This is a genomic window from Proteus columbae (genome assembly GCF_002777965.1).
In the GTDB taxonomy this organism is placed as follows: domain Bacteria; phylum Pseudomonadota; class Gammaproteobacteria; order Enterobacterales; family Enterobacteriaceae; genus Proteus; species Proteus columbae.
The window spans coordinates 288,358-333,365 of the sequence record NZ_NGVR01000032.1 but is presented as its reverse complement, the minus strand read 5'-3'; the positions used below and the strand labels follow the sequence as shown (position 1 = coordinate 333,365).

The following is a 45,008-nucleotide window of genomic DNA, read 5'->3' as shown; positions in this document are numbered from 1 at the left end:
ATAAGAGAATTTTAATTTTGTTTTTATATTCATAAATTATGACTTTATTTTATAAAAAAATACTTATTTTTTTAAATTTTACTTAAATCAAATGTTGTATTATTTTAATATTCTATTTTGAATTGATAATTAAATTACAGTTATTTTTAATTTAATTAAATAAAAACTTTCTTTTATTTTAATATTAAACTTGTGGTAATTTAAAACTTATACTGTTCATAAAACACACTGCAATTCATAAATAAAACTTACTTATATGTGGATATTATATCTCTGTGACTAATTTGCAATCAATAAAACTCTTATTAAGAGTTCTGTAATTTAAGTGTTAAATAGTACTTAATAATCATTAGTTAAATTGTATTATTACAGTTGAAACTTTAATAATGTGGAAATAAATATTCAATGATTTAAGGGTGAAGATGCATAACTAAGAATTTAATTTTATATGACTTATCATCCTGCTTAATAAATGCAATATGTTATCACGTTGATTTTAAAGAATAATTTCAAGTGATAAATAATAAAAAAATTTAGGATAACTATAAATAATTAGAATGGGTTATTTTTCAAACAAATTGTAAATAAAAAGTGATCATTTCTGAAGGTTTACGTAAATGATGAAAAAAATAATATCTATAGAAATATTTATTAAATTTGGGAAGCTCGTTTAGATAAAGATGAGGAGGAGATATATCAATATATGTTACTGTGATCAAAAAAATCTACAATTGCGGATTTGTCAAATTTTTATGCTGTATTTTTAGGTTTATAAGTTTAATAGATCGTATAAAATAAAAAATTATCATTAATATTTTAATTTGGGTAGATTAGCTTATTAATTTACACCAAGTTTTATTACTTTTATCACTTGAATAGTTAATGAACTAATTCCATAATAATGATTATCTTTTTGTGATGTGACTCACATAGTATTTAAATTAGACTACTTTATCCGTTGAATAACTTAATCGTTAAGGAGTAAAGTTGTTGCGTTAGGATTATTCTTAACGAGCTATATTGGCGAGCATTTAAAGTTTACTTTTAATTTAAATGTTTTTTTTCGCTACTTTTGAAAATGACCGTAACTAAGTAATACAAGGTAGTGTTACTACGTGTCATGTTCATAAAATGGGGCCTGGAAATTTAATATTACATTTATATTAATTTCCTCGGGATCTTTCATTAGGGAGATCCTCTTTGTTCAATATAATCGAACGGGATGTAAAGAGATGAGTACGGTTGAATTGCTTAAGCATATTTATGACATAAATTTATCGTATTTGCTTTTAGCGCAAAGGTTAATTAACCAAGAAAAGGCTTCTGCAATGTTTCGGCTTGGGATTAGTGACGCGATGGCGGATGCACTGGCAGAGCTTACATTACCTCAATTGGTTAAGTTGGCTGAAACAAACCAACTAATCTGTAATTTCCGGTTTGAAGACAGCGAAACAATAGAACAACTCACTAAAGAATCTAGAGTGGATGATTTGCAACAAATTCATACTGGCATTCTTCTTTCTTCTAACTTGTTTCGTCAGTTATCGGAACAAGATACTACTGCGACAAAGAAACGGGCATAACAATGAGTGAGAAAAGTATCGTCCGAGAAGCGAAAGATATTCGCTTAGCAATGGAATTAATCACCTTGGGTGCCCGATTGCAAATGCTTGAAAGTGAAACTCAATTAAGTCGGGGGCGTTTAATTAAATTATACAAAGAATTAAGAGGGAGCCCCCCTCCAAAAGGAATGTTGCCATTTTCAACGGATTGGTTTATGACATGGGAACAAAATATCCATTCCTCAATGTTTTATAACGCTTATCGCTTTTTATTAAAAAATGGCGGTTGTGTTGGTGTTGAGGCTGTTGTTAAAGCTTATCGTTTATACTTAGAACAATGTCCGCCTGTTAAAGATCAAGAACCTATTTTAGCACTAACAAGAGCATGGACATTAGTACGCTTTGTTGAAAGTGGCATGTTGCAACTTTCCGTTTGTACCAAATGTAATGGTTCATTTATTACACACGCACACCAGCCAGCTAGCAATTATGTTTGTAGTCTTTGCCAGCCACCTTCTCGCGCAATAAAAAAACGTAAACTTTCCGCCAATCCTGCCGATATTAACTTACAACTGTTGGATGGTCTTGAACAGTTTGCAATGTGATTCGAGATTGAAAGTTAAATATCAGGTTATAGAGTTTAGTTATCTATAACCTGAACCGTTTCCTCTCCCCCTCCTATCTCTTGCTGCTATGTTCGCCATTCTCTCTATAACGAAATTAGCTAAAGGGATATCGCGTGTTAGTACTCTTAGGATATATCGTGGTTATGAGCGCCGTCATCGGGGGATATCTTCTCGTCGGTGGTAGTTTAGGCGCCTTATACCAGCCAGCCGAATTTATAATCATCTTTGGTGCCGGTATCGGTGCTTTTATTGTAGGTAATAATGGTAGAGCAATTGTAGCGACAATGAAGATCCTACCAAAATTACTTCGTAGTACAAATTACAATAAAGCGATGTATATGGATTTAATGGCACTCATGTTTCGTTTATTGTCAAAAGCGCGTCAAAACGGGATGTTGGCATTAGAGAGAGATATCGAAAACCCACAACAAAGTGACATATTTTCCCAATATCCTCGCATTATGAAAGATGTTTATATGCTCAGTTTTATTACTGATTATATGCGTCTGATGGTGACAGGAAATATGAACCCTTATGAAATTGAATCTCTGATGGATGAAGAGATTGCAACTTTTGAGGAAGAGAGCGAAGTCCCTGCAACAGGTTTATCAGCGATGGGTGATTCACTACCTGCGTTTGGTATTGTTGCCGCAGTTATGGGTGTTGTTAATGCGCTAGGTGCCGCAGATAGACCTGCCGGTGAAATGGGCGTATTAATTGGGCACGCAATGGTTGGTACTTTCTTAGGTATTTTATTAGCTTATGGCTTTATTTCACCATTAGCTTCTAGGCTCAGACAGCGCTCTAGTCAGCAAATGAAAATGATGGAGTGCATCAAAACAACATTGTTATCTAGCATGAATGGATATGCGCCACAGATAGCGGTTGAATTTGGACGTAAAACCCTCTTTCTGGCAGACAGACCTTCTTTTATTGAATTGGAAGAGCATGTACGTCAGGTACGGACACCAATGCAGGCAAATCCTGATGCAATGAAAGAAGAGTAATTATGAAGAGTAATTCACAAATCATTCGAGTTAAAAAGCGAGGGAGAAAGCAACATAACGCTCACGGTGGTGCATGGAAGATAGCTTATGCTGACTTTATGACCGCAATGATGGCTTTCTTTCTAGTGATGTGGTTACTTTCAATCTCTAGCCCACAAGAATTAACTCGTGTAGCTGAATATTTTCGTACGCCATTAAAAGTCGCTATTGAAAAAGGGCGATTTAGTGGGGATGCAACCAATCCTATTCCTGGAGGAGGGCGTGATCCTGTCTACAACGAAGGTGATATTTTGCCAAAGGGCCAGGAAGATAAACAGCTCAATGAAAAGCAACAATTCCGCCGATTAAAAGAGAATTTAGAACAAGTCATTTTAAATGATCCTAGATTAAAAGATCTGAAGCCTCATTTACTGATCGACATGATGGATGAAGGTTTGCGTATTCAAATTATTGATAAAGCAAATCGCCCTATGTTTAGAGTCGGTAGTGCCACCGTTGAACCTTATATGAAGGATATTTTGACGGCAATTGCACCTATTTTAAATGACACGCCATACAAAATCAGTTTATCGGGTCATACCGATGATATTCCTTATGCAAGTGGCGCTTTTAAATATAGTAACTGGGAACTATCAACGGATCGCGCGAATGCCTCTCGTCGAGAGCTAATTGGTGCTGGTTTAGCTGAATGGAAAGTATTGCGTGTTGTGGGTATGGCATCAACAGTTCATTTAGTTAAAGAGGATGGTTTTGCACCTGCTAACCGACGGATCAGTATTTTGGTCTTAACGAAGCAAGCAGAACAAAAAATTGTACAAGAAAATGAGCGGGTTGCACCGACAGTAACAGAGGCTTCAGAAATTGAACCTCTACTTTCAGGGCAAGAAACCCCACAAGAAAAAGCAGGAAACACACAGACGAGTTCGTCTGTGTCTTCTGCATCTGAGCTTCCCGAATCAAAAAAGGAAAATGTTGAAACAGGAGTTTCTGGGGAAAGTTTGCCATCACAATCGACAAATATTACTACAAAGCAGGGAACAGCCCCCTAATTTGTTAGTAATCGCGTAAAGGTGAATGAGTAACGATGGATATTACTGAGTTTTATCAAACATTTTTTGATGAAGCAGATGAGTTGTTAGCTGATATGGAACAGCATTTACTGTTACTTGATCCTGCCAATCCAGATCAAGAACAGATGAATGCGATTTTCCGTAGTGCACACTCCATAAAAGGAGGAGCTGCAACATTTGGCTTCGTTAAACTTCAACAGACCACTCATGTGCTTGAAAACTTGCTCGATAGTGCAAGACGTCATGAGATGGCGCTCACCGACGACATTATTAACCTGTTTCTGGAAGCGAAAGATATTATGCAACAGCAATTGGATGCACATAAAAACTCACAAGAACCTGATGAGGAAACATTTAACTATATTTGTGAGAAGTTGCGTCAGCTGGCTCTCGATGTAAAAGAAGAACAATCCGCTCCTCAAGTTGAGGCTGTTGCTGGATCTGAAGCTTCAGACTCGCAGGCCACAATGATTGAAACTCCTATTTTGTCATCTGACGCTGAAAATGAGCAAACTGAAGTTGAAGACACCATGGTCGAAGTCGCATCGACAATGGCGGCTGATGGACATTATTACCATCATATCATTTTGTCTGATCTTAAAGAGACAGATATTGATTTAATGCTTGATGAATTAAAGCATCTTGGTGAGGTTAGCCAAGTTGAAAAACAACATCATGGTCTTGAAGCAATATTAAAAACCACTGCAACAGAAGAAGATATCAGCGCTGTACTTTGTTTTGTGATTGAACCGGAACAAATCTCGTTTAAAAAAATGGCTGTTGCAGAAAAAGCACCAGAAAAAAACACAGTTACAGAAGAAAGTACAACAACTGTTGATGATGCTCATGTTGAAAGCCAAGTTGAGCAACCTGCACCTGTACAAAAGCCCGTTGCTGAAAAAGTAACGCCAGCGGCAGAACCTGCTAAAGCACCAGCAGCACCAGCGAAAAGACCTGTTGCAGCAGCTACACCAAAAACAGAATCAAGCAGTATTCGTGTTGCTGTTGAAAAAGTTGATCAACTAATCAACTTAGTAGGTGAATTGGTTATCACACAGTCAATGTTGGCACAGCACAGTGGCAGTCTTGAGCCTGCAATATACAGTGATTTACTGAGTTGTATTGCTCAATTACAGCGTAATTCTCGTGATTTACAAGAATCTGTTATGTCAATTCGTATGATGCCGATGGAATATGTTTTCAGTCGCTTCCCTCGAGTTGTGCGTGATGTTGCAGGTAAAATGAATAAGAAAGTTGAGCTAAATATGATTGGTAGCTCAACAGAACTGGATAAAAGCTTAATTGAAAAAATTATCGATCCTTTAACTCACTTAGTTCGTAACAGTCTTGATCATGGTATCGAAATGCCAGCCGATCGTGTTGCGGTGGGTAAACCGGAAGCGGGTCAATTAACCCTGTCTGCGGAACATCAAGGCGGTAATATTTGTATTGAAGTGACTGATGATGGTGCTGGATTAAACCGCGAACGTATTTTGAAAAAAGCGATTTCCTCTGGGCTTGCAGTTTCTGAAAATATGAGCAACGAAGAAGTTGCTATGCTGATTTTTGCACCTGGTTTCTCTACCGCGGAAGTAGTAACAGATGTTTCTGGTCGTGGTGTGGGTATGGATGTTGTAAAACGAAATATCCAAGAAATGGGTGGTCAAATTCAAATCAGTTTTGAAGTTGGTAAAGGAACGCGCATTCGTATTTTACTTCCACTGACATTAGCAATTTTAGATGGTATGTCTGTTAAAGTTCATGACGAAGTCTTTATTTTACCATTAGGAACGGTAGTCAGTTCTTTACAGCCAGAAGAAGATGATATTTATCCATTGGCTGGTGATGAGAAATTATTACAGGTCAGAGGGGAATATTTGCCACTGATTGAACTGCATCGTACTTTTAATATTGAAGGCGCTCAAACTGATATTACCCAAGCAATTGCGGTTATTGTTCAAAGTGCCGGACGTCGTTATGCTTTATTGGTAGATCAATTAGTTGGTCAGCATCAAGTTGTTGTTAAAAATATAGAAAGCAATTACCGAAAAGTTCCTGGTATATCTGCTGCAACAATTATGGGCGACGGTAGTGTGGCTTTAATTCTTGATGTACCAGAATTGCAACGTTTAAGTCATACACAAATGACGAATAAGAAAAAGAATACAACTGCAAGCGCAGTCATTTAATAGTGAGGATAAAATAAGATTATGGCTTCGGAACATTTCGAGAAATTATCCGGTGAAACTGTTGGACAAGGATTTCTAATTTTTACGCTGGGCGATGAAGAATATGGAATTGATATTTTAAAGGTTCAAGAAATTCGTGGATATGATCAAGTTACACGTATTGCTAATTCACCTAGCTTTATTAAAGGTGTAACTAATTTACGGGGCGTTATTGTTCCGATAGTTGATCTGCGTATTAAATTTTCACAAGAAAGTGTAACTTATAATGACAATACTGTTGTTATTGTGGTTAACTTATTAAATCGAATTGTAGGAATTGTTGTTGATGGTGTTTCTGATGTTCTTACGCTAAAGCCAGAGCAGATCTGCCCTGCGCCAGAGTTTGCAGTCACAATGTCTACTGAGTATTTAACAGGTTTAGGTACTTTAGATGAAAGAATGCTTATTCTTGTTGATATTGAAAAATTACTCAACAGTGAAGAAATGGAATTAGTCGATAGCGCAACAATTCAAGCTAAATAAGTTTTTATTTTTTAAAAAATAATCTAAATACTGTTCCGGTAATTTTGCCGGAATAGCTATTTCTATCTTTTTTATTTTATTAGCGAGTGCTAAAGCATCAAATTAACTTTAAGTAAAATTAAAAGATAAAAAAGAACTAATAATTTTAGTTAAGTTCTATTTTATTATTTATTAACTTATAAGTAGCTATCACCTAGCTGTAATATTTTTCTACTGACGGAAATAACTTTAAAGTTTTTTATACTTATAATTTTAATTAAAAACAGTATTACCACCGCTTTCTAATGGAGCAAAAACGTGACTAAGACGAAATGAATCCTATAAAGTTTCTCTTAAGTCTGCCGATAACTTGCTCATTACCGTTTATTATAAAAAGGGAAACTATGTTTAGCCGAATGAAAATAGTGACTGGATTATTATCCATTCTTCTGTTGTTTGGTGTTTTGCAATTTGTCTCAGGGGGAGTTTTTTACTCAAATATCGTTGAGACAAGAAATGACCTTAATAAAACACTGATAATACAGGATCAACGTGAGCGCCTAGATGAAAGCTGGGCTAACTTACTGCAAGCTCGTAATAACATTAACCGCGCTGCGATTAGTTTTTTATTACAAGATAAAAATCTTAATGTAGATGATTCTCTGTCTGTTGACTATCTAACGGGGCTTGCCCGTAAAAATATGTCTCGTGCGGACGAGAAATTTAAAGAATTTGAAAAGAATATTACAGCTTATCAAGTTCACTCAGAAGATGATGTTCGTAGCCTAAAAGGGCGTTTTATCGAATATTTCTCTGCATTAAACCAATTGGAAATTTTACTTCAAGATAAAAATTTAAAAGACTTTTTTGAGCAACCAACGACGGGTTATCAAGACGCTTTTTATAAAGAATATCTTGCATATGTCATGCGCAATGAGAAATTTAACGAAGAGTTAAATGTGGCACTAGAAGCCTCTCACCAACGTACTGTCATTACTATGGTTATGTTAGCCATTATTGTTATCTCGGCATTAATTCTATGCTGGTTTGCATTACGTAATGCCTTAATTAGACCATTAAATTCACTTCTATTAAGTATTAAAACCTTCTCTGAAGGTGATTTACGTCCAAATATCGAAGTGAATGGTCGCAATGAAATGAGCTTGTTAGCAAGTGGTTTAAAACATATGCAACAAGAGCTTATTCAAACTGTTCGTGGTGTCTATCAAAGTACGGAAAACATTTATAACAGTACAAGTGAAATTGCTGCTGGAAATAATGATTTATCTGCTCGTACAGAAGAGCAAGTGGCTTCGTTAGAAGAAACTGCTGCAAGTATGGAACAGTTAACGGCGACCGTGAAACAGAATGCGGACAATGCTCGCCAAGCAAGTAATCTCGCTAATGACGCCTCAGATATTGCCCGCCAAGGCGGAAAAGTTGTTGCTAATGTGGTGCAAACAATGCACGACATAGCCGGAAGTTCTCAGAAAATCACCGATATCACAGCAGTTATCGATGGCATCGCATTCCAGACCAATATTTTGGCACTGAATGCGGCTGTTGAAGCAGCAAGAGCCGGTGAGCATGGTCGCGGATTTGCGGTAGTTGCCGGTGAAGTTCGTAATCTTGCACAGAGAAGTGCAGAAGCTGCTAAAGAAATAAAAACACTGATTGAAGATTCTGTAAGTCGTACTGAAACGGGCTCTGTACTCGTTGAAAGTGCGGGTGAGACGATGACGCGTATCGTGGATTCAGTAACGCGTGTTACTGACATCATGGGCGAAATCGCTTCTGCATCAGATGAGCAAAGCCGAGGTATTTCACAAGTTGGCCTTGCGGTTTCTGAAATGGATCGTGTCACTCAGCAAAACGCCTCTTTAGTAGAACAATCTGCAGCCGCTGCTGCTGGTCTTGAAGATCAAGCAGTTGCATTAACCCGCTTAGTTTCAATCTTCAAATTACCGGGTCAGGAAGAAAAAACGCTAGAAAGAAAGGAATCGGATGCAACCCCTGTAGTTAAAGCCGCTGCTCCACTTATAAAACCAGGAACCTCAGAAAAGAAAAAGAGCAGCAGTGTTGAAGATCCCGCTAACTGGGAAACTTTCTAACAACAACAAGTGGCTGACAAGCGGTGGCTTTTAACCACCGCTTTAAACGAGGTGAAGGCATGTTTAGGTTTCGCAAATTAAAGATATCCACCAGTCTCTATTTATTACTGATGATGTTTTGCGTTATGCAGGTGATTTCTAGTGGTATTTCGCTAGGGATCGTTCATTTGAATAACGAACAGATCACCAGAGTAGATATAGATACATCTAAGCGAGATGAATTAGGATTAAGTTGGGCATCTTTAATACAAACACGTAATGCGATTAATCGTGTAGCTATTGCAGTGAAAACTGAACAGTCAACGGATTATATTCAATCTATTGAATCAATTGCACTTTCACGCTTGGAAACGGCGAATACCCATTTTCAAAATTTCCTTGCTGATGTTAATAAAGAGGCTATACCCACAGAAGAAAAAGAGATAGTTGACGCAGTAAAAAATGACTACCACGTTTTATATGGTGCATTAACTGAATTACATAGCATGTTAAAAAACGGTAACTTTCAAGGTTTTTTAGATCAACCAACAGAACGTTATCAAACTGCGATGGAAAATTCATTTAATACCTATATGAATTATGTTCAGACAGAAATTACTGAATCTATAGAGCAAGGACATCGCTCTTATACTATTGCTATCTTGATGTTTATCGGTGCAATAGCGATGGTTATTGTTGTATCACTGGCCGCTCATCGCTGGCTAAGTTTTAATATCATTAAACCTTTCGCAAGTTTAAGCCGTTATTTTAATGATGTTGCTACTGGTAAATTAAATCGTGAAATTCTTGTCTTCACCGATGATGAAATAGGGGATGTGTTTAGACGACTACGAGATATGCGTGGTGAGCTAGCGCGTTCTATTCGTACCGTTCGTGATAACAGCCATGCTATGTATTCTGGTATTCAAGAAATTTCCAAAGGAAATACGGATTTATCCTCAAGAACTGAACAACAAGCTGCTTCGTTAGAAGAAACTGCGGCAAGCATGGAAGAGTTAACAGCAACGGTAAAACAAAATGCTGATAACGCCCTGCAAGCGAGCAAGCTCGCAGAGTCTGCTTCTGAAACAGCTATACGTGGTGGCCAAATCACGCATAGTGTTGTTGAAACCATGGATGCGATTACACAAAGTTCTCAAAAGATAGGGGCTATTATCAGTGTGATTGATGGTATTGCGTTCCAAACCAATATATTAGCACTTAACGCGGCGGTTGAAGCTGCTCGCGCGGGTGAACAAGGACGGGGATTCTCTGTTGTTGCTGGAGAAGTTCGTAACCTTGCTCAACGTAGTGCTGATGCTGCAAAAGAAATTAAATTGTTGATTGATGAATCTGTTTTACGTGTCTCTCAAGGTTCTCAACTCGTTAATAATGCAGGGCAGACAATGGAGGAACTCGTCACATCAGTAAATAAAGTCACTGAGTTAATGGCAGAAATCGCCTCAGCTTCTGATGAACAAAGCCGAGGTATTCACCAAGTCGCTGATGCAGTCAGTCAGATGGATCAGGTGACACAGCAAAACGCTGCTTTGGTGGAGCAATCAGCATCTGCTGCCGCAGCATTAGAAGATCAGGCTAATAACCTTGTTAATGCTGTATCGGCATTCGAGTTGCCTGACGCGGATGAGAGTAATAATTCGCCATCCCTAGAAGGTAATGGGTTGAAAAAAGCAGATAAAAAATCATTTTTTAAAAAGACCCATTAAAAAACAATGAAACGTAATGTTACTGAAGTCTTATCAGATATCGCTGCTCAACCGTTGGATATTTTTACCCAACGGTTTATGTTGTCCGATGATCAGTTCCAATCTATATGCCAATTGATTTATCAAAAGGCAGGTATTGTGCTGACTAACAACAAAAGGGAGATGGTTTATAACCGTCTCACTAGGAGGTTACGTGAATTACGGATGAATAACTTTGGTGACTATCTTGCGTTTCTTAAAAGTGATGTACGCAACCCTGAATGGCAAGAGTTTGTAAATGCATTAACAACCAATCTCACTGCATTTTTCAGGGAAGCGCATCATTTTCCTATTTTGGCAAAACATGCCAGAAAAAGAGCAGGAGGCGTCTACCGGGTATGGTGTGCAGCTGCATCTACTGGAGAAGAACCTTATTCAATTGCGATGACTTTACGCGATGTTTTTGGAAATAACCCTTATAAAACCAAAATTATTGCCAGCGATATCGATACTAATGTGTTGGATAAAGCACGAAAAGGTGTTTACCGGGAAGAGCTTAAAACATTAAATGATGAATATTTGAAAAAATATTTTCTCAAAGGTGTCGGCGATTTTGAAGGATACGTGAAAATTAGACAGCAAATTAGCGAGATGGTCTCTTTTCAGTATTTGAATTTACTCGACAAGCAATGGGATTTAGAAGGCAGTTTTGATGCGATTTTTTGTCGTAATGTCATGATCTACTTTGACAAAGCGACACAACAAACCTTACTTAACCGCTTTACCTCATTACTTAAGCCAGACGGAATGCTGTTTGTTGGACATTCTGAAAATGTAAGCCAGCTTAGCAAGGATTTCTACTTGCATGGGCATACCGTTTACGGGCTGACACCAGCAAGGAGAGGTTATGAATAAAATAACGGTACTCTGTGTTGATGATTCGGCGTTAATGCGTCAAATCATGCGAGAAATCATCAACAGTCATAGCGATATGGAAGTTGTTGATTGTGCACCAGATCCTATAGTGGCTCGTGACTTAATAAAAAAGTACAACCCACAGGTATTAACGTTAGACGTTGAAATGCCACGTATGGATGGTATTGATTTCTTGGAAAAACTGATGCGATTAAGACCAATGCCTGTCGTTATGGTCTCATCATTAACAGCAAAAGGCTCAGAAGTGACGTTAAAAGCGTTAGAACTGGGCGCAGTTGATTTTGTGACTAAACCACAGCTTGGTTTGCGTGAAGGTATGATGGCTTATAGTGAACTGATTGCCGAGAAAATTCGTGCTGCAGCATTGGCACGAATTAATCGCCGAGAAGTACAAGCCGCACCTTCTAAATCATTGTCATTTACACCGATGATTTCGAGTGAAAAGTTGATTGCTGTAGGCGCATCAACTGGTGGCACAGAGGCTATTCGTAATTTTCTAGAACCATTACCTATTACCAGCCCTGCGATATTAATTACGCAACATATGCCCGCAGGGTTTACACACTCATTTGCAGAACGATTAAATCGTTTATGCCAAATTAGTGTAAAAGAAGCAGAAGACGGCGAACGTGTATTACCTGGGCATGCTTATATTGCGCCAGGTGATTATCACATGGAGCTTCGTCGTAATGGTGCTAACTATCAGATCCACATTAATAAAGAGCCTGCGGTTAACCGTCATCGTCCTTCTGTCGATGTGCTATTTAGGTCTGTCGCAAAATATGCGGGACGTAATGCCATTGGTGTGATCTTAACTGGAATGGGCAGTGATGGTGCCGCGGGTTTATTAGAAATGCGTCGCGCTGGTAGTTATACCTTTGCACAAGATGAAGCGAGTTGTGTCGTCTTTGGTATGCCTCGCGCTGCGGTTGAATTAGGCGCAGTAGACGAAGTGAAAAGCATAAGCGCAATGAGTAAAGCTGTGCTGATGAAAATCAGTAGCACGCAATCATTGCGTATCTGATTAAGTTCAGTTTAAAAAGCAACACAGTAATTTGCCGATATATTTTGAAGGAGTTTTCAATGGCAAGTAAGGATCTGAAATTTTTAGTGGTTGATGATTTTTCAACAATGCGCCGCATAGTTCGTAATTTGCTAAAGGAATTAGGATTTACGAATGTAGAAGAAGCAGAAGATGGTGCTGACGCGTTAGCTAAATTACGCAATTCGGCAATTGATTTTGTGATCACAGACTGGAACATGCCAAACATGGATGGTCTAGAGCTTCTTAAAAATATTCGTAGTGACGCGGGACTTGCAGCAACACCAGTACTCATGGTAACCGCTGAAGCTAAAAAAGAAAATATCATTGCAGCAGCGCAAGCTGGTGCAAGTGGATATGTTGTTAAACCTTTTACAGCAGCAATTCTTGAAGAAAAACTAAATAAAATTTTTGAAAAACTGGGCATCTAAGGAGTCGCAATGAGTGGGAATCCAATTATGCCGAAAGATAATATTGAAATGACATCTGATATTATCAGCCGGATCGGACAATTGACGCGGATGTTACGCGACAGTTTGCGAGAATTAGGATTGGATAAAGCAATAGCCGAAGCAGCAGAAGCCATCCCTGACGCTAGGGAACGACTGGACTATGTTGCTCAAATGACCGCTCAGGCAGCTGAGCGTACATTGAACTGTGTCGAAGCCGCGCAACCTAAACAGGATGCGTTAGGTGCCGATGCGACTAAGCTTACTGAACGTTGGGACCAATGGTTTGAACAGCCAGAAGAGCTGAAAGATGTACGTTCTCTTGTAACCGATACCCGCAATTATTTGCGGGATATCCCTGAGAGTACGGCTTTTACTAACAGTCAGTTATTGGAAATTATGATGGCACAGGATTTCCAAGATCTGACCGGCCAGGTAATTAAACGCATGATGAGTGTCGTTCAAGAAATTGAAAAACAACTCGTGATGGTATTAATGGAAAACCTGCCACCAGAGCAACTTGAAAAGTCTAATGTGAAAAAAGAGACTGACTCTTTATTAAATGGTCCACAGGTTAATAAAAACAACGCTGGTGTGATCAAAAATCAAGATCAAGTTGATGATTTACTGGAAAGTTTAGGTTTCTAACCTTCTAATGAGTTTTAGGGCGATAAGGACGTTGAGATATGCAGGACGCATTCGCTCTATGCTCAGCTCTTTTAGGATGATGTATTTTATGGATAAAAAATCACGTAATAATGCTTTAATAGCACATGCTATTGAAGAAAATGTAAGCCGCTTTTTTTAAGCGGCTTTTGATGTTGTTGAAATAATCATCAAAAGTAAAATTACTCAATTTTACTGTGAATTTTGCTGATTTCCTTATAATCAGCGTCAATATTGCCTATATCTCCATTTTTATCATTGGATTGTTTTTTCAGTGAATGCCGTCATAGCCCAAAAAGCCCCGTAAATTTGCGATTGTTCAGCCCATCAATTTCCTCTGAATTTGTCATGCTTAGAGTCATTTCATTCATGCTTTTAATCTCAATATCTAAATCGGACAGACTGTGGCTGAAGATAGCGATCTCGAAAAAACAGAGGAACCCACACCCCATAAACGGGAAAAAGCCAAAAAGGATGGGCAAATTGTCCGTTCTAAAGAGCTATCGTCGGTATTAATGATCTTGGGTGGCGTGAGTTTGCTGTGGATGAGTGGTGGATTTATCACTCGTGGGCTATATGCCATGCTAACAGAAGGGTTTACGTTTAATCATCACCTTATTGGTAATGAGAATTTGCTGATCCCTCGATTTGGTAGCTTGATTAAACAAGCTGTTTTTGCGCTATCCCCCGTATTTTTGGGTTTAGTACTTGTAGCAATTGGTGGCTCTGCCTTATTAGGTGGGATTAACTTTAGTAGTAAATCCATTAAGTTTGATCCTAAAAAATGGAACCCTATTTCTGGGTTAAAACGTATTTTTTCTATGAATGCGTTAGCAGAGTTATTTAAAGCGATACTGAAATCAACTTTTGTGGGGATCGCCGCAACAGTTTTTTTATGGCACAACTGGAACGATATTCTCCATCTGATCACGCTTCCACCGCTGAGTGCGCTAGCCAATGCGATGCAACTGCTGATTTTCGCCGTCTACATTACGGTTTTTATGCTGATACCGATGGTGGCATTCGACATTATTTTCCAAATTCGTAGCCATTTGAAAAAGCTACGTATGACGCGCCAAGAAATTAAAGACGAATTTAAACAGCAAGAGGGTGATCCGCAACTTAAAGCGCGTATCCGTCAGCAACAACATGCGATGTCTCGCCGTCGAATGATGGCAGATGTACCGAAAGCTGACGTTATTGTTACGAACCCAACACACTATGCTGTTGCACTGCAATATAACGACAAAATGACTGCACCTAAAGTTTTAGCAAAAGGTGCAGGAGCCATTGCGTTAAAAATTAAAGAGATTGGTGCAGAAAATCGAATTCCGCTTCTAGAAGCGCCTCCGCTTGCTAGGGCGTTATATCGTCACAGTGAAATAGGCCATGCAATACCTTCAACCCTTTATGCTGCGGTTGCAGAGGTGCTTGCATGGGTTTATCAACTGAAACGATGGAAAACCGAAGGTGGTTTAAAACCTAAACAACCTATGAACTTGCCAGTGCCTCCCGCACTGGACTTTGCTGGAGAAGATAATCGTCATGGCTAATTTGGCCTCATTACTCCGCTTGCCGGGAAATTGGAAAAGTTCTCAGTGGCAGATACTGGCAGGGCCAGTGCTTATCTTGTTGATACTGTCAATGATGGTATTGCCATTGCCACCTTTTCTATTGGATTTATTATTTACCTTTAATATCGCACTCTCCATCATGGTGCTGTTGGTCGCAATGTTCACTCGACGTACTTTGGACTTTGCTGCTTTCCCTACTATTTTGCTGTTTACCACGTTGTTACGTTTATCATTAAACGTGGCTTCAACACGTATCATCTTAATGGAAGGGCATACAGGGCCAGAAGCCGCAGGGCGCGTTGTTGAGGCCTTTGGCCATTTCCTTGTTGGTGGCAACTTTGCTATCGGTATTGTGGTCTTTATCATCCTTATTTTGATTAACTTTATGGTTATCACTAAGGGTGCGGGACGTATTGCCGAGGTTGGTGCGCGTTTTGTGTTAGATGGAATGCCGGGTAAACAGATGGCAATCGATGCTGACCTGAATGCTGGCATTATCAACGAAGACGAAGCAAAAAAACGCCGTAAAGAAGTTTCGTTGGAATCTGACTTTTACGGTTCAATGGATGGTGCGAGTAAGTTCGTTCGTGGTGATGCTATCGCAGGCTTAATGATTCTTGTGATTAACGTGGTGGGGGGGCTTATCGTTGGTGTCGCTCAACACGGAATGGCATTAAACGATGCTGCAACGACTTATACCCTTTTAACCATCGGTGATGGTCTGGTTGCTCAAATTCCTGCATTGATTATCTCAACAGCAGCGGGTGTTATCGTTACTCGTGTTGCAACAGATGAAGATGTTGGGCAGCAGATGGTTACCCAACTGTTTGATAATCCTCGTGTTCTACTGTTAACCGCAGGCGTGCTAGGTCTGTTAGGTTTAGTACCAGGAATGCCTAACTTTGTTTTCCTCTTCTTCACCGCAGCATTAGGTGGACTAGGTTGGTATATCTTACGCCGTAACGCTAATCCTGAAGTGCAACAACAAAAAGAGATGGAAGAAGTTGAAAAACAAAATCGTGTTGTTGAAGCTTCATGGGAAGATGTACAACTTGAAGATCCATTAGCGATGGAAGTAGGGTATCGCCTAATTCCAATGGTAGATAACCGCCAAAATGGTGAGTTGTTAGGCCGAATTAGTGGTATTCGTAAAAAGTTTGCTCAGGAAACGGGGTATCTTCCTCCTGTTGTTCATATCCGAGACAATATGGAATTAAGACCTTCTTCTTATCGTATTCTAATGAAAGGGGTTGAAATTGGTCACGGCGAAGCGCATCCAGGTCGTTGGTTAGCAATCAACCCGGGTAATGCCGTTGGCTCTTTAGATGGCGATATTACTCAAGAGCCTGCATTTGGTTTACCAGCTGTTTGGATTGATGACAGCTTAAGAGAGCAAGCTCAAGTTCAGGGTTATACCGTTGTTGCTGCAAGTACCGTTATTGCAACACACTTTAACCATGCATTAACGAAATACGCATCGGAATTATTTGGTCGTCAAGAAGCACAAATGCTGTTTGATAGGGTGAGTAAAGAACTCCCTAAAATGACAGAAAATATGATCCCAGATATGCTTTCACTCACTGTATTGCATAAAGTATTGCAAAACTTGTTGTCTGAACAAGTGCCTATTCGTGATATGAGAACCATATTAGAAGCCTTAGCAGAGCATGCACCAGAGCAGAAAGATCCGGCTGAATTAACGGCGGTTGTTCGTGTTGCACTTCGCCGTGCGATTACACAACACTGGTTTGGTGATCAAGATGAAATCCAAGTCATCGGGTTGGATGCAAGCTTAGAGCGTATTCTTGTTCAAGCAATGCAAAGTGGTGGCGGTTTAGAGCCGGGACTGGCTGAAAATATTGAACAGCAAGCAGCTGATGCCGTGCGTCATCAAGAGATGTCTGGAGGGGCTCCTGTATTATTAGTAAATCATGCGTTACGTGCATTATTGTCACGTTTCTTACGCCGTAGCCTGCCACAATTAGCTGTATTGTCGAATATGGAAGTCAGTGAAGGTCGTCGTATTCGTATGACATCAATGATTGGTGGACAACCTCATTAATCATTCTCGCTAATATGCCATTATCTAAATCTAAGGCTACTTTATTAAGTGGCCTTTTTTATATGTTGATAAAATGAAGGGGCGCTGTGTTAGAGAGTAGTGTTAGAAAGTGATGTTAGCTTTTTACTCGCTACAAAGGGAAAGAAGTAAGTACATTAATAAATAGATAGCTTAGTGGTGTCTATTTTAGTGTGTTATGAAAAGGTGCGGTAATGGTGTGAAAATAAAGGCTCAAACAGAAGCTAATATTTAGATAAGAAAAATGATGTGCCACGAAGCCACGAAAGGATGATAGGTAACAGTGCAGTGTGATCTGCTGGTAGCTTAAAGTGAGTAGTGTTTTATTAGCAAAGCAAAACGCCATCAATATTGATGGCGTATCGCGTGAATTTTGAAATATTACTAAGGAAGCCTAAACCTGAATTTTACGCCCAGCCAGTGTTGAACGCTGTGCTTGCCCATCAGAACCATAAAGGGTTGGGCTGTGGTTCTTCTGCAAAAAACGGATAGCATCACTATTACGAGAGATGTGTTGATCAAGTAGTAATCCGTTATGTTGATTCAGATATCTTAACTCCGCCGTGATGTCTATTATCTGTGTCCATAAATCAGATAAGAACGGCAACCCTGCATAAGGTTTTTCTACACCGGCTTGTAGGCTTAGCGTATGACGCTGTTGGTCTGTATGACCTAAAGCTGACAAGACAAAATTCTTCTGTTCAGTTACTTCGTGCAAGGCATTGATATCAATATTACCTGCACATAACAACTGTTGTTCAGCACGTAAAATACCCGCAATGGTATTAAGCTGTGATAATTGAAGATCTAAAGTCTGGCGGAGTTCTTCCATCATAATCATTAAAATATTATAGAGTTATGCTTTCAGCAGCTTCACGGAAAAGAGCGTCCGCAATTTTACCGCTGTCCATGGTTAATGTTCCGTTGGCAATTGCTTCTTTTAAACGAGCAACTTTCTCAACGTTAATGTCTTTATTTCCAGGTTGAACAAGTTTTTTCTGAGCTTCACTAAGTTTTACAGAAGTGTCGCCTGTTGCAGTTTTTTGTTCAGTTGTTCCCGATTTACGAGAGCCCTGAGTGATTTCACTCGGGTTACGTTGTGCAATTGCGTTAATCGGAAGCAGTGGATTCGCGCGTTCAATACTCATAGGAAAATCCTTTGTTAGGCATCAATTAATAGTCAGATGAAGCCATTGTAAAACAACCTATGTGTTTTCGCCTATCATCTTGGTTCTTTATATCGGCTATCAAATCAAAAACTTTAATCTTAGTCGTCATACTCGTCATACTTCAAGCCGTAGCGTTGTTGACCACATTCACTCACACTAGTCACATACTTATGTATGCTCCTAGCGATTCGTTCATTTGTCGCCTAGCTACACCTTGAATTATTTAGAGTATCTATTCGTTGTACTTTAATACACCTTGAATTATTTAGAGTATCTATTCGTTGTACTTTAATACACCTTGAATTATTTAGAGTAAAAAATGTAGCGCAAGAGAGTTTACCTTGGCTTGCCATAACTAAAACGGGTAACAAGCAATTCAATATAGGCTTATTCTGCTTATCAGCTTTTTAATTGATTAAAGAGGGATACGTACAGAGCCGTCTTCAAGTGCTTCACCAGTGACGATTTGGCCTGATTTAACTCTTACTCGAATGGTTTCATTGGCGACAGCGTTGTTTACGGCTTTACCTTCATAACGGATCTGAAAGTGAGGGCCTTGTGCAAATACGGTGACTGTTTGTCCTGCCAAAATAGCCCAAGGGCGACGAACCATTGTGGAGGTTAAAGGCTTTCCTGCGGATATTTGTCGCATTGCGATCGCATTTTTAATTAATGTGGGATCACGTAATACATCATAAGGCAATTTTTCTAATTCGCCCGTAGCTACGCTAACGGCAGAAGTTTCAATAATGTCATCACGATTAATATCTTTTTTTGCGATTAAGTATTTACCATTAACGCTGACATCAATTTGAATAAAACGACGCTGTTTATCACACTGAATTGGGATTGAAAGACGTCCCCAATTACGAGAGCCAGCATGGCGTTGGATCGCTTGTGTTTGGCAGACAGGCCATTTCTCTTCTGGTGTTAAAACAGTCACCGTCACTTTATCGCCTTGCTGATGAAGTGCGACAAAGAAATCTTGTAGTTCTTCAGGGAGTGATTTCGCGATACTCACATTCACCATAAAGAAAAAAGAAAACAGACCGATAAGAGTTCTAACTAACATAATTTGTATCACCTTACAGAGTTGATGCTAATTGTGCGTTTGTAATTATTTAGCAATAACAGTGTACATCGACTTTGCACGCCTTAAACGCATAAATAGCAATCCAATTTACGCCTATTCCTCCAATCATCTTTTTTTTGAGCGTTTATTCTGTCAACTGAAATTGTTTTATCAGCTGAGATAAGTGGCTTAGCCACCAAGGATAGAAGATGCTCGATAAATTAGAAAATACGTTTCATTTTCAACAAGAAGCACTCTCAATACGTAACAAACGCCAAGAAATTCTCGCTGCGAATATCGCTAACGCAGATACCCCAGGCTTTCAGGCTCGTGATATTGATTTTGCTTCTGAATTGAAAAAAACCATTGAAAACGGACGTACTGGTAGTCATGGCATGCAATTGGCAATGACATCAGAGCGCCATATCCCGATCAAACCCGGTTATCGCTTAGAAGCGGACTTACTCTATCGTGTGCCTCATCAAACTGCGATGGATGGTAATACCGTGGATATGGATATGGAACGTAGTAATTTTGCTGACAATAGCCTTAAGTATCAGGCTGATGTGACATTTATTAACTCGCAAGTTAAAAGCATGATGGCTGTATTGCAACAGTAGGGTAAAGAGCATGTCTTTATTTAGTATTTTCGATATTTCAAGTTCAGCACTTTCAGCGCAATCACAGCGCTTAAACGTGAGTGCCAGCAATATGGCAAACGCTGACAGTGTTGCGGGTCCAGATGGCGACCCTTATCGTGCAAAACAGGTTGTTTTTCAGGTAAACGCACCTGCAGGTCAAGAAGTTGGCGGTGTTCGTGTGACTGAAGTGGTGGATGATCCTGCGCCATTTCGTATGGAATATCAGCCGGGACATCCTTTTGCCGATGAAAAAGGGTATGTACGTATGCCGAATGTTGATGTTGTGGGTGAAATGATTAATACCATCTCTGCATCAAGAAGCTACCAAGCTAACGTCGAAGTGATGAACACGGCAAAATCGCTGATGCAAAAAACACTGATGATAGGTCAATAGGGAGAATAAATTGTGGGTATTTCCTCCTCAATGAATGAACCTTATGATAATACCATTATCGGGGATGCACCTTCTTCATACCATACGAAAAAAAGTGGTAGTGATGATATTAAAGGGAATTTTCTGACACTTCTCATCACTCAGATGAAAAATCAAGACCCAACAAACCCAATGCAAAATAATGAGTTAACTTCCCAGTTAGCTCAAATTTCAACCGTCGAAGGCATTGAAACACTGAATAAAACAGTGAATAACATTGTTGGGCAGATTGATCAAAGTCAGGCGTTGCGAGCTTCTTCTTTAGTTGGCCGTGGCGTCATGGTTTCTGGGAATAAAATTGTTGTCTTTCAGCCAACCGACGGTAAAGGTGAAACTGAAAAACCCGGTGATGGGGATGACACAATTCCAAAACCTGATACTCAAAATGAAAAAACACGTCAGCAAATGGGAACGTATAAAGCAGATAATACCGACCCAAATACCCCTGACGGTGAACACCTATTTTCAACACCTTTTGGTTTTGAATTACTCAGTCCAACCGATTCTCTTACGATAAACATCACCAATGCCAGTGGTGTGACTGTTCGTACAATTCAAATGGACAAAAAGATGCTACCGGATGTTTATAACTTCTCTTGGGATTGTACTGATGAAGATGACAATCCTGTTCCAACAGGAAGTTATAAATTTACCGTTAACGCCACGCTTAATGATGCTCAGGTCCCTGTTAAGACACTGAATTATGCGCTGGTGAATAGTGTGTCCATGGTGGATGGTGGTGCCCGCCTTGATGTTGGCTTAGGTAATACCGTTTCATTGGATGAAATTCGTCAGGTTCTTTAACTAACACATATTCAACTTGGAGGGCGCATGTCCTTTTCACAAGCAGTAAGTGGTTTAAACGCAGCAGCCGCTAACTTAGATTCTATCGGTAATAATATTTCTAACTCCGCAACCTATGGCTTCAAAGGTGCAACTGTCTCTTTTGCTGACGTTTTCGCCGGCTCTGGTGCAGGTCTGGGTGTTAAAGTGGCAGGTATTAGCCAAAACTTTAAAGACGGTAGTATCACAACCACTAACCGCCCAACAGACGTAGCGATTTCTGGCGGTGGTTTTTTCCGTATTGAAGATCAAAACGGTGGCGTTTTCTATTCACGTAATGGTGAATTCGGTAAAGATAAAAATGGTTTCCTGACTAATATGCAAGGTATGCGTGTAACAGGTTATCCAGTACAAGTTGTTGATGGTAAAAATGTTGTTCAAAAAGGGGCAACACCAACACCTATCGTTATTCCTACCGATATGATGAATGCCAGTGCAACCAACAAAATTGATATGGCGGTTAACCTAAACTCAGGTGAAGAAAAACCCGCTAAAGCTCCATTTGATGCTAAAGATGGTGATACTTATAACTTTAGTACTAACGTGACAACCTACGATAGCTTAGGTAATGAACATAATCTGAACTTATTCTTTGTAAAGACAAATGACAATGAATGGAAAGTTTATGGTCAAGATACATCGACTAAAGCTGCTGGTGGTGCACCAACACCGGCTCAAGATTTAGGTACTTTGAAATATACCAACGCAGGTGTGCTGGATAGTTATACAAAGACTGATATGAATATTGCCTCTTTGAATGGTTCTGCTGTAGGTAAGATTGAACTGGATTTCACCGGCAGTACTCAGCAAAAAGTATCAGAATCAAGTGTGTCTAAATTAGCGCAAAATGGTTACCAAGCGGGTGAATTCACTAACTTCCGTATTGAAGTTGATGGCTCCATTATGGCGACCTATTCAAACCAACAAAGCCAAGTGGTTGGTCAAATCGCATTAGCTAACTTTGCAAATGCTGGTGGTTTAAGCTCACAAGGCGACAATATGTGGTCTGAAACTAACGGTTCAGGTTCACCAATCGTCGGTGTAGCAGGATCTGGTGTTTTCGGCAAATTAACTAACAACGCATTAGAAGCGTCTAACGTGGATATGAGCCAAGAGTTAGTTAACATGATCGTTGCTCAACGTAACTATCAATCAAACGCACAAACCATCAAGACTCAGGATCAGATCCTGCAGACTCTGGTTAGCTTGCGCTAATAACGCCGGAAATAATCTGTTATGGATCATGTGATTTATACCGCGATGGGCGGCGCCAGACATTCGATGGAAAATCAAGCTGTCGTGGCGAACAACTTAGCAAACGCATCAACGCCGGGATTCAAAGCGCAGCTTAGTGCAATGCGAGCCGTACCTGTCAATGGCGATACCTTACCGACTCGTACATTAACGGTAGCATCAACGCCAGGTAGCGATCAGAGTCAAGGAACGATGAACTATACCGGCAGATCAATGGACGTTGCTTTAAGTGAGAACGGCTTTTTGGCTGTTCAACTTGAAGATGGCTCAGAAGCCTATACCCGAAACGGGAATATCCAACGTAACGCTGATGGCATGTTGATGGTACAAGGCCGTTTGTTAATGGGGGATAACGGTGCGATTGAAGTACCTCCTCAAGCAAATGTCAGTATTTCCAACAACGGTATTGTGACTGCGCATGTACCGACTGATCCGCCAAAAATGTTGGGTCAAATTGGTCGCTTGAAGATGGTAAAGCCAGAGCAAAACGATTTAGTTCGTGGCGATGATGGTTTATTCCATTTATCACCAAAAGGAACTGCGCGTGCTGGTGAGGAATTACCTGCGGATGATAGCGTGAAGGTGTTAGCTGGTGTGTTAGAAGGTAGTAATGTTAATCCAGCAGAAGCCATGGTCGATATGATAGCAAACGCAAGACGTTTCGAAATGCAAATGAAGGTTATTCATAGCGCTGACGATAATGCGCAACGAGCTAACCAATTGCTATCACTGAGTTAAATAGTGTAAGGGGAAAACCATGATCCGTTCTTTATGGATTGCTAAAACTGGGTTGGATGCACAACAGACAAACATGGATGTGATTTCCAACAACCTCGCAAACGTCAGCACCAATGGTTTTAAACGCCAACGTGCGGTTTTCGAAGATTTACTGTACCAAACAATTCGTCAACCGGGTGCAATGACGTCAGAACAGACGAATGCGCCATCAGGTTTACAAATTGGTACAGGTGTTCGTCCTGTTGCGACTGAACGTTTACACAGCCAAGGTAACTTAGCGCCAACAAACGGTACTCGTGATGTGGCGATTAAAGGACAAGGTTTCTTCCATGTTCAGTTACCAGATGGTACAGACGCTTATACTCGTGATGGTGCATTCCAAATGGATCAAAATGGGCAATTAGTGACAACCAGTGGTTTCCAAGTCGTACCGGCAATTATTTTGCCTGATACAGCAAAGAAAGTGATGATTGGTCGTGATGGTACTGTCAGTGTTGAGATGGAAGGTTCAACAGCACCACAACAAGTGGGGCAATTGACGCTAACAACCTTTATTAATGACAGCGGATTAGAAAGTGTTGGTGAAAACTTGTACTTAGAAACCGCAAGTTCTGGTGCGCCTACTGAAAATGCCCCAGGTATCAACGGCGCAGGCTTGTTGTATCAGGGATATGTTGAAACCTCTAACGTTAACGTAGCTGAAGAGCTGGTCAATATGATCCAGACTCAACGTGCTTATGAAATTAACAGTAAAGCGATTTCAACGTCTGATCAGATGTTACAGAAACTAACGCAACTCTAATTTCGTTTGTTCATTAGCCTGACAGGGTTTCCTGTCAGGCGTATTACTAAAAGAGTATCGAAGATGGATACAAAGGTCATTACTGACAATTCTGGGGCAAGAAAGCTTAGTGTCAGATGGCGTCGTCATCAACGTTTAGGTACCGCCCTGTTGGTACTGACACTGTCGGGATGCGCATATATACCCAAAAAACCGTTAGTGGAAGGCAACACAACGGCGGTTCCAACGGCACCTACTGCACCGGCACCCAATGGCTCTATTTTTCAGGCAACTCAGCCTGTTTATTTTGGCTATCAACCTCTATTTGAAGATAGACGTCCTCGAAATATAGGCGATACGCTGACTATTACATTGCAAGAGAACGTCAGTGCAAGCAAAAACTCATCTGCGAATGCCAGCCGTAATGGTAAAGCAGGATTCCTTGCTGCGATTACGCCAGGATTCTTGGAAGGAATATTTGGTAATAAACGTACAGATATGAGTATGGAAGGAAACAGTGACTTTGGCGGTAAAGGTGGCGCAAATGCGAACAATACCTTTAAAGGCACCATTACTGTTACCGTCGATCAGCTTCTTGCCAATGGAAACCTGCATGTTATTGGCGAAAAGCAAATTGCTATCAATCAAGGTACTGAATTTATCCGTTTTTCAGGTGTTGTGAACCCAAGAACCATCAGTGGTGCTAATACCGTAAATTCAACCCAAGTTGCTGATGCTCGTATTGAATATATCGGAGACGGTTATATCAATGAAGCACAGTCTATGGGATGGCTACAACGCTTCTTCTTAAATGTATCACCTTTTTAATGAGTAGGGTCCAGATGAAAAAAATAGCGATGAGCCTTTTCTTTATCGTGATGACATGTGTCGGTTTTTCCGCTCATGCCGAACGGATCAGAGATCTCACCTCTGTTGAAGGGGTAAGAGAAAATGCGCTGATTGGTTATGGTTTGGTCGTGGGATTAGATGGAACGGGTGACCAAACAATGCAAACCCCGTTTACCACGCAAAGTCTGAATAACATGCTCTCACAATTGGGGATCACGGTACCACCCGGCACCAATATGCAATTGAAAAACGTTGCTGCGGTAATGGTAACTGCAAAATTACCGCCTTTTGGTCGTACAGGGCAATCAATCGACGTTGTTGTTTCATCCTTAGGTAATGCAAAAAGCTTACGTGGTGGTACGTTGCTGATGACACCATTAAAAGGTGTTGATAATCAGATTTATGCTTTAGCACAAGGCAATATTGTTGTCGGGGGAGCTGGTGCATCTGCGGGTGGTAGTAGCGTTAAAGTTAACCAGTTAGCGGGTGGACGCATTAGTAGCGGAGCTATCATTGAACGTGAGCTGCCTTCGCAATTTGGTCAAACAGGCCTGTTGAACCTACAACTGAATGAAGAAAACTTCACTTTGGCACAACACATCTCTGATACCGTTAATAAATTACGAGGTGTGGGTACAGCTATTCCTTTGGATGCACGTACAGTTCAATTACGTGTTCCTATTGGTAAAAGTGAACAAGTGCGTTTCTTGGCGGAAGTTCAGAATCTTGAAATTAAACGTGTTGTTGCAGATGCGAAAGTGATCATTAATGCAAGAACAGGTTCTGTTGTTATGAATCGTGATGTGACATTAGGAAGCTGTGCTATTGCTCAAGGCAACCTTTCCGTTACGGTTGATAGCCAAGTTAATGTAAGCCAACCTAATACTCCGTTTGCGGGTGGTAGCACCGTTGTAACGCGTAATACTAGCGTAAATATGAGCGAACAAGGTGGCTCATTACAGCAAGTAAATGCAAGTGCAAGCTTAAACGAAGTGATCCGTACATTAAATGCACTTGGTGCAACACCAACAGATTTAATGTCAATTTTGCAAGCAATGGAAAGCGCGGGTTGCTTACGTGCGAGATTGGAGATTATCTGATGAAAGATTTATCTCTGCTTTCTTCAATGCCGACGATGTCAGCGCCGGCATATGACAGTAATGCATTGAATAAACTTAAATATCAGGTTGGACAAAATGCTGATCAGCAAGGGCTGCGCCAAGTGGCGCAGCAACTTGAAGGTGTTTTCGTTCAAATGATGTTAAAGAGCATGCGTGATGCTATTCCTCAAGAAAGCATGTTCAATTCAGAGAGTACCAAGATGTACACCTCTCTTTATGATCAACAAATTGCTCAAGACTTATCGCAAAAAGGCTTGGGCTTTGCTGACATGATAGAAAAACAACTTTCTGCTAAAGTCACAATGGATCCAAGTGAAATGGCTGGTAAAACACCAATGCCATTAGATGGTAGCGATATATTTCAATCCATGCCAACACAAGCATTGGGGCAAATATATCGTGCAATGCAGCCTTATCAAAATGCAGTTGAAAGTACGATTGGCAAGCTTAAGGGCTTATCTGAAAGCAGTGCTTCTTTTGCATCAAAACTGTTGGGACCTGCAAAACAAGCCACAGAAGGTACCGGTGTACACCATCTTTTAGTTGTTGCTCAGGCGGCACTTGAATCAGGTTGGGGTAAGCGTGAAATTCTAACCGGTGACGGTAAACCGAGTTATAACCTGTTTGGTATTAAAGCAGGAAGTAGCTGGAAAGGGCCTGTCACGAATATCATGACAACTGAAGTGATCGATGGTAACTCGATTAAAATGCGCGATAACTTCCGTGTTTATGGCTCCTATGTTGAAGCTATTCAAGATTACCTCAGACTTATCACTGAAAGCCCTCGTTACGCCAAAGTACCTCAAGCTCAAACCCCTGAACAAGCGGCTTACCGTATTCAAGAAGCAGGTTATGCCACCGATCCGGGCTATGCGAAAAAACTGGTTTCAATTATTGGTCAATTAAAAGGCAGCGGTGAGCAAGTTGCTAAAACTTATACTCACGATTTAAGCGACCTATTTTAATCATTTTCCCCTCAAGTTTAGAGGGGAAGAACCGATAATAAAGACCAGAGCATCCATTTAACTTGCCAGCTATGCTCCGTGCATACGGGTGATGACTAAACGTAAAAGGATAGACAAATGTCCAACAGTTTAATTAATACAGCGATGAGCGGACTTAATGCGGCACAAGCTGCGATGAGCACTGTGAGTAATAATATCGCTAACCAAAATGTAAAATGGTACAACCGTCAAATGACTGTATTTAATGAAAACGGCGGTACGATGACCGGTAATGGTTATATCGGTAATGGCGTCAATGTTAGCCGTATTCATCGTGAGTATAATGAATTCCTTGCTGGTCAAATGAACCGTGCAATGTCAAAACAAAGCGCACTTAATAGCTATACCCAAAATATCTCACAAATTAATGATTTGTTAGCAGATAAAGGGAATGACGTTTCGAGTGCGATTGACGAATTTTTTACAAGCTTACCAAACGTTACCAATAACGCAGAAGATAACCCTGCGCGTACAACGGTTATTGGTAAAGCGGAAGCAATGGTTAATATGTTTGCTAAAGCAGACCAATCATTGCGTGATCTAGAAAAAGATATTAATAGTCAGGTGACAAACACCTCTAAAAATATCAATGAATATACAAAACAGATCGCAAAACTAAATAATGAAATTAGTCGTTCTAAAGGCTTTAATGGCGCTGATCCTAATGACTTATTAGACCAACGTGATCGTTTAATTCAAGAGCTAAATACACTGGTTGATGTTCAAGTGACTCAACAAGATGGTGGTTTTGTTAACGTCACATTTGCTAATGGTTTGCCATTAGTATCTGGGACTCGCTCTTATGAAGTTTCCGCTATTCCATCAAATAAAAATAGCGAACGCCTTGTTATTGGTTATAGCAATGGTATTGATGAAGTGCGTGAAGTGGATACAAAACGCATTAAAGGTGGCGAACTTGGCGGTGCATATCGTAGCCGTGAAGAAGTGTTAGATCCAAGCCGTAACCAATTAAATCAATTAGCGTTAGTGCTGGGTGATCAATTTAATAAACAACATGAGCAAGGTTTTGATTTAAATGGCGACAAAGGTGAAAAATTCTTCGACCTTGGTGGCGCTCATGCGATGACAAACGGTAAAAACAAAGGTGATGCCACCTTTGATGTGAAATACACTGACACCAAAGAAGTGAAAGCCGCTGACTATACGGTTAAATATGAAGCGGGTAAGTGGAATGTTACGGTTGAGCCGGGTGGTCGTAAAGTTGCCGCCACATTTGATGCAACAAAGAAAGAACTGACTTTTGAAGGGATGAATATCACCGTCAATGGTACCGCCCAAGAAGGTGATTCCATTGTCGTTCAATCTGTGGGTAACGTGATTGCAGGCATGAAAGTTGCGGTAACTGATCCTAGTAAGATTGCAGCTGCAGGTGCTGATAATACTGGCCCAAGTGATAACGAAAACATGAAAAAACTGTTTGAGTTACCCGATGCAAAAATTATTGATGGTAAAACAACGATTGCTGGTGGTTATGGCTCATTGATCAGTATGGTCGGTAATAAAGTGAATACCGCTCAAGTAGACTTTGATGCTCAGGTTTCTATTACTAAAAGTATTGTAAAACAACAACAGTCTGTTTCTGGTGTGAACTTGGATGAAGAGTACGGTGAAATGTATCGTATTCAAGAATATTACATGGCAAATGCGAAAGTTATTCAAACTGCAAACAGTATGTTTGATGCGATTATGCAAGTTCTCTAAGCCTTCATCAGAATAAGGAATAACACGGTGCGTTTAAGTTCAAATCAAATTTTTAGCCAGCGCGTGGATAATATCACTAGCTCGCAAAGTAAATGGATGACTGAAGGAAATAAAATCTCCAGTGGTCGTCGTGTTGAAAAACCATCAGATGATCCAATGGCGGCTTCTCAAGCGGTAATGGTTAAACAATCTGAATCTCGTAATCAGCAGTATGCGACAGCGCGCGGGTTTGCAAAAAACAGTATGTCTTTGCAAATGAGCTTAGCAAGTCAAATGGTTAATATCACGACTAAAATTCAAGAAACACTGGTTGCAGCAGGTAATGATGCAACATTAAGTGATGAAGACCGTTCATCTTTAGCTGATCAATTACAAGGTTTAAAAGATCAGCTAGTAGGTATTGGTAACACAAAAGATGGTGTTGGCCGTTATATTTTTGCCGGTTTCCAATCGGATAAGCCTCCTTTTGTGGCTGATGCTACGGGTAAAATCACCTATCAAGGTGGTGATAAGCAAATTACCCAAAAAGTAGATAGTAATATTGAAATGGTCACTAACTTTACAGGGATCGAAACATTACAATCTTCAGGTAGTAAAGGTACGGCTCCAGATATTTTTGAAGCATTAGATGGCGCTATCACTGCACTACGTGAACCTTTAACAGGTAAACCACAAGCTGATCGTGATGCTGCATTAGCGAAAATTGATACAGCAAACAGCGTTAACCGCGCTACATTAAATAATATTTCTAGTGTTGAGGCGAAGTTAGGTTTGCAACTTCAAGAACTTGATAACTTGGATGATTTAGGTGCGGATACTTCTTTAAGAAATGCAAAACGCTTAAGCGAATTGCGCGATTTAGATTGGACACAAGCGATTTCAGATTATTACCAAGAAGAGTCTGTATTACAGGCTTCTTATAAAGTCTTTAACGACATGAAAGAGATGTCGATGTTTAAGATGTATCGCTAATTTTTATAGTACTGTCTCGCGACATTTTGATATCTCCCCTGATATTGATTTATCAGGGGATTTTTTTATCAAAAAGAAAAATTTAAAATAATTAAGAATTGTAGTGAGGGAGGTTGTCATAGAAACACTTTATTTTTCTAATGGGATTAGCATGGTATCTCTATTTTACAGCTAAACCCGCCATAATATTATATTTTCTCTCTAAACTCATGTCGGCTTTCCAGTTAGCGTGACTACGACTATTTTTAGCTGATTCGGTTATTTTTCGCTTAACTTCACTTGGGTTAATATTGCGTAGTTGAGCGGCTAAAACATATCGTGTAGCAGCATTTTCAAGAGTTTCTTGGGCTGTCTCGGTTAAGTGAATTCCATTTTCTTGACTTTTCTGCAAGTTAATTTTCACAGCAAACTCAACTAATTCAATATATTCATCTCGAATTGAAGTTTGATTTATGATTGTTAACAGTTGTTTATGTGGTGATACATTCGCCGTTTTATTTTTATAATGTTTAGCTTTAGATGATTTTCTAATATTCATATTGCCCCCGTACCTACACTATTACTTTTTTAGTTTATCATATTTGATTAATAATTGCTCACTGAGATCAGATACCTAATATTTTACTCATCAGTTTAGCACGAGGTTTATTGTTTCTTTTTTGTCGTGCTTTATCTGCAGAATTTAATTCATACCCCTGAGCTGTATACTGAGAAATAAGCCCTTTAGCTGGACGGCTTATGCAGACTTGTTTAATGTTGTATTCATATGCAAAACTTTCAGCAATAATTAATGCAATAGGTAATATGTACCCTGAGAGAGGGTGTTTATTAGGGTTTCCTTCTAAGTAGCGTAATGTTACACATAGTCGTTTTTTTGAACGTTTTGCTAGCATTAACCCACATAAAATATCACAACACCTAATGGTTACATCGATTCTTTTAGTTTGACGAGAACGTTCTTGTGACCAATCAAATTCTATCCAGTCACGTTTATTGCACTTTCTCCAATTGTTAATGACTTCCTGTGCGTCTTCATAGTAAATACGATCTAGTTTTATTTTATCTATAGGAAGAATATGACCAAAGTCGGTTGTGATAGTAATTAGCGCATTATCAAAGGCTGAAGCTCGTATGATTTCATGTAATATTTTATTATCTGTTATATCAATAATATATTTACTTGCATTATCCAATATTATAATTTCATTATAAAAATGAATCATTTATCGCGATTCTAAAGGAATCTTTTTTGAAATGCATTAGATCAATTTAATTTTAACGGGCTGAATGGTTCTATAAGTATTTTAGGTTAGTTAAGAAACCAACTGCTGCAATATTAATGTAATACGATTAAACGTATCGCTAAAGACACGCTCTGTAAACACAGGTAATGCAGGCATAATCATTGATAAGGCTAACATACCAATGGTTAATGTAAGAGGGAAGCCGACCACGAAAACAGAAAGTTGTGGTGTCATTCTGTTTAAAATACCTAATGAAAGGTTAAGCACTAAAAGTAAGGTGATTAATGGCATAGCCAACATCATACCGTTAATAAATATGGTACCGCCACTTTGAACTAAAGTTAGTATACCTAAAGAGTTAAAAGTCTGATTTCCAATAGGAACAACATAGAACGTATCAACTAATACAGACAATAACCATAAATGACCATCAAAGACCATAAATAACAGCATTGTTAGCATATTAAAAATACGTGCCAGAATAGGCATATTAGGGCCACCTGATGGATCGACGAAGGTGGCGAATGAAAGCCCCATCTGTAAACCAATCACTTCACCAGCATGACGAACAGAAGCGAACGCTAACTGCATCGATAACCCTAGAATTGTGCCAATCAAAATTTGTTGCAACAGTACCCAAAAAGCAATAAGCGAGAATAAAGGTACATTACTTTGCGGTAAGCCCGGTGCAACTAATGCGGTAATCAAAAAGGCGAGCGCAATGCGAAATTTTTTAGGTGTCTGCTTTTCACTAAATAGCGGTGCAGTGCTAAAAAGGGCGAGTATACGCACAAATGGCCAGAAAAAATCACTAATGTAGCCGTTAAGCATTTCACTGGTCAGGGTTATCATTGCTATTAACCAATCATCCCAGGAATGCCTGTAAATAAGTTATGCATATAATCAACAAGTAAACTTAACATCCAAGGGCCAGCAACTAAAATAGCGGCTAATACAGCAAGAATTTTGGGAATAAACGATAATGTCATTTCGTTTATCTGCGTTGCAGCTTGAAGCATACTGATCACAAGACCGGTCACCAGAGCGGACAATAAAAGAGGGCCTGCTAGTGATAAAGCGATTTTCATCGCTTCAGTACCTAGTGCTAAGACGGATTCTGGTGTCATGGGATTACCTCAGCGCTAATTAAAAAAGCTTTGTGCAAGCGAGCCTAGTATTAATTGCCAACCATCTACTAAAACAAAAAGCATGAGTTTAAATGGCAATGAAACTGTGGCAGGTGGCACCATCATCATACCTAGCGCCATCAGTACACTGGCAACAACTAAGTCGATAATAAGAAAGGGAATAAAAATCATAAAACCGATTTGGAAGGCGGTTTTTAGCTCACTCGTAATATAAGCTGGCACCAAAATACGCATTGGTACACTTTCGCGCGTTTCAAACGCAGGCGCATCGGCAAGACGAGCAAATAGAGCTAAGTCAGTTTCACGAGTTTGTTGCATCATAAACTGGCGCAAAGGTTTAGAGCCGTTCTCTAAGGCTTGCTCGAAAGTAATTTGATCTTCAGTAAATGGCATATAGGCATCTTGATAAATTTTATCAAAAACCGGTGCCATAATGAAAAAGGTCATAAATAATGCCAAACCAAGAACCACTTGGTTTGGGGGAGCAGAAGGTGTACCTAAAGCATTACGTAATAGCCCAAGAACAATAATAATGCGGGTAAAACTTGTCATCATCAGCAAAACAGCAGGAATAAACCCCAACGCTGTAATGAAGATCAATGTTTGTACTGGCAATGACCAACTTTGACCACCACCCGGCAAAGGTTGTGTAATAACACCCGGAAATTGGGCAAACGCACTGGTAGGTAACAAGATTAAAACCAGCACACTAGCGAAGAGACACCAACGCTTTAATGCGTTAAAAAAAGTGACACACTGATGCATTATGAGTTGCCTTTATCTCGCTTTAGCGTTTTTTGTAATATTTGAGTAAACAATGGCGATGTTGGTGATGAGGTCGCTTCCTGCGAGGCTTTATCAGGGACGGGTAATTTATGCAGCAGATTTACCTGTGATGCAGTTACCCCTAATACGAGCCATTCCTGTTCTATTTCAACAACGACAACACGCTCTTTCGCACCTAATGAACAACTTGCTTTAACACTAAGTTGTGCGGTCGTTCCTTTAAATGAACCACGGGTAAAGCCAAAACGGCGAAATAACCACATAGCAACAATAATAAGAACGATAATGCCTGCAAGTGCCGTGCTAACTTGAGCAAGACTTTGACCTACAGGCAATGGCTGTGTAGGTGTTTGAACAGTTTGTGTTGTAGCGGGTGCGGTAGTATTTACCGCACCTTGGCTGGAAAAGGAAGGAAGCTGTTCCATAGATTAACGGCTCAGACGACGCATACGTTCTGATGGTGTAATGATATCGGTAATGCGAATACCGTATTTATCAGAAACAACCACAACTTCACCTTGAGCGATTAAATAGCCATTGATAAGAATATCAAGAGGTTCACCAGCTAAACCATCCAGTGAAACCACAGAACCTTGTGACAGGCTAAGTAATTTTTTAATGGTCATTTTGGTGCGACCTAACTCTACTGTTAATTTGACTGGAATATCCATAATCAAATTGATGTCAGATAGATGGTTTAGTGCATCCTCTTCAGGTAAAAGATGTTCAAATAGATCGGAACTATTATCCTGGCTTTTCCCAGTTTGCTGTTCCATTGCATCAGCCCACATATCCTCAGCCGATTGTGAATTATCAGTTGGGCGATTTGCATCACTCATTGGTTTGTTCCTCATCCAGAGCGTTTAAAACAGGGTTAATTAGGTGTTCAACACGAAGGGCATATTGCCCATTTACTGTACCGTATTGGCTTGTTAATACGGGCACACCATCAACATGTGCAATCAATCTTTCTGGTCTATCAATTGGGATAACATCCCCTTCTTTAAGTGTTAACACTTTTGATAAACGCAGTGGGATGTCAGTAAAGTTTGCGACCAGTTCAAGCTCTGAATGCTGAACTTGGTTGACTAAACTATCTAACCAAACCCCATCTTCTTGACGAACATTTTCAATTGGTGGATTGATCAGTCGTTCACGTAATGGCTCAATCATGGCAAATGGAATACAAATACTAAATTCCCCAACCATTGAACCAATTTCTACCTGAAAAGGTGTCGTAACAACAATGTCATTCGGTGATGAGGTGATATTAGTAAATTTCACCTGCATTTCAGAACGAACATATTCCACCTGAATTTTGAATATGGAATCCCAAGCATCACGGTAGGCATCAAGTGCCAGTTTCAACATTTTGTTGATGATCCGCTGCTCTGTGTTGGTAAATTCACGTCCTTCCACAGGGATTGGAAAACGCCCATCACCACCAAACAGGTTATCTACCGCGATATAAACCAGATTGGGTTCAAAGGTAAATAATGCTGTTCCTCGTAAAGGCTTTAAATGCACCAAGTTAAGGTTTGTTGGCACAGGTAAATTACGAGCAAAGTCGTGATAAGGGTGAATTTTAACGCCACCAACAGTAATGTCAGGACTCCGACGGAGCATGTTAAACAGCCCCATACGGAATTGACGTGCAAAGCGTTCGTTAATAATTTCTAACGACTGTAAACGTTCTCGAACCACACGACGTTGCGTGTTGGGGTCATAAGGCTGAATATCCGGTTCATTCGGATCCTTCGCTATCGCAGGTTCCCTGTTCGCGCTTTTTTTGGCGTCGTCACCTGATGTGTCATCATTCAGCAGAGCATCAATCTCTGCCTGTGAAAGGATATTATCGCTCATAATGATTATCGCAGAATAAACGTGGTAAACAGTACATCGGAGAGGATCTGTTCAGATTCTCCCGGTACGAGAGTCGGTCTCAGCGTTTCTTTTACATCCGTCATTAGCTGGAGTTTTCCATTGTCTGTCGCGAGCTTATTAGCCTGTTGACGAGAAAGCAGTAATAACAAGCGGCTACGAACCTCTGGTAAATAATCATGTAGACGCTTACGAGTGTCTTCATTATGCAATCTTAATGTGATCCCTATGTAGAGCACTCTGTCTAAGTGTTCTTCGTCATCAATCAGATTTACCGTGAAGGGTTCTAATGACATAAAAACGGGTGCTGGTATAACTTTTTGCTGACTTGTGCCCGCTGAACCTGATTTAGCATGCTTCAATGCCCACCAACTATATCCACCGAATGCCGCTGCAATAATGGCGATCACCAATAATACGATGATCAGAATTAAGCTATAGCTTTTACGTTCATTGCTGTAATTAGACATGGACAGTTAAATTCCTGTTTTGTAGTGGATACGTGTTCACTGTTGTGGACTTCCATATCCATCTAAATCAACCTTAATTATCCCGCTATTTCTGTTTTTTAATTGCAGAAACAGATAGGGAAAAAACCATTAACTCTTACGTTTATTGACATAGTGTGTCCTCCCAATACATTTGTATTAGGCAAAAATATCAACACCACCACGAGCAGATGCTAATTCTTGAGGCGTAAGGGTTATCTTTTGTAGTGCCGTTTCAGAGGCTAATTGCAGAGAATTACCCTCGCTTCCTTGATGATTATCGGCACCATCTCCACTAAATTGAGAGGAATCTGACATATTTTGTTGTTGCCAACTGTCATGAGTGTCGCTAGACACCTGACTCTGCGTGAGCTGGATCCCATTTTCAGAGAGAGCTTGACGCAATTGATGCATGGCATTTTCTAATACAGAACGAACTTGTCCATTTTGTGAAGCAAGGTGCAACTGCGCTTGCCCATCTTCTATTTTCATGCGGATATGCAATGAACCTAGTTCTTCAGGGTGTAAACGTAGCTCTGCCTTTTGTAAGCCATTACGGCTAAACATCACAATTTGTTGATTCAATTGCTGTTGCCACTCTTGTGTTCCCACTTGTGCATTTAATACCTGTGTTGCCATCGGTGAAAATTGCATTTGTGGTTGTGTTGAAGAGTGAGCATGACCCGTAATGCTTTGCGAAGCCAAAGAAGAGGTAGAAAAGGTGTTATGAAGATCGCTTTCTACAACGCGATTACCAGTCACCATTTGCAGAGCAACATTGTCCGCTAATTTTGCATTTGCAACTTGTTTATCGCCGTTTAGCAATGCATTCACTTTTTCTGCTGTTGGCGTTAAAAGTGTTGCGATGCTATCTACTTTTTTTGCAGAAGGCTTTTCTGTTTGATTCGCACCGACAAGCGTACTTTCTGTTGCTAATGTCGCTGTCTCTGGACGTAGCTGGGTTAACAAGGACTTTTCATCTGATTTTGATAGGTTAAGCTTGTCGGTAAGGTTGAAGTCCGACATATCGCTATCTTTTGAAATAGTGCGTGCTAACGAGGCTAAATCTTCACCACGTTTAACTGATTGAGGCTGTTGTAATGCTTGAGTCAGTTGTTCTGAGGGAAGGGTAAGACGTTTTAATCCAGGCAGTCCTGCTAACTGAACAGGAAGTTCAGCGGCAAGCTCTTCTGCTGACATTAATAAAGAAGGGGTTTTATTTTCAACAATAGCCGCAAATTGTTCATTATCTGGCAAAGTCAGAGTCAATTGAGATTTCTCAAGAGATGACTCTTCTATCACATTGGGTTCTGTGGTGACAGACGCAAGATGACTACCGTCTTCTTTTGTTTTGTCTTCATCAGAGTGTGAATGTGCTTTGTTTTCTTTCGTTGAATGGTTTGTGATATTGGCTGTCTTTTTATCACTCTGTGCATTTTGAGGTTGAGAGCCCAAAAGCTGAGCAAATGTCGGGGCATTATCACCGGGCTGACTATTTGAAGCGGATGTCGTTCCCGGAGAGGCTGCAGCGACATCCATGGTCAGAAGCGTTATCTCCATCAAGTTGTTCTCCGTAAAGTACTACGCTGTGCGTACTCGTCCATTTGTTTCTGTTCAATACGATCAAGATGTCGCTTACGGCTATCTTCAGCACGTTGCTCCAAAGTCTCAAATGCATTGAGTCGTTGCTGTTTTTCTCTCCATTGTTCAGTTGCAAGATCAAGCTGCGCCTGCCAATGTTGAAGTTGTTGTTTATGTTGTTCGATAGTCAATTCGAGCGTTTTGAGAAATTGTTGGTAGTTTTGCCACGATGCTGACGACATCCCCCCTAAATTCAACGTCTCATTTAGACGTACACGGTATTCATCCTGATACCCAATCAACATATTGAGTTGCTGTTCCATTTGTTGATGACTCTGCCGGACCTGAGCCAGTTGAATAGCGGCTTGTTCAGCCGCTGTCTGTGCCAGTTCTCTCAGTGTCACTAAAGGTGACTGCTCCCGCATTGGAACCCTCTTTACTTTCTCTGATTATGTTCAGAATTAGTTTACTGTGATCAGTTGATTAAGTTGCTCACATGCACTTTGATAACTGCATTGCTCTTGGATATCTTGTTGTAAGAACTTCGCGAGGGATGGATAAAGCGCAATAGCTTTATCAAGCATAGGATCACTACCCGCAGCATAAGCCCCTACATTAATTAAATCGCGGTTACGTTGATAACTAGACAAAAGCTGTTTAAATACTTGTACGCGACGGTAATGTGTTTTATCAATCAGTGACGTCATTGCACGGCTGATAGAGGCTTCGATATCGATAGCAGGGTAGTGCCCAGATTCTGCAAGAGAACGCGAAAGCACAATGTGGCCATCTAAAATCGCACGCGCAGAATCGGCAATTGGGTCTTGCTGATCATCACCTTCTGTTAAAACAGTATAGAAAGCTGTGATAGAACCACCACCATCAACGCCATTTCCCGCACGTTCGACTAGTGCTGGCAATTTAGCGAAAACAGAAGGTGGATAGCCTTTGGTTGCAGGCGGTTCGCCTACCGCAAGGGCAATTTCACGTTGCGCCATACTGTAACGTGTAAGTGAATCCATAATCAGTAAGACATGTTTGCCGCGATCACGAAAATCTTCTGCAATACGCGTTGCATAAGAAGCGCCTTGCATACGAAGAAGTGGTGATACGTCAGCAGGTGCCGCTACAACCACAGAGCGTGCTAAACCTTCAGTACCGAGAATATTTTCGATAAAGTCTTTAACTTCACGTCCACGTTCACCAATTAATCCAACAACAATGACATCAGCTTGAGTAAAACGCGCCATCATGCCTAATAGCACACTTTTACCTACACCAGAGCCTGCAAAAAGCCCCATACGCTGACCACGACCCACGGTTAACAGTGAGTTGATTGCACGCACGCCTACATCCAGTACATCAGTAATAGGGGTACGTTGTAGTGGGTTGATAGGTGGAGTGATCAGTGGCGCACGATAACCTGTATCTGGTGGTGGTAAACCATCTAAAGGATAACCAGAACCATCTAAAACACGCCCTAACAGCGCATCTCCAAGAGGCAATTGGCGACCTTCATTTTCACCACCCGGAGTGGCCTGTGCATAAACACGGGCACCCGGAGTTAATCCCTCGACTTCCTGTAAAGGCATTAACAACATTTGGCTACCATTGAACCCAACAACTTCACTTTCAACTTCTTCAACAGTTTTACCAATGGTACGTTCTATTAAACACGTAGAGCCAAGGGGCATAACAAGCCCCTTAGCTTCCATGACTAAACCTGTTGCTCTGGTTAAACGACCATATTGACGTACACGCGGAATTTTATTTAAACGCGCTTCTGCATCACTGAGTTTTTCTAACCAACGCCCCAATCTTGCTGTCATTACAACGCCTCCGGAGCAGCAAGACGACAAAGCTCATGCCAACGAGTTGCAATCGTGGCATCAAGATCGCCATCATTTGTCACAACACGACATCCACCAACATGAATACTGTTATCGGCAACTACTTTCCAACCATGAGCAGAAAGCGAATCACCTAGCTCTTTTTCAATTTGTGGAATATGTTTTGGGTTAACTCTTAACTGTGGGTTGTTTGAGAACATTTGTTCTTGTTGCAACATCAAGGTTATTTGCGCCAGTAATGCAGACCCATCACAAACAGCAGGCTGACCCAGAACTTCTTTTGCTGCTGTGAGGGCGATTTGCATTAAACGTGAAGCAATAACACTGTCTAACCCATTTAAAGAGTGCCTAAACTCAGCCAACAATCCTTGCCATTCATTAATTAATGGTGATTGTTGAGCAATGCCTTGGCGAATACCTTCTTCAATACCTGATTGTAATCCAGCCTGATAGCCTTCCTGATAACCCTGGTTTTTCCCTGCCTCAAAGCCTTCAGCGTGGCCCAATTTCTGGGCCTTGTCTTTCATGTCATCAAGCATATTAATTTGCTCAAGAACTTTCTGTTGCTGAACGACTTCTTTTTCCTGTTTTTCGACTTCCTTTTCGTCTTCTGTCGTCTCCTCGACAGTTAATGCCCAATCAGTGAGTTCTTTGGGAACCCAAGGCTTCCAGTTAGTATCAGTATGTTTATCAGACATAGGTATCGTCTCCTCCATGAAGAACAACCTCTCCAGTCTCTGCTAATTTGCGTACCACAAGCAGAATTGCTTTCTGCTCTGCTTCCACTTGAGACATACGAACAGGGCCACGAGAATTCAAGTCATCACGCATGATCTCAGCAGCACGTTGCGACATATTGTTGAGGAAGTGATCGCGAAGATCTTGATCGCATCCTTTCAATGCCACAACCAAGGAGTCGGATTCCACTTCCTGTAGAATGCGCTGGATAGAGCGGTTGTCGATATCGATAAGGTTTTCGAACAGGAACATTTCGTCGATAATTTTTTGTGCCAATTCGCCGTCGTAATCGCGAACCGCAGTAATGACATTCTCTTCCTGCTGGCTCTTCATCAAGTTGATGATTTCAGCAGCAGTACGAACACCACCCATTTTACTGCGTTTGAGGTTTTGACCATCAAGCAGGTTATTCAGTACTTCAGTTAACTCTGCTAATGCTGACGGCTGAACACCACCAAATGTTGCGATACGTAACATCACGTCATTACGTAATTTTTCATCAAACAGGGCAAGAATATCTGCCGCTTGACCCCGTTTGAGGTGAACCAAGATAGTTGCGATAATCTGCGGATGTTCGTCGCGGATAATATCGGCAGCCATTTGCGGTTCCATAAAGTTAAGTGTCTCGATACCCGTTGTTGTTTCACGAGTTTCAGAGATCTCATCTAATAGATTATTCGCACGTTCTTCACCCAAGGCTTTAACAAGAACAGAGCGTAAATAATCGTTCGCATTGACGTTCAATGCTGCGTATTGAACAGCGTCTTCTTCAAAGCTTGCCATAACATCAATCAATTGCTGATTTGAGATATGACGCATTGATGACATTGCAATACTCAGCTGTTGAACTTCGCGTGTGCTTAGATGTTTAAATACTTCCGCCGCTCGGTCTTCACCGAGTGTCAGTAACATAACGGCGCTTTTTTCGGTTCCAGTTAAGTTATTACTCATTGCTCTTTACTCATCCATTGACGAATTACCATTGCGACGACACGAGGATCTTTCTCTGCCATTTCACGGATACGTTGGCTCTGCAATTCGGCACTCACACGTTTACGTGCTTGTTTACGTCTTGCTTCGTCATCTAATTCTGCTTCATCAACATCATCTTTAACTTGTAGCTTGGTTTTCAGCACAGCTTTCTGTGCAGCAACTTCGGCTTCACGGCGTTTTTCAAGCTGTGGTTTCACCAGTTTGCGCCATAAGATCCATGCGATGATGACAAGTAATAACCAGCGACCTAAATCTAATACTTTTGCAAGAATTTCTGGATTTTCCCAAACAGGAACAGTGATCACTTTCTCTTCAATATCGTTAAACTGCGAGTTCACGACACTTAAAGAGTCACCACGTTCTTGGGAATAGCCCATCGCTTCACGAACAAGCCCTTCAATTTGCTGAATTTGCTCATCAGTTAGCGGAACAAGTTTAGTTTCAACAACAGGCTCTTCGCCTTCAGTGGCTTCTTTCTTATCTTCAACTGTTTTGTAGTTCACAATAACAGCGACAGAAAGACGCTCGACATTACCTACTGGACGCTTGATATGGCGAATTCGGCGATCAACTTCATAGTTGGTTGTTTCATCTAAACGGCTATTACTGTTTGGATTACGTGTTAATGTCCGATTCGTACCCGTTGCATTGGTGTCATCTGCTTTTTCACCTTCTTGCGCTTTTGGCGCTTCAATAGGCGCTTGTGGTGGAGCAACAGGTTGATTAGATAATGCCCCAGGAACACCGCCAGCTAACATGCCACCATTTTGCTCACTTTGGCTCAATTGTTTTGAACGCACTGCGGCTTGATTTGGTGGTTGGTTTGGTTTGTACTCTTCAGCAGTCTCTTCTGTATGAGAGAAATCAACTTGAGCAGTCACCTGTGCATGAACGTTTCCACGACCCACAATTGGGCCTAATAACGTTTCAATGCGTTGCTGATAACGGCTTTCTAGCTCTTGAACATATTTCAGTTGGATAGAGTTAAGATCACGACCTAATGCATCAGGTTGTGTCAATAATTTGCCGCTTTGGTCAACGATGGTCACACTGCTGTCAGGCATACCTGCAACACTGCTCGCAACGATATGCACGATGGCATTAATTTGACCTTCATCCAGCGCTCTACCCTGTAAAAGACCCACCGTAACGGATGCAGAAGGGGATTTCTGTTCACGAACAAAAAGAGATGGTTTTGGTAGTGCTAAATGAACTCGAGCATTTTGTACAGGACCTAATGTCTCGATAGTGCGAGCAAGCTCACCTTCAAGTGCACGTTGATAGTTAATCTGTTCACTAAATTGGCTGATCCCGAACTTTTCTTTATCTAACAGTTCAAAACCGGCAGCACCGCCTTTTGGAAGCCCCGCTTGCGCGAGTTTCAGGCGTAATTCATGAACCTGATTGTCAGGCACCATAATCGCCGCGCCATTTTGTGACAAGCGATAAGGTACATTCATCTGTGTTAACTGTGTGACAATTTCGCCACCGTCTTTATCGCTAAGATTACTATAAAGCACTTTATAATCAGGGCTTTGTAACCATAAAAATGCAGCAACAAAAATGGCAATAGCCGCCGAACCCGCAATAATGAGCGGAATTTTCGGATCGGCTTTTATCCGGTTAATAATGGCGTTAAAACCCTTATTCTGGTTCACAACGTCGGTTTTTTCGGCATTCATAGACAATCCTTGCCTTGTAGTTCGGGATGAATACTAAAAGCGTGGCGTAACAAAACAGACTCCCCTTACGCAAATAAATAAACCTACTCTCAGGTGTCTCATTATTGGCCTTTTGCGTTTCATTTAATGGCGTAATTAGCCCTTAACTTTTGCGTTAATTACTCGCTTTGGAATGAAGCCCCTGTGTTAGGGTATAACTCGGTAAGCGTGTTGGTTCACTTCCTTACTATGACATTGATTCAGTAATTGAATTAGATGATTAACGCAGAGGTTTATATGTCAATTCCAGCTATTGAAAGTGTTCTGGATAAAATGCAAATCCAGACTTTGCAAGCATCCAATATTGCGAAACCCCAGCCAGTACAAGCAGGATTTGCAACTCAGCTTGTTCAAGCCGTGGGTAAAATTAATGAAACTCGAATGAATGCAACCAACAAAGTTCAAGCGTTTACCTTAGGTACACCGGGTGTTGAATTAAACGATGTGATGGTGGATATGCAAAAATCCAGTATCTCATTACAAATGGGCGTACAAGTGCGTAATAAGCTAGTTGCCGCTTATCAAGAAATAATGTCGATGCAAGTGTAGTACCTTGTCATTTGATAAAGGTGGCTTTTCTTTTATATAGCGTGATAAGAAACACCTAATCAAAATAGATATGGGGCATCTTGCTCAAGGTCATTGAATAGATGATATAAGCTTTCGAATGTGATCAAACATTCGAATACTTATACTATTGCTTGCTATTTATGATAATGAGTGCCCCGATTTTTATGGGAACTTTTCAATATGATCCTAATTTTTTGCTTACAAATACAGATTGCTATTTAAAGTATCTTATCTTGTGGAATAACAATAATGAGCTCTTTTGAAATAACAGGAACTGCAATCAATTTGCATTGGTCTGAGTGTATTGATTTAAGTAATATTGATTTTAGCAAGCATCATGAAGTTATAAATGAAGTTCCTGAAGCATATGGTATTTATATTTTTTGGCGACAATATGGTGATAAGCACGAATGTCTCTATATAGGTAAGTCAACAAATCTGAGAACTAGAATTAAAACACAATTAAATGCGCGTGGGCTTATTGAGCATGTTAAAGGCGCTAAACGAGGGAAAAAATTTCTCTCCTATGCTGAACTTGCTATGCACCCTAATTGTAATTTTGATGACTACCTTGATAAAGTTGAAACCTTTTTTATTTCGGAAGCTTTATCTCAAGGGCATGATCTTTATAATCAACAAAAAACTAAATTTTATGCTAATCCTATTGTCAGCCATGGCGATGATTATCCAAATATTTTTGAAAATACAATGTATATGCCAAATAAATAAAATGACTTCACATCCCAAAATAATCTTGTATTGTAATATTCATATTTTTTTATAAACAGAGAAATAATGGGATTACTGATTAAAGCACTGATAGGTGCGTTTGTGGTGGTATTAATTGCCGTTTTATCGAAATCTCGTCATTACTATATTGCGGGATTAGTTCCGTTATTTCCAACTTTTGCGCTTATTGCACATTATATTGTTGGCTCTGAACGCTCTATTGAAGCGTTACGAACCACAATTATTTTTAGTCTATGGGCTACTATTCCTTATCTGGTTTATCTAATTTCACTCTATGTGATGATCAACTATGTAAAATTATTTACAGCATTGGTTACGGCGGTTATCTGCTGGATTATCGCGGCTTGGTTACTTATTCTGTTATGGAATAAATTTCATGGATAGAGTATTTACGCTTACCTATTTATTACCGCGCTAAAAAATAAAGATAGAGAGAATATGAGAAAATCACTACAACAAAAAATAATTCAAATATGTAATGACAAGGTTTTAGCCAAAGGAGAGGGGGTGGGATTATCTTTTTATGCTTTTTTTGCAAATAAAAATGACAACCCTGAATTATTAATGGAAGCTGCAACATGGTGGATTATGACACATAAATTGGATCACTTTGAAAAAGCAGTAAAAATAAAAAAATTAGTGCAATCAGAAATGAAAGAGCACGCTTAATTTTTCTACAATGAAGTTCATCTTTTTATAAAACGACTTTATTAAACTAAAAATTATTGATTATTATCACATTAAAGCGGGTCATAAACGGCTATGGTAATTACATGATTAATAACGTAAACGGTGATGATATGGAATATTGGTTTATTGCGTATAAAGTGCGTTCCAGAAATGGTGATACCTACGCCGGACATAAAATTGTAGAAACAGAAAGTGGGATCACACCCCATATTGCGTTAGAAAAAGCATGTCAGGAAGTTGCTGAAGGAGCACAAGCTGATATTCCTGCGGTGAGAGTAGTTGCTTTTAATCGTTTATAAAACATTCTAGCTAATAGAAAATCCTACATTTATTGAATGTGGGATTTTTTTTTATCTAAATTTAAGAATTGATTATTTAATGTACTTTATTTATAAACTGATTTACTAATAGAAATAATAAAAAATAAGGCGTTCACTTATATAATTTAATTACATTGATCTGATAGAGTTT

Annotated in this window: 48 protein-coding genes; 30 read left to right on the top strand and 18 right to left on the bottom strand. The window is 40.2% G+C overall.

What is annotated here, in order from left to right; all coding sequences use genetic code 11:
- Positions 1 to 1,232 precede the first annotated feature (1,232 nt).
- The 14 genes from flhD (at position 1,233) to flhA (ending at position 17,480) form a co-directional block, all read left to right on the top strand.
- Positions 1,233 to 1,583 carry a flagellar transcriptional regulator FlhD gene (gene flhD, locus CBE70_RS18220; RefSeq protein WP_072063484.1) on the top strand — a complete coding sequence of 117 codons (351 nt, stop codon included), beginning with the start codon at positions 1,233 to 1,235 and terminating at the stop codon, positions 1,581 to 1,583.
- Between the two features lie 2 nt (positions 1,584 to 1,585).
- Positions 1,586 to 2,167 carry a flagellar transcriptional regulator FlhC gene (flhC, locus tag CBE70_RS18215; RefSeq protein ID WP_006533207.1) on the top strand — a complete coding sequence of 194 codons (582 nt, stop codon included), beginning with the start codon at positions 1,586 to 1,588 and terminating at the stop codon, positions 2,165 to 2,167.
- A 134-nt stretch (positions 2,168 to 2,301) separates the two neighbouring features.
- Positions 2,302 to 3,195: a flagellar motor stator protein MotA gene (gene motA / locus CBE70_RS18210; RefSeq protein WP_100160437.1), complete on the top strand. Its 894-nt coding sequence runs from the start codon at positions 2,302 to 2,304 to the stop codon at positions 3,193 to 3,195.
- 2 nt (positions 3,196 to 3,197) lie between these two features.
- Positions 3,198 to 4,244, top strand: coding sequence for a flagellar motor protein MotB (motB, locus tag CBE70_RS18205; RefSeq protein ID WP_100160436.1), 1,047 nt, complete (start codon positions 3,198 to 3,200; stop codon positions 4,242 to 4,244).
- A 35-nt stretch (positions 4,245 to 4,279) separates the two neighbouring features.
- Positions 4,280 to 6,454 carry a chemotaxis protein CheA gene (cheA, locus tag CBE70_RS18200; RefSeq protein ID WP_100160435.1) on the top strand — a complete coding sequence of 725 codons (2,175 nt, stop codon included), beginning with the start codon at positions 4,280 to 4,282 and terminating at the stop codon, positions 6,452 to 6,454.
- Positions 6,455 to 6,475: 21 nt separating this feature from the next.
- Positions 6,476 to 6,976, top strand: coding sequence for a chemotaxis protein CheW (gene cheW, locus CBE70_RS18195; protein WP_023581802.1), 501 nt, complete (start codon positions 6,476 to 6,478; stop codon positions 6,974 to 6,976).
- A 383-nt stretch (positions 6,977 to 7,359) separates the two neighbouring features.
- Positions 7,360 to 9,066, top strand: a complete 1,707-nt coding sequence (locus CBE70_RS18190; RefSeq protein WP_100160434.1) for a methyl-accepting chemotaxis protein — start codon at positions 7,360 to 7,362, stop codon at positions 9,064 to 9,066.
- Between the two features lie 59 nt (positions 9,067 to 9,125).
- Entirely contained in the window at positions 9,126 to 10,772 is a 1,647-nt protein-coding gene (locus tag CBE70_RS18185; RefSeq protein ID WP_100160433.1) for a methyl-accepting chemotaxis protein, read from the top strand.
- A gap of 6 nt (positions 10,773 to 10,778) precedes the next feature.
- Positions 10,779 to 11,666, top strand: a complete 888-nt coding sequence (cheR, locus tag CBE70_RS18180) for a protein-glutamate O-methyltransferase CheR (protein WP_100160432.1) — start codon at positions 10,779 to 10,781, stop codon at positions 11,664 to 11,666.
- Positions 11,659 to 12,711, top strand: coding sequence for a protein-glutamate methylesterase/protein-glutamine glutaminase (locus tag CBE70_RS18175; protein ID WP_100160431.1), 1,053 nt, complete (start codon positions 11,659 to 11,661; stop codon positions 12,709 to 12,711). The genes cheR and CBE70_RS18175 overlap by 8 nt, the downstream gene beginning before the upstream one ends.
- A 59-nt stretch (positions 12,712 to 12,770) precedes the next feature.
- Positions 12,771 to 13,160, top strand: a complete 390-nt coding sequence (gene cheY, locus CBE70_RS18170) for a chemotaxis response regulator CheY (protein ID WP_023581807.1) — start codon at positions 12,771 to 12,773, stop codon at positions 13,158 to 13,160.
- 9 nt (positions 13,161 to 13,169) lie between these two features.
- A complete protein-coding gene (gene cheZ / locus CBE70_RS18165) occupies positions 13,170 to 13,826 on the top strand; it encodes a protein phosphatase CheZ (protein WP_099075775.1) in 657 nt (218 codons plus the stop codon).
- A gap of 422 nt (positions 13,827 to 14,248) precedes the next feature.
- Positions 14,249 to 15,397, top strand: coding sequence for a flagellar biosynthesis protein FlhB (flhB, locus tag CBE70_RS18160; protein WP_100160430.1), 1,149 nt, complete (start codon positions 14,249 to 14,251; stop codon positions 15,395 to 15,397).
- Complete coding sequence (gene flhA / locus CBE70_RS18155) at positions 15,390 to 17,480, top strand: flagellar biosynthesis protein FlhA (RefSeq protein WP_100160429.1); 2,091 nt, start codon at positions 15,390 to 15,392, stop codon at positions 17,478 to 17,480. The genes flhB and flhA overlap by 8 nt, the downstream gene beginning before the upstream one ends.
- Positions 17,481 to 17,892: 412 nt before the next feature.
- Here flhA and CBE70_RS18150 read toward each other — a convergent pair whose 3' ends face one another.
- The 3 genes from CBE70_RS18150 to flgA all read right to left on the bottom strand — a co-directional run bounded on the left by CBE70_RS18150 (position 17,893) and on the right by flgA (position 19,739).
- Positions 17,893 to 18,330, bottom strand: a complete 438-nt coding sequence (locus CBE70_RS18150) for a flagella synthesis protein FlgN (protein WP_232797432.1) — start codon at positions 18,328 to 18,330, stop codon at positions 17,893 to 17,895.
- Between the two features lie 16 nt (positions 18,331 to 18,346).
- On the bottom strand, positions 18,347 to 18,646 hold the full coding sequence (flgM, locus tag CBE70_RS18145; protein WP_100160428.1) for a flagellar biosynthesis anti-sigma factor FlgM: 300 nt from the start codon (positions 18,644 to 18,646) through the stop codon (positions 18,347 to 18,349).
- Positions 18,647 to 19,082: 436 nt separating this feature from the next.
- Positions 19,083 to 19,739, bottom strand: a complete 657-nt coding sequence (gene flgA, locus CBE70_RS18135; RefSeq protein ID WP_100160426.1) for a flagellar basal body P-ring formation chaperone FlgA — start codon at positions 19,737 to 19,739, stop codon at positions 19,083 to 19,085.
- Between the two features lie 209 nt (positions 19,740 to 19,948).
- On the opposite strand from flgA, the gene flgB reads away from it, so the two are divergent.
- From flgB to flgL, 11 genes are all read left to right on the top strand, one after another.
- Positions 19,949 to 20,359 (top strand): flagellar basal body rod protein FlgB, encoded by a 411-nt coding sequence (flgB, locus tag CBE70_RS18130; protein WP_006533174.1) that lies wholly within the window; start codon positions 19,949 to 19,951, stop codon positions 20,357 to 20,359.
- Positions 20,360 to 20,369: 10 nt separating this feature from the next.
- Positions 20,370 to 20,774 carry a flagellar basal body rod protein FlgC gene (gene flgC / locus CBE70_RS18125; RefSeq protein WP_069367469.1) on the top strand — a complete coding sequence of 135 codons (405 nt, stop codon included), beginning with the start codon at positions 20,370 to 20,372 and terminating at the stop codon, positions 20,772 to 20,774.
- 12 nt (positions 20,775 to 20,786) lie between these two features.
- The gene (locus CBE70_RS18120) at positions 20,787 to 21,617 is read left to right on the top strand and encodes a flagellar hook assembly protein FlgD (protein WP_100160425.1); all 831 of its coding nucleotides are present in this window, start codon (positions 20,787 to 20,789) and stop codon (positions 21,615 to 21,617) included.
- A gap of 27 nt (positions 21,618 to 21,644) precedes the next feature.
- A complete protein-coding gene (gene flgE / locus CBE70_RS18115; protein ID WP_100160424.1) occupies positions 21,645 to 22,871 on the top strand; it encodes a flagellar hook protein FlgE in 1,227 nt (408 codons plus the stop codon).
- Between the two features lie 21 nt (positions 22,872 to 22,892).
- Positions 22,893 to 23,648, top strand: coding sequence for a flagellar basal body rod protein FlgF (locus tag CBE70_RS18110; RefSeq protein ID WP_100160423.1), 756 nt, complete (start codon positions 22,893 to 22,895; stop codon positions 23,646 to 23,648).
- Between the two features lie 19 nt (positions 23,649 to 23,667).
- The gene (gene flgG / locus CBE70_RS18105) at positions 23,668 to 24,450 is read left to right on the top strand and encodes a flagellar basal-body rod protein FlgG (protein ID WP_100160422.1); all 783 of its coding nucleotides are present in this window, start codon (positions 23,668 to 23,670) and stop codon (positions 24,448 to 24,450) included.
- Between the two features lie 63 nt (positions 24,451 to 24,513).
- A complete protein-coding gene (locus CBE70_RS18100) occupies positions 24,514 to 25,257 on the top strand; it encodes a flagellar basal body L-ring protein FlgH (RefSeq protein ID WP_100160421.1) in 744 nt (247 codons plus the stop codon).
- 14 nt (positions 25,258 to 25,271) lie between these two features.
- Complete coding sequence (locus tag CBE70_RS18095; protein ID WP_100160420.1) at positions 25,272 to 26,378, top strand: flagellar basal body P-ring protein FlgI; 1,107 nt, start codon at positions 25,272 to 25,274, stop codon at positions 26,376 to 26,378.
- On the top strand, positions 26,378 to 27,364 hold the full coding sequence (gene flgJ, locus CBE70_RS18090; protein WP_088495222.1) for a flagellar assembly peptidoglycan hydrolase FlgJ: 987 nt from the start codon (positions 26,378 to 26,380) through the stop codon (positions 27,362 to 27,364). Before CBE70_RS18095 ends, flgJ begins: the two co-directional genes overlap by 1 nt.
- A 117-nt stretch (positions 27,365 to 27,481) precedes the next feature.
- The gene (gene flgK / locus CBE70_RS18085; RefSeq protein WP_100160419.1) at positions 27,482 to 29,125 is read left to right on the top strand and encodes a flagellar hook-associated protein FlgK; all 1,644 of its coding nucleotides are present in this window, start codon (positions 27,482 to 27,484) and stop codon (positions 29,123 to 29,125) included.
- 27 nt (positions 29,126 to 29,152) lie between these two features.
- The gene (flgL, locus tag CBE70_RS18080) at positions 29,153 to 30,097 is read left to right on the top strand and encodes a flagellar hook-associated protein FlgL (protein WP_100160418.1); all 945 of its coding nucleotides are present in this window, start codon (positions 29,153 to 29,155) and stop codon (positions 30,095 to 30,097) included.
- A 160-nt stretch (positions 30,098 to 30,257) separates the two neighbouring features.
- On the opposite strand, the gene CBE70_RS18075 is transcribed toward flgL, so the two are convergent.
- The 15 genes from CBE70_RS18075 to fliF form a co-directional block, all read right to left on the bottom strand.
- On the bottom strand, positions 30,258 to 30,635 hold the full coding sequence (locus tag CBE70_RS18075; protein ID WP_100160417.1) for a hypothetical protein: 378 nt from the start codon (positions 30,633 to 30,635) through the stop codon (positions 30,258 to 30,260).
- Positions 30,636 to 30,702: 67 nt separating this feature from the next.
- Positions 30,703 to 31,290 (bottom strand): hypothetical protein, encoded by a 588-nt coding sequence (locus tag CBE70_RS18070; protein ID WP_157926023.1) that lies wholly within the window; start codon positions 31,288 to 31,290, stop codon positions 30,703 to 30,705.
- Between the two features lie 120 nt (positions 31,291 to 31,410).
- Positions 31,411 to 32,193 (bottom strand): flagellar biosynthetic protein FliR, encoded by a 783-nt coding sequence (gene fliR, locus CBE70_RS18065; RefSeq protein ID WP_100160415.1) that lies wholly within the window; start codon positions 32,191 to 32,193, stop codon positions 31,411 to 31,413.
- 5 nt (positions 32,194 to 32,198) lie between these two features.
- Entirely contained in the window at positions 32,199 to 32,468 is a 270-nt protein-coding gene (fliQ, locus tag CBE70_RS18060; RefSeq protein ID WP_069367481.1) for a flagellar biosynthesis protein FliQ, read from the bottom strand.
- Positions 32,469 to 32,483: 15 nt separating this feature from the next.
- A complete protein-coding gene (gene fliP / locus CBE70_RS18055; RefSeq protein WP_100160414.1) occupies positions 32,484 to 33,254 on the bottom strand; it encodes a flagellar type III secretion system pore protein FliP in 771 nt (256 codons plus the stop codon).
- Positions 33,254 to 33,700 (bottom strand): flagellar biosynthetic protein FliO, encoded by a 447-nt coding sequence (gene fliO / locus CBE70_RS18050; RefSeq protein WP_023581829.1) that lies wholly within the window; start codon positions 33,698 to 33,700, stop codon positions 33,254 to 33,256. Before fliO ends, fliP begins: the two co-directional genes overlap by 1 nt.
- 3 nt (positions 33,701 to 33,703) lie before the next feature.
- Positions 33,704 to 34,114 (bottom strand): flagellar motor switch protein FliN, encoded by a 411-nt coding sequence (fliN, locus tag CBE70_RS18045; RefSeq protein ID WP_100160413.1) that lies wholly within the window; start codon positions 34,112 to 34,114, stop codon positions 33,704 to 33,706.
- Positions 34,107 to 35,138, bottom strand: a complete 1,032-nt coding sequence (fliM, locus tag CBE70_RS18040; protein ID WP_100160412.1) for a flagellar motor switch protein FliM — start codon at positions 35,136 to 35,138, stop codon at positions 34,107 to 34,109. The genes fliN and fliM overlap by 8 nt, the downstream gene beginning before the upstream one ends.
- 5 nt (positions 35,139 to 35,143) lie before the next feature.
- Entirely contained in the window at positions 35,144 to 35,626 is a 483-nt protein-coding gene (fliL, locus tag CBE70_RS18035) for a flagellar basal body-associated protein FliL (protein WP_006533151.1), read from the bottom strand.
- Between the two features lie 177 nt (positions 35,627 to 35,803).
- Positions 35,804 to 37,204 carry a flagellar hook-length control protein FliK gene (locus tag CBE70_RS18030; protein WP_100160411.1) on the bottom strand — a complete coding sequence of 467 codons (1,401 nt, stop codon included), beginning with the start codon at positions 37,202 to 37,204 and terminating at the stop codon, positions 35,804 to 35,806.
- Entirely contained in the window at positions 37,204 to 37,650 is a 447-nt protein-coding gene (fliJ, locus tag CBE70_RS18025; protein ID WP_006533149.1) for a flagellar export protein FliJ, read from the bottom strand. The genes CBE70_RS18030 and fliJ overlap by 1 nt, the downstream gene beginning before the upstream one ends.
- A gap of 36 nt (positions 37,651 to 37,686) precedes the next feature.
- Positions 37,687 to 39,054 carry a flagellar protein export ATPase FliI gene (gene fliI, locus CBE70_RS18020; RefSeq protein WP_088495230.1) on the bottom strand — a complete coding sequence of 456 codons (1,368 nt, stop codon included), beginning with the start codon at positions 39,052 to 39,054 and terminating at the stop codon, positions 37,687 to 37,689.
- On the bottom strand, positions 39,054 to 39,773 hold the full coding sequence (gene fliH / locus CBE70_RS18015) for a flagellar assembly protein FliH (protein WP_023581834.1): 720 nt from the start codon (positions 39,771 to 39,773) through the stop codon (positions 39,054 to 39,056). Before fliH ends, fliI begins: the two co-directional genes overlap by 1 nt.
- Positions 39,766 to 40,764, bottom strand: a complete 999-nt coding sequence (fliG, locus tag CBE70_RS18010; protein WP_100160410.1) for a flagellar motor switch protein FliG — start codon at positions 40,762 to 40,764, stop codon at positions 39,766 to 39,768. Before fliG ends, fliH begins: the two co-directional genes overlap by 8 nt.
- Positions 40,761 to 42,488 (bottom strand): flagellar basal-body MS-ring/collar protein FliF, encoded by a 1,728-nt coding sequence (fliF, locus tag CBE70_RS18005; RefSeq protein ID WP_100160409.1) that lies wholly within the window; start codon positions 42,486 to 42,488, stop codon positions 40,761 to 40,763. The genes fliG and fliF overlap by 4 nt, the downstream gene beginning before the upstream one ends.
- A gap of 276 nt (positions 42,489 to 42,764) precedes the next feature.
- Between fliF and fliE the strand changes: the two genes are divergently transcribed.
- The 5 genes from fliE to CBE70_RS17980 all read left to right on the top strand — a co-directional run bounded on the left by fliE (position 42,765) and on the right by CBE70_RS17980 (position 44,836).
- Complete coding sequence (gene fliE / locus CBE70_RS18000) at positions 42,765 to 43,076, top strand: flagellar hook-basal body complex protein FliE (protein ID WP_072068509.1); 312 nt, start codon at positions 42,765 to 42,767, stop codon at positions 43,074 to 43,076.
- A gap of 270 nt (positions 43,077 to 43,346) precedes the next feature.
- Positions 43,347 to 43,826, top strand: a complete 480-nt coding sequence (locus tag CBE70_RS17995) for a GIY-YIG nuclease family protein (RefSeq protein ID WP_100160408.1) — start codon at positions 43,347 to 43,349, stop codon at positions 43,824 to 43,826.
- 66 nt (positions 43,827 to 43,892) lie between these two features.
- Entirely contained in the window at positions 43,893 to 44,231 is a 339-nt protein-coding gene (locus tag CBE70_RS17990; RefSeq protein ID WP_198585744.1) for a GlpM family protein, read from the top strand.
- A gap of 54 nt (positions 44,232 to 44,285) precedes the next feature.
- Positions 44,286 to 44,516: a DUF6500 family protein gene (locus CBE70_RS17985; RefSeq protein WP_100160406.1), complete on the top strand. Its 231-nt coding sequence runs from the start codon at positions 44,286 to 44,288 to the stop codon at positions 44,514 to 44,516.
- Positions 44,517 to 44,620: 104 nt separating this feature from the next.
- Positions 44,621 to 44,836 (top strand): hypothetical protein, encoded by a 216-nt coding sequence (locus tag CBE70_RS17980; protein WP_023581839.1) that lies wholly within the window; start codon positions 44,621 to 44,623, stop codon positions 44,834 to 44,836.
- Positions 44,837 to 45,008 lie beyond the last annotated feature (172 nt).

Coding starts and splice junctions, on each gene's coding strand:
- CBE70_RS17985 (WP_100160406.1), top strand. CDS start 44,286: ATGAGAAAATCACTACAACAAAAAATAATTCAAATATGTAATGACAAG.
- fliE (WP_072068509.1), top strand. CDS start 42,765: ATGTCAATTCCAGCTATTGAAAGTGTTCTGGATAAAATGCAAATCCAG.
- fliN (WP_100160413.1), bottom strand. CDS start 34,114: ATGAGTGATGCAAATCGCCCAACTGATAATTCACAATCGGCTGAGGAT.
- CBE70_RS18030 (WP_100160411.1), bottom strand. CDS start 37,204: ATGGAGATAACGCTTCTGACCATGGATGTCGCTGCAGCCTCTCCGGGA.
- fliF (WP_100160409.1), bottom strand. CDS start 42,488: ATGAATGCCGAAAAAACCGACGTTGTGAACCAGAATAAGGGTTTTAAC.
- flhA (WP_100160429.1), top strand. CDS start 15,390: ATGGCTAATTTGGCCTCATTACTCCGCTTGCCGGGAAATTGGAAAAGT.
- CBE70_RS17980 (WP_023581839.1), top strand. CDS start 44,621: ATGATTAATAACGTAAACGGTGATGATATGGAATATTGGTTTATTGCG.
- CBE70_RS18075 (WP_100160417.1), bottom strand. CDS start 30,635: ATGAATATTAGAAAATCATCTAAAGCTAAACATTATAAAAATAAAACG.
- CBE70_RS18100 (WP_100160421.1), top strand. CDS start 24,514: ATGGATACAAAGGTCATTACTGACAATTCTGGGGCAAGAAAGCTTAGT.
- cheR (WP_100160432.1), top strand. CDS start 10,779: ATGAAACGTAATGTTACTGAAGTCTTATCAGATATCGCTGCTCAACCG.
- fliI (WP_088495230.1), bottom strand. CDS start 39,054: ATGACAGCAAGATTGGGGCGTTGGTTAGAAAAACTCAGTGATGCAGAA.
- fliM (WP_100160412.1), bottom strand. CDS start 35,138: ATGAGCGATAATATCCTTTCACAGGCAGAGATTGATGCTCTGCTGAAT.
- flgB (WP_006533174.1), top strand. CDS start 19,949: ATGCTCGATAAATTAGAAAATACGTTTCATTTTCAACAAGAAGCACTC.
- CBE70_RS18190 (WP_100160434.1), top strand. CDS start 7,360: ATGTTTAGCCGAATGAAAATAGTGACTGGATTATTATCCATTCTTCTG.
- fliQ (WP_069367481.1), bottom strand. CDS start 32,468: ATGACACCAGAATCCGTCTTAGCACTAGGTACTGAAGCGATGAAAATC.
- fliR (WP_100160415.1), bottom strand. CDS start 32,193: ATGATAACCCTGACCAGTGAAATGCTTAACGGCTACATTAGTGATTTT.
- flgJ (WP_088495222.1), top strand. CDS start 26,378: ATGAAAGATTTATCTCTGCTTTCTTCAATGCCGACGATGTCAGCGCCG.
- flgE (WP_100160424.1), top strand. CDS start 21,645: ATGTCCTTTTCACAAGCAGTAAGTGGTTTAAACGCAGCAGCCGCTAAC.
- CBE70_RS18150 (WP_232797432.1), bottom strand. CDS start 18,330: ATGGAAGAACTCCGCCAGACTTTAGATCTTCAATTATCACAGCTTAAT.
- CBE70_RS18185 (WP_100160433.1), top strand. CDS start 9,126: ATGTTTAGGTTTCGCAAATTAAAGATATCCACCAGTCTCTATTTATTA.
- cheZ (WP_099075775.1), top strand. CDS start 13,170: ATGAGTGGGAATCCAATTATGCCGAAAGATAATATTGAAATGACATCT.
- fliJ (WP_006533149.1), bottom strand. CDS start 37,650: ATGCGGGAGCAGTCACCTTTAGTGACACTGAGAGAACTGGCACAGACA.
- fliP (WP_100160414.1), bottom strand. CDS start 33,254: ATGCATCAGTGTGTCACTTTTTTTAACGCATTAAAGCGTTGGTGTCTC.
- fliH (WP_023581834.1), bottom strand. CDS start 39,773: ATGTCTGATAAACATACTGATACTAACTGGAAGCCTTGGGTTCCCAAA.
- fliO (WP_023581829.1), bottom strand. CDS start 33,700: ATGGAACAGCTTCCTTCCTTTTCCAGCCAAGGTGCGGTAAATACTACC.
- flhC (WP_006533207.1), top strand. CDS start 1,586: ATGAGTGAGAAAAGTATCGTCCGAGAAGCGAAAGATATTCGCTTAGCA.
- flgM (WP_100160428.1), bottom strand. CDS start 18,646: ATGAGTATTGAACGCGCGAATCCACTGCTTCCGATTAACGCAATTGCA.
- CBE70_RS17990 (WP_198585744.1), top strand. CDS start 43,893: ATGGGATTACTGATTAAAGCACTGATAGGTGCGTTTGTGGTGGTATTA.
- fliL (WP_006533151.1), bottom strand. CDS start 35,626: ATGTCTAATTACAGCAATGAACGTAAAAGCTATAGCTTAATTCTGATC.
- flgC (WP_069367469.1), top strand. CDS start 20,370: ATGTCTTTATTTAGTATTTTCGATATTTCAAGTTCAGCACTTTCAGCG.
- flgK (WP_100160419.1), top strand. CDS start 27,482: ATGTCCAACAGTTTAATTAATACAGCGATGAGCGGACTTAATGCGGCA.
- cheA (WP_100160435.1), top strand. CDS start 4,280: ATGGATATTACTGAGTTTTATCAAACATTTTTTGATGAAGCAGATGAG.
- CBE70_RS18110 (WP_100160423.1), top strand. CDS start 22,893: ATGGATCATGTGATTTATACCGCGATGGGCGGCGCCAGACATTCGATG.
- CBE70_RS18095 (WP_100160420.1), top strand. CDS start 25,272: ATGAAAAAAATAGCGATGAGCCTTTTCTTTATCGTGATGACATGTGTC.
- flgG (WP_100160422.1), top strand. CDS start 23,668: ATGATCCGTTCTTTATGGATTGCTAAAACTGGGTTGGATGCACAACAG.
- flgA (WP_100160426.1), bottom strand. CDS start 19,739: ATGTTAGTTAGAACTCTTATCGGTCTGTTTTCTTTTTTCTTTATGGTG.
- fliG (WP_100160410.1), bottom strand. CDS start 40,764: ATGAGTAATAACTTAACTGGAACCGAAAAAAGCGCCGTTATGTTACTG.
- flhD (WP_072063484.1), top strand. CDS start 1,233: ATGAGTACGGTTGAATTGCTTAAGCATATTTATGACATAAATTTATCG.
- motB (WP_100160436.1), top strand. CDS start 3,198: ATGAAGAGTAATTCACAAATCATTCGAGTTAAAAAGCGAGGGAGAAAG.
- CBE70_RS18175 (WP_100160431.1), top strand. CDS start 11,659: ATGAATAAAATAACGGTACTCTGTGTTGATGATTCGGCGTTAATGCGT.
- cheY (WP_023581807.1), top strand. CDS start 12,771: ATGGCAAGTAAGGATCTGAAATTTTTAGTGGTTGATGATTTTTCAACA.
- cheW (WP_023581802.1), top strand. CDS start 6,476: ATGGCTTCGGAACATTTCGAGAAATTATCCGGTGAAACTGTTGGACAA.
- CBE70_RS17995 (WP_100160408.1), top strand. CDS start 43,347: ATGAGCTCTTTTGAAATAACAGGAACTGCAATCAATTTGCATTGGTCT.